Source organism: Streptomyces neyagawaensis (assembly GCF_023516595.1).
Lineage (GTDB): Bacteria > Actinomycetota > Actinomycetes > Streptomycetales > Streptomycetaceae > Streptomyces > Streptomyces neyagawaensis.
The window spans coordinates 1-51,016 of sequence record NZ_JAMGBG010000172.1 but is presented as its reverse complement, the minus strand read 5'-3'; the positions used below and the strand labels follow the sequence as shown (position 1 = coordinate 51,016).

Sequence of the window (51,016 nt, the reverse complement as noted above, 5' to 3'; positions counted from 1 at the left end):
GCCGCCGGGCGCGGCGGCGGCCGAGCGTGGCCCGCCGGCCGCCGGACGGCCGGGCGCGACGTCCGCCGGGGTCCACGCCGCCGAGGGGGTACGACCCGTCCGGCGCGTAGGGGTCGGCGTGCCCGTGGGCGTCGGCCCCGTACGACCCGTCAGCCGGACCGGTCGGAGCCGCGGCCCCGGCCGCGCCCATGGCGGGCGGGGTGCCGGTTCCGTCGGGGGTCCCCCGGAGGTCGTCGAGCACCAGCTCGTCCAGCTGCACGGTGTCGTCGTAGGCGTTCTGCCAGCCGTGGGCGGCGGCGGGGTCGGGCAAGCCGTCGTAGGCGGGCACCGTGGAGGGGTCGCCGAGCGGGTGGTACACGTTCGGCGGCTCCTGGGCGGCCTCACCGTCCCGATCCACATCGTTCACACCGTTCGCCCCGTTCACCCGATTCGCCCCATTCACCGCTTTTTCTTCTCTTCATCTCATGTGGCCTGGAACCGTGTGGGGGGCGGCCGGACCTGGGGGCGGATTCTAGGGAGGAGTGGCGCCGAGGGACAGCGGAGGAACATTTCGGCGTATAGCGACGGGTCTCACGTGGTGGAAAACACGACCCACGAGCCGTTACCGGGTCGTAAGCTCACGGACATGCAGGTGATCCAGTCGACCAAGCTCGCCAACGTCTGTTACGAGATCCGGGGCCCGGTGCTCGAGGAGGCGATGCGGCTGGAGGCTGCCGGTCACCGCATCCTCAAGCTGAACACGGGCAATCCGGCCGCCTTCGGCTTCGAGTGCCCGCCGGAGATCCTGGAGGACATCCTCCGCAATGTGTCGTCCGCCCATGGCTACGGCGACGCGAAGGGCCTCCTGGCGGCGCGCCGGGCGGTCGTCATGCACAACCAGACCCTCGGTATCGAGACGGACGTCGAGCACGTCTTCATCGGCAACGGTGTCTCCGAGCTGATCGTCATGGCGATGCAGGGCCTGCTGGACGACGGCGACGAGGTGCTCGTACCGGCCCCGGACTATCCGCTGTGGACGGCGGCGGTCTCGCTGTCCGGCGGCACGGCGGTGCACTACCGCTGCGACGAGCAGTCCGACTGGATGCCGGACCTCGCGGACATCGAGCGCAAGGTCACCGACCGCACCAAGGCGATCGTCATCATCAACCCCAACAACCCGACGGGCGCGGTGTACGACGAGGCGATGATCCGGGGGCTGACGGACATCGCGCGCCGCCACAACCTCCTCGTCTGCTCGGACGAGATCTACGACAAGATCCTCTACGACGGCGCCACGCACATCCCGACCGCCGCGGTGGCCCCGGATCTGCTGACGCTGACCTTCAACGGCATGTCGAAGGCGTACCGGGTCGCGGGCTACCGCGTCGGATGGATGTCGATCTCCGGCCCGCGCGCGCACGCCGACTCCTACATCGAGGGCCTGACGATCCTGGCGAACATGCGGCTGTGCGCCAACATGCCGGGCCAGCACGGCGTGGTCGCCGCGCTCAGCGGACGCCAGACGATCAACGATCTGGTGCTGCCCGGCGGGCGCCTGAAGGAGCAGCGGGACGTCGCCTACGAACTGCTGACGCAGATCCCCGGGGTGTCGTGCGTGAAGCCGAAGGGGGCGCTGTATCTGTTCCCGCGGCTCGACCCCGATGTCTTCAAGATCAAGGACGACCGGCGGATGGTCCTCGACCTGCTCCGCCAGGAGAAGATCATGGTCGTCCAGGGCACCGGCTTCAACTGGCCCGAGCCGGATCACTTCCGTGTGGTGACCCTGCCGACCGTGGCCGATCTGAGGTCGGCGATCACCCGGATCGGGAACTTCCTGGACGGCTACGGCCAGCCGTGACGCACTCCCCCGGAAGGCTTCCGGACGTCGCTCAACTTTAGACGGAATCTAATGTAGGCTGGTTCTCCGAGAGCGAGCTTGGAGGCCATCCCATGTACGAGCCGATCCGCACCAAGTCGGTCCACACGATGGCCGCGACGACCTCGCCCGACTACCCCCACCGTTCACGCGAGGAGGAGCTGGACATCCAGCTCGCCGGCCATCTGGCCGCCCTGCTCGCGACGACCGACGAGCTCCGCGCGCTCACCCCCGCCGCCGACCTCGACACGGCCGCCGAGCGACTGTCCGAGCAGGTGGCCCGGCTGCGCGGCGGCCTTCCGCCCGTCCGCTCCTCCGCGCCGGCCGGTGGGCACGACCGGGATGCCGCCGGGCTCCACCGGCGCGCCCACGCCCTCGCGGGGCGCGCCCTCGTCGTCGCCGCCTCCCGCGCCGACACCGCGGCCGCGATCCTGGCCGCCGAGCGCATGGACGCCCACGCCGCCGCCGAGCGCGTCGATGCCCGCACCTCCGCCGAGCCCCTCGCCGACCGCGAGCTGGCCGCCTACTGACGTAGGGCCCGGCACACCCCCGAGCCGGGGGCTCACCCCGAGCCCCGGCTCCCCCGGACGGCCCCGGTCCGCGTGCACCCGCAGCGACGCGCGGACCGGGCGCCACAATCCTCCGGCCCCACCCTGCGACCGCCCCGCCACGCGGCCCCCGGCCCGGCCCCCAGAACCACGACCGCTCCACCATGCGGCCCCAGCCCGACGCCGAACACCATGGCCGCCTCACCTCGCGGCCCCCGGCACGACGCCGAACACCATGGCCGCCTCACCTCGCGGCCCCCGGCACGACGCCGAACACCGCGCCGCCTCCGCCTCCGCCCCCGCCCCCGAGGGTGGCCCCCCGGGACGGGCCCCGGAGGGTGCCCCCCGGGACGGGCCCGTGAGACGCGGGCGCACGCCACGCCCGGCTCCCGGCACGACACCGAACACCGCGACCGCCCCGCCACGCAGCCCCGGCCCCGGCCCTGGTCCCCAGACCGCTACCGCCTCGCCTCGCGGCCCCAGCCCGACACGAACACCATGGCCGACCCGCCACGCGGCCCCAGCCCCAGCCCCAGCCCTGGCCCCCAGACCGCTACTGCCTCGCCTCGCGGCCCCAGCCCGACACCGAACACCGCGCCGCCTCCGCCACGCAGCCCCGGCCCCCGCCCCCGAGGGTGGGCCCCCGGGACGGGTCCGTGAGACGCGGGCGCACGCCACGCCCGGCTCCCCCTCCCCTCGTAGCCGCCCCCCTTCCCCCGGAGCGGCGGTGTCCGTTCCGGTTGTGTTCCGGGACGGCGGCTTCACCCCGTGTTCATCCGCCCCGCCCGGGAACGTTGGGTTCCGGGAGCACGCTCCCCGGTGTGAGACGCATCGCAGGGATCGTCCTCGCGGTCCTGCTGATCGGCGGCGTGGTGGCAGCCGTCGTGGCGGGCCGGGACACCGGGGACACGAGCACGGCAACGAAGACCGTGCGAGGAGTGATCGGGTCGGAGAAGGCGGAGTTCTTCGCCGACCCGGAGGTGGTGAAGGCCCTGGCCGCCGAGGGCTACACCGTGAAGACGGAGACATCGGGCTCCTGGGCCATGGACGGGCTGGACCTGAAGGGGTACGACTTCGCCTTCCCCTCCAGCAAGGCCCCCGCCGACGAACTGGCCGAGAAGTACCGGGTACGCGAACCGCTGCCCCGCCCCTTCTACTCGCCCCTCGTCGTGGTCGCCCACCGGGGCGCCGCCGAGGTCTTGAGCCGGAACGGGCTGGCCACGCTGGACAACGACCGCGGTGTCCTCGACATGGACGCCCACCTGAAGGCGGCCGAGGCCGGCCGCACCTGGCAGCAGCTCAAGGGGGCCGACAAGTACGGCGAGTTGTCGGGGCTTCTCTACATCGCCACGACCGACCCGACCAGTTCCAGCTCGGGGGCCCTCTATCTCGCCGCGGCCTCCAACGTCGCCAATGACGGACGGGTCGTCGCGAGCGAGGCGGACATCAAGAGGACCGCGCCCCTCCTGCACGAGCTGATCAGCGTCCAGGGCGCCCAGCAGCCGAGCAGCGACGCGGCGTTCCGCGACTTCGTCAGCGGAGTCGGCAACCCCCTCGTCCTCGTCTACGAGTCCCAGGTCGCCGCCCTGCTCGCCGACGGCCAGAAGGTCGACGACCTGGTCGTCCTCTACCCGGACACCACCGTCAACAGTGACCACACCGTCGTGCCCGTCACCGACGAGGGCCGCGCCCTCGGTGAACTGCTCGGCACGGACCCTGAGTTGCGCCGCCTGGCGGCCCGGCACGGGTTCCGGCCGCAGGGCTCGGCGAAGGAGTTCACGGCGGCGACGGCCGGCCTCACCACATATCTGACGCCTCGGCTCACCGTCCGGCAGGCGCCCGTGCCCACCTCAGAGGTGCTGCACGAGATGGCGCGCCGGGCGCGGGGCCGCTGAACCACGGGGGAACACCACTCATGACAACGGAAGACAGCTTCACCCTCACCCCGCCCGAGCCGGTCGCGGCCGTGCCCCGGGAGAAGGCCGGCGGCCTGGTACCGGTCGAGGAGTCCGTACGGTCGGACATGGCCAGGAAGGCCGAGGAGTACGTCCGCTCGCTGGCCGCGCTCGACGCCCGGTCGCCGGAGTTCGCGGGGAAGGTCGGGGAGATCGCGGCGCTCGGCGCGGGCGAGATGCGTACCGCCGCCGCACAGTCCAACCGCATGCTGGAGCGCACCGTCCGCAGCCTGCCCGACAAGGGCGGGGACGCCCAGTCGCAGGTCGCCGGCTCGCTCGTCGAACTGCGGCGCGTGGTCGAGGACCTGGACCCGCGGGACCTGCCCGCCGGCAAGGGCCGCAAGTTCCTGTCCCGGCTGCCGGGCGGCAACCGGCTGCGGGACCACGTCGCCAAGTACGCCACCGCGCAGGGCACCCTGAACCGCATCGTGGGGTCGCTGCGCGGCGGGCAGGACGAACTGCGCCGGGACAGCGCCGCGTTGCAGACGGAGCGGGTCCGCCTGTGGGAGACCATGGGCAAGCTCCAGGAGTACGTGGTCCTCACCGAGGCCCTGGACACGGCCATCGAGGCGCACATCGTCGCCGCCGACCCGCAGCAGGCCGACACCCTGCGCGCCGACGTCCTCTTCCCCGTCCGGCAGAAGCACCAGGATCTGCTCACCCAGCTGGCCGTCTGCGCCCAGGGCTATCTGGCCATGGACGTCGTCCGCCGCAACAACGAGGAACTGATCAAGGGCGTCGACCGGGCCGCCACGACCACGGTCTCGGCGCTGCGCATCTCCGTGATGCTGGCCTCCGCCCTCGACACGCAGCGCAAGGTCGTCGACCAGGTCAACGCGTTGCGCGGCACCACCGAGGACCTCATCCGCGGCAACGCCGAGATGCTCGCCACCCAGAGCGGCGAGATCCAGCGCATCGCCGCCGACCCGGCCGTCGGCGCGGAGACGCTCCGCTCGGCCTTCCAGCAGATCTACCGCACCCTCGACACCATCGACACGTACAAGGCGCAGGCGACGGAGACCATGGCCGCGACGGTGGAGTCCCTGACGGCCGAACTCCAGTACGCCGGACGCTACTTGGAGCGCAGCCGCGCGCAGGGCGCCCTCGAAGGGGGTGGCCTCGTATGAGACGGACCCTCTCGGTCTCCCGCGGCACGGCCGCGGCCCTCGCGCTGGCCCTCTCGGCGGCCGGATGCACGACCGCCACCGGCACCCCTTCCGACCCGAACACCTACATCCCCGGCACCCTGCGCGTCCTCGCCTCCAGCGAACTCGCCGACATGAAGCCGGTGCTGGAGCGCGTCGAGAAGGACACGGGCCTCCGGGTGCGGCCCACCTACATGGGCACCCTGGACGCCGTCGAACTGCTCGCCGAGGGGCGGGCAAAGGGCGTGTACGACGCCGTCTGGCTGTCGTCCAACGACTATCTGCGGCTGCGCCCGGACGCGGCGCAGCAGGTCGTGTCCGAGACGCCGGTGATGTCCAGCCCGGTGGCGATCGGTGTGAAGGACGCGACCGCGCGGAAGCTGGGCTGGAAGCCGGACCGCGTCTCCTGGTCGGACATCGAGAAGGCCGTCGCGGACGGCGACCTCACGTACGGCATGACGGACCCGGCCCGCTCCAACTCCGGTTTCTCCACGCTCGTCTCGGTGGCCTCCGGGCTCTCCGACGCGCAGTCCGCGCTCACCGACGCGGACGTGGCGCGGGCGACGCCCCGGCTGAAGGAGTTCTTCCAGGGGCAGAAGCTGACGTCGGGCTCGTCGGGCTGGCTGGCGTCGGCGTACGACCGGCGCGGTGACGTCGACGCGCTGCTCAACTACGAGTCGGTACTGAAGGCGCGGAAGGACCTGACGGTGATCCGCCCGCGCGACGGGGTCGTCACCGCCGACTACCCGCTCTCGTCCCTCGCGTCGACCGGCAAGGACGTCCGCGACGACGTACGCCGCCTCACCGACGCCCTGCGCGCCCCGGACACCCAGCGGCTGATCACCGAGAGGACCCTGCGCCGCCCGGTCGTCCCCTCGGTCCGCCCCGCCGCCGGCCTCGACACCACCCGGCGCCGTGAACTCCCCTTCCCCGGCAGCCGTTCCGTCGCCGACGGACTCCTCGACGCGTACGAGAACGAGCTGCGCCGCCCGTCGAGGACCGTGTACGTCCTCGACACGTCGGGCTCCATGGAGGGCGACCGCCTGGACCGGCTGAAGGAGGCCCTCACCGAGCTGACCGGGGACTTCCGGGACCGGGAGGAGGTCACGCTGATGCCGTTCGGGTCGGGGGTCAAGAGCGTGCGGACCCATGTGGTCCGGCCGTCGGACCCGAAGGCGGACCTCGACGGCATCCGCGCCGACACCCGCGGGCTCTCCGCCTCCGGCGACACCGCCATCTACACCTCGCTGCGCAAGGCGTACGAGCATCTCGGCGCCGCCGACCGGGACACGTTCACCTCGATCGTGCTGATGACGGACGGCGAGAACACCGAGGGCGCGAGCCCCGCGGACTTCGACGCCTTCTACCAGGGGCTGTCCGCCGCCGAGCGGCGCGTCCCCGTCTTCCCGATCCTCTTCGGCGACTCCGACAAGGACGAACTGGAGCACATCGCCGACCTGACCGGCGGCCGCCTCTTCGACGCCCAGCAGGGCTCGCTGGACGGCGCCTTCGAGGAGATCCGTGGCTACCAGTAGGTTCATGGCGTACGTCGAGTCCCGCAAGAACCTCACCGGCAGCGCCCTCGGGGTGGCGGGGCTCGGACTGACCTTCGCGGGCCTCGCGGGCCCGTACTGGCCGGTCGTGGTCGCCGGGTTGTACGGCGCGGGCGCGCTGCTCGCCCCACCGGAGCGCCCGCCGGTGCCGGACTTCCCGGACCCGTCCGCCCAGCTCGACGAGGTCCGCGCCGACTTCGCCCGGCTGGGCGACTACCTCGCCGGCGTCGAACTGCCGCCCGCGGCCGCCGGGCGCCTCACCGAGCTGACGGAGCTGCTGACGGCGCTCCTCGACCCCGGCTGGGTCGGAGAGATCCTCGGCCAGGACCCCGAGGGCGTCCACACGCTGTCCCGGGCGGTACGGCAGGACGTACCCGAGGCCGTCGACACCTACGTCCGCACCCGCTGGTGGACCCGTCTGACGCCGGGCACGGAGCCCCCCGAGCGCCATCTGGAACGCCAGCTGACCCTGCTGCACGCCGAGTTGGAGCGGCTCGCGGCGGCCCTGCGCGACACGGAGGCCCGGCGGCAGGAGTCGCACACCCGGTACCTGGAGGACCGCTCGGGCTGAGCGCTCAGCCGATGTTCGTGAGGATCACGATCAGCAGGATCACCGCGATCACCACGCCCAGCACCTTCAGGCCGGCGTACGGGGACGGGGTCTGGTCCGGCGGGGGCGGCGTTCCCAGGACCTGGGCCGGCCGGGGCCCGTTGAACACGTCGTGCCCGGTCACGGAGGCCCGGGTACACCAGGGGCAGGTCGGCAGATGGGAGCCGTACGTGTGCAGGGGCCGTACCGTGCACGAGCGCACCTGCCCGCGCTCCTTGTCGAGGGCGCGCAGCCATGCCTCGGCCGGGGGCCGGGCTGTGGGGGTCTGGACGCCGGGGCCGAAGGCGGTCCTGGCGAGGGTGAGGAGTTCGGGCGGCAGCACGGAGGGGTCGACGGTGCCGCGCGGGATGATGACCATTTCGGGGCGGACGACGTAGGAGATGCTCGCGGCGATGTTGTCCTTGACGGTCGACTCGGAGGCGCTCTCGTGGGGGACGCCGCCGAAGGGGTGGTTGCCCGCGGTGAGCAGCTGGTAGACGAGGACGGCGAGGGCGAAGTCGTCGCTCTGCCGGGTGGCGGGGCCGCCGGCCTGCCGCTCGGGGGCCGAGTAGTCGGTGGTGTGCATCAGGCAGGGGAACAACTCGCCGGTGGCCGGGTCGGTGAAGGCGATGGAGTCGCAGTCGAGGAAGGTGACGAAGCCGTTGCCGTCGACGACGACGTTGCTGCTGGAGAAGTCGCCGATGACGAGGTTGTCGTAGTGCATGCGGGCCGTCATGAACGCGAGGTTCCAGGCGACGCCGAGCAGGAACCGCCAGTCGGCCCGGTCCGGGAACAGCTTCAGCCGCTGGACGCGGGTGAACAGGCCGACGAGCTGCACATGCTGGGGTTCGCCGAAGCGGCGCATCGCGTACCCGAGGAACTCGCCGTTCGTGCCGCGTGCCATGGCCGTCGGCCAGGCCAGCTCGGGCGGCTGGTTGGCGTCGGTGGGGCGGGCGGCCAGCGGGGACATGGTGAGCATGCGGGCCAGCCGCCGCTCCTGGTCGGGGCCCGGCGGATCCCGGTAGATCTTGACGACGATCCCCGCGTCGCCCTCCACGGGGAACACGGCCGCCTGCCCGCCCCCTTTGAGGGGCTGCTCGGCGAGCGTGACCGCCTTGCCGTCGAGGAAGACCCTGCGGCCGCTCATGGCCGTACCTCCGAGTGCTCTCTGGGGCGGACCGGCGTCGGCCGCGGCCCCGGCGCCGCCCGGCCCGCGAGCCGCGCCGACGCCGACCGACCGGACCGCCGTGGGTGGTTGTCCGGGCCGCCGGCCCGCCGGGGCCGGCCCGATTCCGCTGTCATCCGCGGCTCGTGCGGACGGCTCGCAGCAGGGTTTTGTCGTCGGCGTTCAGGGCGGTGAGGCGGTCGGAGCGCAGGAGCGCGGCGAGCTTGCCGTCGGCGTCGTCCGGCGCGGTGTCGAGGGAGCGGAAGACGGCGTCGGCGAAGGACGTGTTCGGGGACTGGGCGCCGCTCGCCGTCCGGTTGAGCATGGCCTGCGCGAGGCCGTCCGTGGAGAGCAGCACCCCGTCGATCCCGTCGTCGGAGAGGCACTCGGTGTGCGTCCAGCGCGCCGCGTCCGGCGAGGTCAGGAACACCGTCTCGTTGCTGTACTCGCTGACCGCCGCCGCCTGCGGCAGCAGATGGAACTGCCGCTCCCCGTCCTCGGTCCCGGCCCGTGCGACGACGAACCCGTCCCCGACGGTCAGGTACCCCAGCCAGCCGGGCGCCAGCACCACCACGGTGAGGGTGGTGGCGAAGTCGGGCGCGTCACTGCCCGTACGGTCCAGGAAGTCGTCGCTGACGTCCTGCAACGCGTCCCGCAGCAGCTCGTGCACGGCCTCGCCGGGCTGCACCTCCACGGCCGCGCCGGCCCGCCGCGCGAAGTGCTCGGCGGCCAGTTTCACCGCCAGCCGGGAGCCCTCCTCCGAGCGTGGCCGGCTCCCGGCGCCGTCGGCGACGGCGAGGACGGCGACGGCGGAGGTGACGACCCAGCCGCAGGCGTCCTGGCAGGGCAGGCCCTGCCGCCGGTGCCGGTACCCCTCGACGCTGAGCCCGTGGATGCGCCACGACGGGACGGTCACGTCACGCCTCCCAGGCCGGGCGCTGCGTCTTGAACTGGCTGAAGATCTTCTCGAACACCTCGTCCCCCGCCCCCTTCTGCTCGGCGTTGGCGCTGGCGGACATCATCTGGAGCAGCTCCCGGAAGGGGAATCCCTGCAACCGCGCGTTGAACTTGGGGGCGAACGCCTGCAGCACCTGCTCCCCGCGGTCCGTGATGCCGCCCACCCCGATGGCGTACAGCCGGAACCGGCGGGACCGCTGCTCCTCGGCGAGGACGGGTATCAGCCGTTGCCAGGAGTCGGTGAGGTGACCGGTCGGGTCGGTGGGCAGCCCGTCCGTGACGAGGCAGATCTGCGGCCGGTAGTACTGGAGTCCGGACGCCCGCAGCTCCGCCTTGCGGGCCGCGACGATGTGCATGGACAGCTCCAGCGCCTCCGTCATCAGGGTGACCCCGGCGGCCGTCAACTGCGGTGCCTGGAAGGCGTGCGCGGGGATGAAGGGGCTCATGCGGGTGCGCGGGTCGAGGAGTTGGGGCCCGCGCCAGGCGCCGACGCCCTGGCCGCCGAAGGTGACGACGGCGACCTCCACGCTGTAGCTGAGGCTGACGTCGTCGTGGAGTTCGCGGGTCCATTCGGCGAGCGCGTTGTTCAGCGCCTGGATCGGGGCGCCCGCCATGGAACTGGATGTGTCGAGGCACAGCACGAGCGGCATGCGCTGGGCGTTGTTCTCGAACTCGATGTCGGCGTACTCCGCCGGCAGGGTGGGCGGGTATTCGCTGTGCATCGCTGGTCCCCCTGATGTTTCCGTTTCGTACGCGGTACGCGTGCGGGTGAGGCGTGGGTGTGGGGCTCGGGGCCGGGAGTGTCGGGCCCTAGCGGGGGGTGCCCTTGGCGTGGCGGGCGGCGGCGGGCGGGAAGGCGTACAGGACGTCGGAGTCGCGTTCGGGTGCCTCGGCGACGTCGACGAGCCCGCCGGGCGCGGGCGGCGGCCGCCCCGCCTCGGCCCACACCGCCCGGTAGAGCACCCGGTCGAGTTCGACGTAGCCCTGGGGGTGGAGTTCGGTGCGGACGATGGCGGTACGGGTGTGGGTGGGGCGGGCGCTCACCTGACGTCCGTGGCGCGCGGTGGGCGCGACGCGCAGCCGGGTGGTGCTCTCGTCGCCGTCGTGTGCGGCCTGGGTGGGGGCGCGTCCGTCGCCACCGCGGGCGGCGCCATGGGTGGGCGAGCGCCCGTCGGCGGGCCGCGGCTCACGGCGGCGCGCGCCACCTCCGGGTGGCATCGCGGCGAGCCGCCCGGAGGCCGTGCGATGCCCGACGGCGACGGGGCCCCGGGAGCGGCGGATCACGACGGCGAAGGCGAGAAGCAGCAGCACGAGCAGGAGTCCCATCCAGAGGGCGGCCCAGGAGGTACTGTCCCCGGCGGCCTCGGTGCCCCCACCGCCGGCCTGCGCGGTGTTGTCCTTGCCGCCCTTGTGGTCGTCGCCCCTGCCGTTCTTGCTGTCCTTGTCGGTGGGGTTGCCAGAGGTGGTGTTCGGGTCGGTGGTCACGCGCTCGACGGTGAAGGCGTGGGTCGCGGGGTCGACGGCGAGCCCCTTGTCGATGAACTGCTTGCCGGTGAGCTTGTTCTTGACGGTTTCGCACAGATCGTTGTCGTCGCGACAGACCCCGGCGTTCCTCAGCTCGTCCCGCGCTTGTGACCGCAGCGGGTCGACAGTGGCATCGGGATGGACGAGACGGCCTTCGGCCATGAGGAGCAGGGCGGTGCCGCCCTCGCCGGTCGATATGCCCTCGGGTACCTGCACGACCAGCGGGTTGGTGTCCTCGTACAGCTTCTTGAGGCTCTCATGCTCCTGTTGGCTGAGCTTTTCGAACTTCAGCGGGCCTTCGAGCGTGATGACGACGGCGCCCTTGGAGATCACCGCCGACCCGCACGTCACCTGCTCACCGAAGCTGTCGCCGCAGGGGTCGGCCGCGGCGGCCGGTGACATCACCGGCACCAGAGCGATCGACAACCCCATGAGGACGCCCAGAGAGGACAAACGCCTGACGGCACCCATCGCACCAACCCCCCGTGGCCTGAAAGGCACGCCCCCGCGGCCCCTGAAAGACCCGTCCCATACTGGAGCAGGGAACAGGGTGGCCGGAAGGGTTTGGAGAATTCCACCGGGCGACTTCCGGCAATTGTCGATCGCCTTGCGTTTCACTTCTACAACTTGAACACCTGGTGACAACGACTGAACATCTGCCGCGCCCGTTCCACCCAATCGTTGGCCAAAGCATCGAAGTCGGCCTGGGTGATACGACAGGTCAGCGGAAGATCACAGACCCCGGCGAGGCACGGACGCGGCCCCCGTACGTCCCACACGGACAGCATGGGGTTCAATTGCTCGGTATTCCACGCGTTCGAAGCGGCGGCGGCGATGGCGAGTTGGTCCTGCCGCAGGAAATTCCCGTCCGTGGCGAACGCGACGAGGAGTTTCTTGGTCGTCATGAATCTGACCGTGACCGTCCGCCCCGCCTCACGGAGATCGAATTGCAGGGAGACGGACACGGTGTCGTGGACCGTGTGGTAATTCCGCCGCGCCACCCAGTTCTGCACGAGTTGCCGCCAGTGCGTCCCGAGGTCGTAGATCTCGGCGCGCCCCGCATACGACTCACGACCGGAGTAGGAGTCACGGCCGGGGTACGAGTCACGGCCGGGGCCCGGGTACGAATCCCGGCCGGGGCCGGGGTAGGAGTCACGGCCGGGGCCGGGGTAGGAGTCACGGTTCGGGTAGGAGTCAGGCACCGTCACGGACCACCGCCTCGGCGACCATCGCATCGGTCAGCCCGGCGTCGAGCAGTGCCTGGGCGTGCAGCAGCAGACAGGAGGGCACGGACTCACTGGTGGTACGCCGAAGGTGACGTTCCTTCAGCTCCTCGTACCGCACCTCGATGGTCCGGGCGACCTGGGGCGGCGGCCAGGCGGCCACCGTGGGCTGCTCCATGACCAGCTCCGACAGGATCTCCGCGAGTTGCGGGCGCTGTTCGGGCCGCTTGGCCAGGCAGCGCGTGATGAGGGGCCGCAGCCCCTCCGGCACACCGTCGAGCTGCGGCTTCCCGCGTATGACCTCGACCCGCACCCCTTCGCCGCCGCCGTGCGGGGGACGCCCGGTGAGCGCGTACACGAGGACGCCGCCCAGGGAGAAGACATCGCTCGGCGGGCCGACCGCGGCGCCGCGTATCTGCTCCGGCGACATGAACGGCGGCGTGCCGACGACGACGCCGACACGGGTCAGCCCGGGGGCACCGTCCACGCGGGAGATGCCGAAGTCGATGACGCGGGGGCCGTCGCTCGCCAGCAACACGTTCGCGGGCTTGAGGTCGCGGTGGACGACCTTGGCGGCGTGGATGGCCTGGAGTGCCTCGACGAGTCCGGCGCCGAGGGAGCGCACCTGGGCCTCGGGGAGGGGCCCGTCCGCGCGGACCGCCTCGGCGAGGGAGGGGCCGGGGACGTACAGGGTGGCCAGCCAGGGCAGTTCGGCGTCGGGGTCCGCGTCGACGACGGCGGCGGTGTACGCGCCGCTGACCACGCGGGCGGCGGCGACCTCCCGCGCGAAACGTTCACGGAACTCGGGTTCGGCGGCGAGTTCCGGTCGGGCGACCTTGACCGCGACCTCGCGGCCGGCGGGCGACCGGCCGAGATAGACCCAGCCCATCCCTCCGGAGCCGAGCCGGCCCACTATCTTGTACGGGCCGATCTTCATGGGGTCACTTACGGGTGTACGCACCCCCGGCTCACCTCATTTCGGGGTTCGGTGCGGATGTCCCGTAGTGTCCCGCGATTTCCCTCGCGGGGCAGCCGTTTTGCCCCGCACCGCCCGTACCTGTTCACCCCGGAGGGTCCACACCGTACGCGGCGCACGGGAGGGGGCCGGGGGCCCGACATGACGCACGCTGCGGGGCGGGGCCGCGCGGTGCGAGCCCGGCCGGTCCGGACGTGATCGCGGGAATCCAGCACCTCTACAAGGCGATGCCCGCTGCGGGCATCAACCTGCGCGACCATTCAGTCCGCTGCTGATCTCCAGAAGGCGACTCTCGGGCAGCGCGAAGGCGTTGTCGGGGTTTCGGTGGGAGTGCGCCCCGTCGTTGATCCGGGCGCCGTCCACCGACCTCCAGTGAGCAGGCGCCCACAGCCCCTGGTTCTCGAGGAGCATGGCGGCCACGTCGGCGGGGTCCTCGATCAGGGTGAGAGCGGCGAGAGCGGCGGTGAGGACAGGAACCGCGTCGTCGGGAAGGAGAGCATCGCCGAGTGTCGGAAAGAGCAGCAGGAGACGTGCGTCGGGGTCCGTGATCCCCTCCGCCGCCGGCTGCCGGGCAGCGAACAGCAACTCCGGCCAAGCCATGCCGGGTCCCATGAAATGACCGTCGACCACGGCAAGGGTCTCCGCTCGGGACCAGGCCGGATGATGTATCAGGTAGTCCACCCCGTAGTCGTCCTCGACGTTGCGGTAGACGACATGAACGGTGTGCCCGGATCGCAGAGGCACGCCGAACACCGGCCACTCATGCTCGGCGGACAGCAGGCGGTACAACTCCATGGCCGCGTCCCAGTCGGCCCCGAACGCGGCACGCTGGGCATCGTCACCACGCAGACCGGCACCCAGGTGGACGGGCCAGAACAACGGATCGTCGAGGTACCCGACACCCGCGACGAGCGGCCCCTCCTCATACCCGGGAATCTTCAGCACGCGAGGATGATGACACGGGGAACAGACACCACGGCGGGGGCGGCAGCCCCTGGTTGTTGAAGACGGAAGTGAGCGTCTGACGCCCCCGGCCCCTCACCTCTCCCGCGGCTGCACCGTGCACAGGGCCCAGATGATGAAGCCGTAGACCGCGATCAGGACCAGCGACCAGACCGGGTAGTACGGGATGGTCAGGAAGCTGGTGATCAGGAGCAGGCCCGCGAGCAGGACTCCGACGGCACGGGCCCAGGTCCGGCCGTTGAAGAGGCTGGCGCCGGTCATCACGGCCAGGGCGCCGAGCAGCAGATGGATCCAGCCCCACCCGGTGGTGTCGAACTTGAACACGTAGTTCGGGGTGTTGACGATGATGTCGTCGTCGGCGATGGCCACGATGCCGCGCAGCACATCGAGGGTGCCTCCGATCATCAGCATGACCGCGCCGAACGCCACCAGCCCGCCGGCCCATGACGCGGAGCGCTGGTGGGACCGGGACGGGGACCGGCGTGTATGTGTCGTCTGAGCCATGGTGTGTCTCCCTGTCACTTGAGCGTGGTTCACCGGTGTCAAGCGAGGATCAGGATGATGAAGACCACGCACACGATGATGTTCACAAGCCAGCTGTGCGTGTTCGTCCAGTCGCGGATCTTGGGCATGGCCGCTTCCGCGTGATGGCCGAACAGCATCCGGATCAGCAGCGGTAGCGCCGCGACGAGGATGGTCAAGCCGATGAACGGCAGCGCCGCGACGAACGACGCGTCGGAGTGGATCAGGTTGACCCCCACGGTCATCATGATCACGAGGTCGGAGGGCATCACCAGGATGACCATCAGCCCGACCTTGAACGCCTTGCGCGGGTCCGCGTTCATCAACGTGCCGAGCCACTTGGGCGGTTCGACGCTCTCGCGCTTGATCCAGTTCTTCAGCGCGGCCGCTGCCAGAAGCGCCACCAGCACGTATTGGATGATGTGACCGACGGAGCCGTTGTCGGAGGAGTCACCGAAGTCGACGACGTTGTCGAGAGCGGCCGCGAGGCCCATCATGATGGCCACGCCGGCCGTCGTCGCGAGGGTGATGCCGGCCAGGAACCCCAGGGACACCTGTATCGCTCTGGGCGTGGTCACGAAGATGATGGCCGAGATGATCTGCGGCCCGACCATCATGGTGATGGCGAGCGGAAGAATCTGAAGTCCGTCCATGACTGGTCGTCACCCGCTGAGAACGGCGCGCTTCTGCTCTTGGAACTCCTCCTCGGTCAGCACCCCTTGCGCCTTCAGCTCACCCAGCTCCTTCAACTGGTCGATCTTGTCCGCCGAGGACAGCACCGAGGACTGAGTCGCGGGTGGTGGAGCCTCCTGTGCCGCGTACGGAGCGGGGGCTGACTGCGGCGCGTACTCCTGGGCGTCCTGCTGAGCCCACCGGCCCGCCTGACGGCGGGACACGCGGTTCGACACCGCCGTCGCCGTGCCCGCGACGACGGCGGTGCGGGCTACGCCGCGAATGAGACCTGGCATGATCGGCACCTCCTGGCTGTGCTCTGCGTACTGTCACGAACCGGTGCCGGCCCCGGTCCCGGCCCCGGCCTCTGCGTCGGCCTCCACCGAGTCCAGCGCCGCGACGAGCTCTTGGACGGGGATCCTTCCGACGGCCACCAGCCGGGCGCCGTTGCGCCGCAGTGCTCGGGCGAAGGGCGCGGCCCAGCGGTTCTCGTACATCAGGATCGCGGCCGTGCTGCCGGCCCCGATCGCCTGCCCGGCCTCTTCGATGTCGTCCTGACCGAGCAGTCCCGACGTCGCGCCCTCGAACACCGTGAGGCCCGTGTCCATCTCCCGGCTCAGCTCGACGATGTCGACCGCCGCCACGGAACCGTCCTCGCCCTTGCGGAGGAAGACGAGGTCGAGGATGCGGATCAGCCCACGGTCGACCAGGTCGACGAGGTACGGCAGGGCCTCTCCCGTGGGGCGTCCGCCCGGGTATTCGACCACCAGGTAGTCAACGGGACCGATGTCGTCGAATACGTCGCTTTCGCTGCTCACGGCAACTCCTCCTGATCCGGACGATCGCGATCCGATCCGAGTACTGCTTGCCCCCCGCATCGCGTAGTGGTTGTGCCGCCGAACTCGAGATGGGTTGGGCAGGGCCGGGAGGGCGGGTCGGCGGGGGGACGGCGAGAGCACCGGGAGGCGCTGGGGCTCGGGAGGAGGGTGGGGCGGGCAAGCCCGGGGTGCGATGACGCCCCCGTCACGCCGCCTCCGGATGCCCTCACGCGCCCCGGCACACCCACCGCGTCCGGCGTTCCCGGCGTGTCCCTGTCGCTTCCCCTCCGACACCACCGCGCCCTCATCCAGTGCACCACCCACCGCCAGGATCCGCATATCGGTCCCCTTCGGCGGCGTGACCTGCGGCGGAGCGCACCCGCACAGCGCAGACGGCACTCGCCATGCGTCACCCGACCAGCCTGGCTAAAGTGGTCAAGTCCGGAGATACCTGCCAAGACACATCGCCGATGGGTCGTGATCGACGATGGATCGGACGGCAACCATGACCGCGTCAACCGTCACCCCACAGGAGGCCAGCCCCCTGCCCCGCAGCACCCCGGACATGGATGCGGCGACACCGAGCGGGGCGGCGGAACACGCTGTCACCCACTACGCCGTGACACTCGACGTGTTCGGTGCCCGTATCGAACTGCTCCCACCCGACCAACTCGCCTTCCTGGCAGGCGTAGGCGTCCTGGCGGCGTGCGAGATCATCGAGTGGCCGGTGGCGCTGGTCCTGGCCGTCGGACACCAACTCGCCCACAGCCATCACAGCCGGATGCTGCGCGAGTTCGGCAAGGCCCTGGAAGAGGCCTGAGGCACCGCCCCCGACCGGCTCGCCGACCCGCTCGCCCAGCCCGCCCCCCGACCGGCTCGCCAGCCCCCCACCTGCTCGCCCGGCCGAACGCACCCGGCCCGCCACCGCCAAGCCGGCTGACTCGGCCCGCCGCGACAACCGCCGGCGACGACGAAGCCGCCGACAGCCGACACCACGACCCCCTCACCTGCCGTACCCCTGCCCCTGCCCTGCACTCAGCCGAGTGCCCGTCCGCCAAGGGGAGTTCCATGGCTGCTTCCGGTGGCTCTTCATCTGCTTCCGAAGGTGCCGGCCGTCCGGTCGGCGAACCTCCGTTGAGTGCTACGGAACGCGACGAGTACGAACGGCTGCGCAAGGCCGCCCACGGCCGCCACCGGCGTCTGCGGTACGCGGTCACCTCCGTACTGCTGCTCGTGGCCTTCCTGTTGGCGCCGCTCGCCGTGGTCGCCGCCTGGGTGGACTCCGAGGTGTCGGACACCGACCGTTACGTCCAGACCGTCGCCCCCATCGCGACGAAGCCCTCCGTCCAGAACACCGTGACCGACCGGCTCACCAAGCGCGTGGTCGACAGCGTCGACGTCGCCGCCTTCACCGACGCCATCGGACGGACCCTGCAGAAGGAAGGGGCGCCGCCCCAGGTGGTCCAGGGCGCCGATGCGCTCACCGGGCCGCTGAAGAGCGCGCTCAGCTCGGCCGTGCACTCCGTCGTGAACAGGGTGGTGACGAGCGACCAGTTCTCCGAGGTGTGGGACAACGCCAACCGCCGGGCCCACGCCGCCGTGGTCAAGGTCCTCACCGGCGAGGGCGACAGCGCGATCCAGGCCGGCACCGACAGCATCGACCTGAATATCGGCACCCTCATCGAGGAGGTCAAGAAAGAGCTGGTGAATGCGGGTTTCGATCAGGCGTCGAAGATCCCTGACGTCGACAAGAAGGTCACCTTGTTGAAGACCGACAAACTGAACGAGGCCCAGGACGCCATGCGCCTGCTGGACATCGTCGGCACCTGGCTCCCCGTCCTGGTGCTCGTCCTGTCGGCGCTCGCCATATGGAGCGCGCCCAGGCACCGCGTGGCGCTGATGGCGACGGCGATCGGCATCGGGATCATGATGATCGTGCTGCTCGTCGGCCTCGCCGTGATGCGGTCGGTCTATCTGGACTCCGTCCCGTCGAGCGTCCTGCCGAAGAACGCCGCAGCCGACATCTACGACACCTTCATCCGCTTCCTCAAGAACAGCACGGTCACGGTCCTGGTCATCGCGGTGATCACGGCGCTGGCCGCGTACCTGTACGGACCCTCGCGCCCTGCCCGGTGGGTCAGAGAGACGGCGGCGAAGGCGACCGGCGCCACCGGGCGGGCCATGGCGCGCCAGGGTCTGCGCACCGGCGAGACCGGCCGCTGGCTGGCCGCCCACGTCAAGTGGACCACCGGTATCGCCATCGGCGGCGGCGCGCTCGCCCTGGTGCTGTGGAACTACCCCACCCCCGGGGCCGTGGCCCTCATCCTCGGCATCGTCGTCCTCGTACTGATCATCCTCGGCATACTCGCGGCGGCCTCCGGGCCGGAGCGACGCCCATCCGCCGACGGCCGGTCGGCACCCACCCCCGCGTGACGCCGAGGGCCGGCCCCCGCCTGACGCCGGCCCTCCCGAAGGCGTACACACACGACAGGAGAAACCATGGAAAGCACCGTGAACCTGGCCTACGACTACCCCCTCCTGGGGGCCTTCTGGACGATCCTGTGGATCTTCCTGTGGGTCATGTGGTTCTTCCTGCTGTTCCGCGTGGTCGTCGACATCTTCCGGGACGACGGGCTGAGCGGCTGGGCCAAGGCGGGCTGGCTGCTCTTCGCGCTCGTCCTGCCGTTCCTGGGCGTCTTCGTCTACGTCATCGCCCGGGGCAAGGACATGGGCCGGCGTGAACAGGACCACGTCCGGGCCAAGCTGCGGGAGACGGACCAGTACGTACGCGAGACCGTCGGCACCGCCGGCCCCGCCGACGAGGCGGAGCAACTCGCCAAGCTCTCCGAGATCCGGGCCAAGGGCGACATCACCGACGAGGAGTACCGCCGGGCGAAGGAGATGGTCCTCCACCACTGACACCACCGACGGCACGCACCCGCCGACGGCCCGGCACGGGCGCCACCGCCGCGTGATCGGCTGCCGTACTAACCCGCCTGGGTGCGCGTCCTCAACGCCTCCCGCACGATCGCCTCCAGCTGCTCGTGGTGCGCGCCCTTCCAGTACGCCCGTCCGCAGTCGCCGCACTGCGCGAACACGTCGTACGACCGCCGCGTGCCGTGCTCCAGGCGGTCGGCGACCTCTTCCTTCGTGGCCGGCCTCAGCAGTCCGTTGCAGGCGGTGCAGCGGGTCCACGGCCGCAGCTCCGGCGCGAAACGGTCCAGTACGTCGCTCAGTTGCTCGTCCGGCTGTGTGCTGTAGATGTACGCCCCCGCCCACAGCTCACGCCGCCGCAGCAGCCCCCGGTCGCGGCTGAGCATCACACGCCGCTCGGCGGCGGACCGCGTGGCGAGCGCCGGGTCGCCGATGTCGGTCGACTCGTACGCCGTGTCGACGCCGAGCAGCCGGAGCCGCCGCGCGAGCGTGCCGAGGTGGACGTCCAGGAGGAAGCGGAGCGGGGCGCCCGGTACGCGTTGGGGGCGCTCGACCGGGCGTACGGTCACGGACTCGCCGGCCGCCGGCACATGCGACACCGGCACCTCGCGGCCGTCCACGACCAGCGTCCCGACCTCCGTCAGCGGGACGCCCAGCGACTCGACGACATGGCCGAGCGTGGAGACTCCGTCCGTGGCGAGGGCGGTCGCGCCGCCGCGGCGATGGTGCGGCACGAACAGGGCCAGCTCGGGAGCGACTTCGACGTGGATCTCGGGACCGTTCACCTGGTCAGGATGGCATGGCGGAGGGCGGGTGACCTCAGGGTTTTCCGGGAGCGAGGCCGTGTTCCAGGACGGCCAGGGCACGGTCGACGAGGTCGGCGGGGTCGTCGCGGAAGTCGTTCTCGGCCCAGTAGAGGGTGATCTCCGCGAGTCCGCCGACGAGGGACATCGTGAAGACCCGCACCTCCAGGCTGTCCCGGTCGAGGCCGGTGCGCGCGGAGACGGCCTCGGCGATCCGCCGGCCGGTGACGGCCATGCTCTCCACCATGCGGCTCCGTACGGCGGGGACGGTGGCCATCAGACGGGCCCGCAGCCGGGTGATCTCCGGCTCCCGCTCCAGCCCGAAGCCGAGGGCCTTCTTCGTGACGTGCCGCAGCGAGTCGACCCACGGCTCGTCCACCGGCCGCCCGGCGAGTTCCGCCAGGAGGACCGGGTCGTACTCGTCGGTGACGACGATGTCCTCCTTGGTGGGGAAGTAGCGGAAGACCGTGGACGGCGAGACCTCGGCGCGGTCCGCGATCTGCTCGATCGTGGTGGCGTCGTAGCCGTGTTCCTTGATCAACGCGTAGGTGGCGTCGCGGATCGCCGTCCGGGTCTTGATCTTTTTCCGCTCACGGAGTCCCAGCTGGGGGCCGTCGGTGGGGGGAGACGTGCGTGCGGGGCTCATGCGGCTCATTCTCGGCCATCGGCCTCCGGCGCCACCATGCCCGCGGACCGCCCCCGCCCGCCCCCGCAGCCCGCCTCCCCAGGCCCTCGCGCCGCCCCCGCCGGCCCGCCCCACGGGAAGGACAAACGGCCACGGCGGGAAGCCGTGGCCGTCAAGGAGCGGAGCGGACGCAACCCGATCCGCTCCGCGTACCGGTTCGTCCGAACCGCTACGCGTGCTGGTACGCCACCAGCGAGATACCGACGTAGTGCACCACGAACGCGGCGAGCGTCAGCGAGTGGAAGACCTCGTGGAAGCCGAACCACCTCGGGGAGGGATTCGGCTTCTTGATGCCGTAGATCACGCCGCCGGCGCTGTAGAGGAGCCCGCCGACCACCACGAGGACCAGGACGGCGATGCCGCCGGTCCGCATGAAGTCGGGCAGGAAGAAGACCGCGGCCCAGCCCATCGCGATGTAGCAGGGCGTGTAGAGCCAGCGCGGGGCGCCGACCCAGAAGACCCGGAAGACGATGCCCGCGAGCGCCGCGCCCCAGATGCCCCACAGCAGCCACTGCCCCTTGGTCTCGGGCAGGAGCAGCATGGTCAGGGGCGTGTACGTACCCGCGATGATCAGGAAGATGTTCGCGTGGTCGAGCCGGCGCAGGATGCCGTCCATACGGGGGCTCCAGTTGCCCCGGTGGTACAGCGCGCTCACGCCGAACAGCAGGCAGGCGGTGAGTACGTAGATACCGCAGGCGATGCGCCCCCGGGTCGAGTCCGCGAGCGCGGTGAGCACCAGGCCGGCGACGAGTACGGCCGGGAACATACCGAGGTGCAGCCAGCCGCGCAGCTTGGGCTTTATCTCGTGGAGTTCGTCCGAGATCTGGTGACTGATCTGGTGGGCGATCTGGTGCGGCAAGGAACGCGCGTCCGGACGGCGGCGATCGGCCGGCGTCTCCGTGTGCGCGTCGGGGACGGACGCAGTCATGTCCGGCATGGTACCTACGGAACCGTAACTTGCGGGACGGTGCGGGCCGTTCGAACGGCCGGAAGTGGCCATCCTCTCACGCGAACGTCGGATCGGGGATGCCTGAGTGAATTCCCGGATACCCACGGTGAAGCAGTGGTGACCCACGGAAACCTCCGGCAACGGAACGGATGAGTGGCGATACTCACGGTGCTCAGGTGTGAGGCCCTCTGGACATATGGGCACTCTCGTCGGATGATCAAATGAGTGCGGTCGGCACCGGATGAGCGCCCAAAGATCCAACCCGTGAAGCATCCGGGCCGCAGCCCCCACGGGGCCTCCAACAAAAAACCCCTCATTTAGGAGCAATCGTGGCGCGCGACATCGCGGCTCCCCCGTCAACCGTCCCCACCACCCACCGAGAACTGATCTCCTGGGTGAACGAGATCGCCGAACTGACCCAGCCGGACAACGTGGTCTGGTGTGACGGATCCGAGGCCGAGTACGAGCGCCTGTGCGAGGAGCTCGTCGAGAAGGGCACCTTCCGAAAACTCGACGCCATCAAGCGCCCGAACTCCTACTACGCGGCCTCCGACCCGACCGATGTCGCCCGGGTCGAGGACCGTACGTTCATCTGCTCGGAGAAGGAGGAGGACGCGGGTCCGACCAACCACTGGAAGGCCCCCGCCGAGATGCGGGACATCTTCCAGGGCGAGAAGGGCCTGTTCCGCGGCTCGATGCGCGGCCGGACGATGTACGTCGTCCCGTTCTGCATGGGCCCCCTCGGCTCGCCGCTCTCCGCGATCGGCGTCGAGATCACGGACTCCGCGTACGTCGCCGTCTCCATGCGCACGATGACGCGCATGGGGCAGCCGGTCCTGGACGAGCTGGGCTCCGAGGGCTTCTTCGTGAAGGCCGTGCACACCCTCGGCGCCCCGCTGGAGCCCGGCCAGGAGGACGTCCCCTGGCCCTGCAACAGCACCAAGTACATCTCCCACTTCCCCGAGAGCCGCGAGATCTGGTCGTACGGCTCCGGCTACGGCGGCAACGCGCTGCTGGGCAAGAAGTGCTACGCCCTGCGCATCGCCTCCGTCATGGCCCGCGACGAGGGCTGGCTCGCGGAGCACATGCTGATCCTCAAGCTCACGCCGCCGCACGGAGAGTCGAAGTACGTGGCGGCGGCGTTCCCGTCGGCGTGCGGCAAGACGAACCTCGCGATGCTGGAGCCGACGATATCCGGCTGGACGGTCGAGACGATCGGCGACGACATCGCGTGGATGCGCTTCGGCGAGGACGGCCGGCTCTACGCGATCAACCCCGAGGCCGGGTTCTTCGGCGTCGCCCCCGGCACCGGTGAGCACACCAACGCCAACGCGATGAAGACGCTCTGGGGCAACTCGGTCTTCACCAACGTCGCGCTGACCGACGACGGCGACATCTGGTGGGAGGGGATGACGGAGGAGACCCCGGAGCACCTCACGGACTGGAAGGGCAACGAGTGGACGCCGGCGTCCGAGACCCCGGCCGCCCACCCCAACGCCCGCTTCACGGTGCCCGCGTCGCAGTGCCCGATCATCGCGCCCGAGTGGGAGGACCCCAAGGGCGTGCCGATCTCGGCGATCCTCTTCGGTGGGCGCCGCGCCACGGCCGTACCGCTGGTGACGGAGTCCTTCGACTGGAACCACGGTGTCTTCCTCGGCGCGAACGTGGCGTCCGAGAAGACGGCGGCGGCCGAGGGCAAGGTCGGCGAGCTGCGCCGCGACCCGTTCGCGATGCTGCCGTTCTGCGGCTACAACATGGGCGACTACATGGCCCACTGGATCGACGTGGCCAAGGACAAGGACCAGTCGAAGCTGCCGAAGATCTACTACGTCAACTGGTTCCGCAAGGACGACCAGGGCAAGTTCGTCTGGCCGGGCTTCGGCGAGAACAGTCGCGTCCTGAAGTGGATCGTGGAGCGGCTGGACGGCAAGGCGGAGGGTGTGGAGACCCCGATCGGCATCCTGCCGACGGCGTCCGCCCTGGACACGGCCGGACTGGACCTGTCCTCCTCCGACCTGGACTTCCTGCTGACCGTCGACAAGGAGGTGTGGCGGGAGGAGGCGTCGCTCGTCCCCGACCACCTCAACACCTTCGGTGACCACACGCCGAAGGAACTGTGGGACGAGTACCAGGCCCTGGTGGAGCGCCTGGGCTGATCCTCTCCCCGCCCGACTCCGCGGCCGGCCGTATATGGGTTGCCCTGACCAGCGACGTCTCCTCGGCCGGCCGCGGTTCACCGCGAAGGACGGTGCCCGCCGCACTCGCTCCGATGGAGTGGAGCGTGCGTTCAGACAAGGCAGGAACGGCGGGAAGCCCTGGTTGGGCACCGCTGCTCGCCTGTCGGTGCCCTACTTCTTCGGGGTGAAGATGAGCAGCCGGTCGAGGAGGAGTGAGGAGAGGGCGGGGCGGGTGAGGGTTTCGGGTTGCATGTAGGCGCGGGCCACGACGCGGAGCGTGCTCGTGTCGACGGGCCGGTCGGTGCCGTACTGCGCGCAGAAGTCTGTGCTGGTGGGTGGGAGTGCGGTGACGTGCGGACCGGAGGGGCCGCTGTCACCGGCGCGGCTGAAGGACCAGGCGTAGAGCTTGTCTGCGTCCGGCTGGTCGGGGATGAAGTCGCGTGCGCTGCCCAGCAGGTCGCGGTTGTTCTTTGCGGACAGGGCCACGGCTGCGTGGGCGTCGGCGTTGAGCGTGACGCTGGAGTAGCTCGCCTGCCCGGTGGCCACGTGGTTCGTGCCGTAGGTGACCACGAAGGAGCCGTCCGGCAGGGAGAAGTTACGGGAGATCGGGTCGTCGGCATCGTTGGACAGCGCGCCCACGCCAGTGGTGGGCGGATCGATCGCCAGGTTGTTCTGCAACCCCGGGTACGACTCCTCAAAGCCACGCTCGACCACGTCGTCGTGCGCCTCATAGCCCGGGTAGGCGTCGATGATCCGCCGGCGTAGCAGTTGCAGGGTGGGGTTGAGGTTGAGTTCGGTGGCCCCGGTCCCGGAGACGCGCAGCTTGGGGACGGGCAGCGGATCGGGCGCGTACACCGGCTTCGTCTCGTCTCCGGAGCTGCTCTGCGGCCGCACCCGCAGGACCTGGACGGGCGGAGTGGCACGGTAGTCGTCGAGTGCCTTCTCGAAGCCGGGCTCGGGGACGGCTGTGCGGATGCCGAGCAGGAACTGGTCGGCATCCTGGTCGAGGCCGAGCCGGTAAAGGGCCGGCGGGATCGTCATGTGGTTGGTCTCGCCGCCCAGCCCCGAGGCGTGCAGCATCCTGTCCACCTCGTCCCGGGTGCGGCCGTTACCGGTGATCACCAGGGCGAACGGCCGGTTGTACGGTTCCCGGCCGGTCGTGCGCACGGTCTTGTTGTTGGTCGGGTCGCCCACGGAGGTCCACACGACCGGGCCGGTGTGCAGGGAGCCCTTGATGTTGGTGAGGTCGAAGGAGAAGTACTCCACGGGCGGTGGCGTCGTGCCGATCAGGACGATGGCCTCGTCCTGCCGGAGGCGCCACGACACGGGCGGGTTGGTATTGGGTGCCTGGCCCGGGACCTCGGGCATGTTGGTGATGATGTAGGGGGACTGGGGGTTGGGCCACATGCCGCTGAAGAGGACGCCTTCGCAGTACCTGCGGTTCAGGTCGAAGACGGCCTCGGTTCCTGACTGCGAGACGTAGCCGGATCCGGCGAGTTGGTGCTTGAACCGCTTCACCTGCCGACTGGTGTCGGCAGGGGGAGAGGGGTGCCCACGAAGCGGGGTCTCCGAGGCGAAGAGGGCGTCCGGAGAGGTGGCTGGGGGCGTGGCTGCCATCGCGGTCGGTGCGGCCAGTAGCACGGCGGCGGCCAAGGAGAGGACGGCGGAACGTCTGCGCGGCGGAGCTGTCGTCATGCCAGACGCTTATCCGGCCTGTCCCCCGAGCCCCCTCCACCACGCCGCTGTCGTCCCGTGGCCTCACTCATTCGGAACACCCGGTGAGCCTCCGGCGATCTGTCACCCCGGGCGCCGGCCGACCAGCCAGCATGTGGGAACTGGCTGACAGGAGTTCGGGGTACGGCTCCGCCATGCGTGCGGCCGTGAGGGTCGACTCGAAGAGCGGCACACCGAGTGGGCCCTCACCCTCGTCGAGGCCGAGCATCTGCACGCCGCTCTGTGTCGTGCCCTCGACGGACAGCCGGTGCCTCCGGCCGCACCGGACTGTCGTCAGTCCGTCCAAGCCTCACCCGGCGCCGCGCACCTCCTCGGTCGCGCTTGAGCCCCGTGCACGTCACCGCGGGCAACCCCAGCGCACGCGACGGCCCCGCACCCGACGAAGTGCCGTCGGATACGGGGCCGTCGGCCCTCAGCTCCGCTTCACATCCCCCTTCCCGCACGCCAGTCCGTCCCCGTTCCGGTCCAGGCCCAGCGGGTCGTCCTTGCCGTTCAGTTTCAGGCGGCCGTAGTCGTTGTCCTTCAGCCAGGTGCAGCGAGACGTCGTCGTCGGCTTGACCTCTGCCGGGAAGGCCGTCGGAACGCACACGTTCGCGGAGCCGTAGTGGCGGTCGCAGCCTGACAGCGTGGGGCTCACCTGCTTCGACTTCGTCTTCTTCTTCGGGCCCGTCGTCTTGCCCTTCAGGCCGTCCGCGAAGTCGTGGACGTGCGCCGACGGGGCCTCGCCGGAGGCCTGCGCCAGGGCCGACGGGCCTTGCAGGTGGACCCATTCCGCCACCGACGGGATGCCGTTGGCGTCGACCGCGAAGAGCATGTACCAGCCCGGTGGGGCCAGGTTCGGGTTGCTCGTCACGTTCAGGTCGACGTTGTTGCCGTCGACCGACAGCGGCAGGTCCACATAGCGCTGGTTCGGGTCGGAGGAGTGCGTCACCGCCGCGGGGCGGATCAGTTCCGCCTTCGCGATCGGGCGGTCCACCGTGATGCGCTGCGTGTCCCCGTACACCCACTCCTTGTCGATCACCGACGTGATCTTCGGGCGGGCGCCCTTCAGGAGGTACGGGGGCGTGTAGATCGACACGTTGTGGTTCCAGGAGCCGTTGCCGGGGTTGTCGCCCGTGGCCATGACGCGGCCGTCGGGGAGCAGGAACGCCGAGGAGTGGTAGCCGCGGGCCTCGGGGTCCGCCGCGACCGGGTCGAACGTGTGCGTCGCCGGGTCGTAGAGCGACGCCTCGAAGACCGGGTTGGCGCGGTTGTGGAGGCCGCCGCCCGTCTCCAGGACCTTGCCGTCGGGCAGGAGGACCGCGGAGACGTACATCTTGCCCTGGTTGCCCGTCTGGGCGACCTTGCCGGCGCCGAGGTCCACCGTGCCCTGCGGGATCGGCGGGCCGGCGACGTACGCCGGGTTCGGGGCCTTGAGGTCGATGATGTCCGTCAGGCGGTTCGCCTCCGGGTTCGACTCGATGTTGCCGCCACCGAGGGTGAGGACCTTCTGGTCCTGGGCGGGGGGCAGGAGCACGCTCGCGGACTGGTCGCGTTCGTCCTTCCGCTGGAGCCCGGACACGGACGTGACCGTGTTCGCGCCGTAGTCGTAGATCGCCGAACCCGTGCCGGGGATGTTGTTGCCGAAGACATGGCTGCCCGAGTAGAAGAGGCGGCCGTCCTGCATGAGGATCATCGACGGGTACAGACCCCAGTACGACCAGGTCTGGTTGACCTTCCAGAGTTCCAGCCACTTCTGCTCGGCGTCCGACCACAGTTCGGCCGTCACCGAACCCGTGGAGTCCTCGCGCAGGCCGCCGAACGAGATGACGTCACCGTTGCCGAGGATCGTCGCCGACGGATACCAGTGGCCGTCGTTCATGTTGTTGGTCTTGCTGTACGTCTCGGTGACCGGGTCGAAGATGTACGAGTCCTTGTAGCCCTCGTAGCCGTGCGAGCCGTTGGCCGCCGGGTACGCCTTGTTGCCGCTCATCACCAGGACACGTCCGTCGTCGAGCTGGACGTGGCCCGCGCAGAACATGTCGTCGGGCGTCGGGATCTGCTTGTACGTGCCCGTCTTCGGGTCGTAGACCGCCGAGGTGAACGTGCCCGCCTCGAACATCTGCTCGCTGTTGCCGGAGCCGGCGATCAGCAGCACCTTGCCGTTGCTGAGGACGACGGAGTGCATGGAGCGTACGGGGTTCTGGGTGGGCAGGACGTCCCAGCGGCCGTTCGCGCACTCCGCCGGTGTGCCGGTGCACACGGGTTCCGGGACGGGGTCGGCGACCTGGTCCATCGTGTAGTCGTCGGTGGTGACCGAGCCGGTGCCGTAGACGGAGACGCCCCACGTGATGCGGTCGGTGCCCGCCGGGATCTCGGGGGTGCGGACGGACGCCTGGGTCCAGGTGCCCGCCATGTCCAGGGTCTTCAGGTCGGTCCAGTACTGCCAGCCGGCGGTGGTGTCGTGCCGGAAGAGGGTGAGGGCCGTGTCCGGGGTCGTCGACTTGTACCAGAGGCTCAGGTCGTACTGCTTGCCCACCGAGACCGACGGGGCGCAGGCCGCCGACTCGGTGATCAGGGCCTTGCGGTCACCCGAGACCCGGCGGGTCAGCTCGACCTTCATGGCCTTGCTGCCGGAGTGGGCGTCCGCGACCGTGGTGAAGCTGAAGTCGTTGTCGCCCCAGCCGGACTTCTCCCAGCAGTACGGCATGTCGGCCGCGCCCGGTGGGCCCGCCGTCTCGAAGCCGGGGTTCTGGACGAGGTTGGCGGCGGACGCCGACGGGGGCGAGACGAGGAGGAGGCCCGAGGCGAGGGCGCCCACGGCCAGCAGGGCCGTCCTGCGTCTGGGTCTGGGTCGTATGCGGATTCTCGTGCGGCTCTTGAGACGGCTCGTCATCGTGTTCTCCTTGCGGACTCGGCCGGACCGGACCGCCGCTCGGCCTCCGTGCTCGCGGCCGAACCGGGCCCCCCGCCGGCCTTCTGCTCCCCGCCGCGCTCCCCACGGCGGGGTTTCCTGCGGGGCAGGTAGATGAGCGCTTCCGTGCCCGCGAAGCGCAGGACGAACGTCGTCACCAGGGCGAGCGCGGTGGCGGGCAGCGCCCCCATGCCGAACTGGCCGACGAACAGGGCGATCAGCGGGATCCGCAGCACCAGGTCGGCGTTGGCGAGGACCGCGAACCGGCCGAGGCGGTCCCAGCCCCTGCGGTGTGCCCGCCGCTCGCGGAAGCACAGGTGCTCGATGAGGTAGAAGTTCCAGAGCACCCCGAGCTGGTTGGCGAGGATCTCGGCGGGGACGTAGTGCATGCCGGCCGAGGTCAGCGCGTACAGGCCGGCCAGGTTCGGCAGGAAGCCGGTGACGCCGATCAGACCGAAGACGATCATGCGGGCCAGGGGGGACGCGGTGCGCAGGCCCGCCAGATGGCGCAGGAACCGGAAGCCCTCCTTCGCGGTCGACTTGGACTCGCCGGCGAAGCGGTCCTGGAAGACGAAGGGCACCTCGGTGACCTGGCGGGGACGGCTGCGCACGGCCAGTTCGAGGAGGATCTTGTAGCCGAGGGGCTGGAGGGTCTCCGCGGTGACGACGCTGCGGCGGATCGCGAAGAAGCCGCTCATCGGGTCGCTGATGCCGTGCAGCCTGCGCGGGAACAGGGACTTGGTGAGCCAGGTCGCGCCGCGGGAGACGGCGATGCGGTAGCTGCCGGCGAGCCCGGCGCGGCTGCCGCCCTTGATGTAGCGGGAGGCGACGACGAGGCCCGCCGACGAGCGCTCCCCCGTCGCGACCAACTCGGGTACGAGGGACGGCGGGTGCTGGAGGTCGCCGTCCATGACGACGATCCAGTCGGAGGTCGCGGCCTTCATGCCCTCGACGACGGCCCCGCCGAGCCCGCCCGTCGGTCGGTCGCGGTGCAGGACGGTCACCGGGAACGGGCAGTCCTGCGCGGCCTCGTTGATGACGTCGGGGGTGTCGTCGGTGGAGTCGTCCACGAAGACGACCTCGCACGGCAGCCGCGTGGGCACCGTCTCGGTGATCTGGTGGAGCAGCTCGCGTACGTTGGCGGACTCGTTGAAGGTGGGGACGACGATGGTGACGGCACCGGGCTCGGGCACCTCGGCGCCGCGCACCGCCGGATCGCCCAGCTCCTTGGGGACGATGGACTCGTAACCGCTGCTCATCGGTCGCCTCCCGCGGCCTGGATCTTGCGGATCTCGATGCGGTCCTCGCCGGTGCCGAAGGTGGCGACCGGTGTCGAGTTCTTCATCGCGGCCCTCACGTTGGGCAGGTCGACCGCGTCGCGCCGTACCGTCGGGGAGGCGACCACGTAGTCGAGGTCGCGCCAGCCGCGGGGCATCGTCTTCGTGACCGCGGGGTCGAGGTCGGCCTTGTAGAACCAGATGACGCCGAGGCCCGGTTTGTAGCCCTCGTGGACGAGGTCGAGCCAGAGGGCGTCGTCGACGAGGACCCGGGTGCGGCCGGGGTCCTCGACCTCGCTGCCGAGCCACTTCGCGGCCTGCTCGTAGGGGGCGTTGGCGTCGGACGTCATGGCGGTGCGGTTGCCGTCGTACCAGCGCGGGACGACGTACAGGGCGGCCGCGGCGGCGAGGGCGACGGCCACCGCGTACCGCGTCCAGGTCAGCGGGCGCCTCTCGGTCGCGCTCCGCCGGCGGCGGAGGACCCCGTGGGTGACGCTCGCGGCGCCGCCCGCGAGGACCAGGGCGAGGAAGGGCAGCGCCTGGATGACGTACATCGCGGGCAGATAGCCGGGGCGCAGGGCCATGCCGGCGAGGATCGCGACGGCCAGGGCGGGCCCGGCGAGGGCGCGGGCCGTCACCGACCAGCGCCAGGTGATCAGGAGCAGCAGGGCGCCGGCGAGTCCGCCGAGGGGCAGGACGCGGTCGTAGTAGAGCCAGGACTGCAGGACGCCGTAAGAGCCGGTGCCCTCGGTGAGGATGAAGCCGGAGCCGGGGCGGCTCATCTGGTAGACGATGCCGTCCCACAGGGACACATGGCCGGCGCCGGGGAACAGCTCGCCCTTGAGGACGGCGAACAGCGGGTACGACACGCCGATCAGGGTGCAGGCCGTGATGGCGCCGGTGAGGGCGAACTTGCGGGTGTCCCGGTGGCTGTGCCGCCACATGGTGAGCAGCACGGCGGGCAGGACGAGGAGCATCGTCTCCTTGGTGAGGACCGCCACGGCGGCGGCGATGCCCGCGCCGAAGTGGTGCCAGAGGTGACGGCTCGGGGAGGCTGCGAGGCAGAACGCGAGCAGCGTCCACATGACCGCGAGGTTGTCGAGGAAGATCTCCCGTTGGAGGACGACGGACAGCGGGGAGAGCCCGAAGAGGGCCATGCCGAGGCCGGCGGCCCAGCGGGGCAGCGACAGACGGCGGCCGAGGACATAGACGAGGATCGCGCTGACGGCGCTGACCAGCAGCATCACGGCGCGCATCGAGCCGACGGTCATCGACTCGGGGGCGAGCTGGGCGGGGATCCAGGTCAGGATGGCGATCTGGATCCAGCCGAGGGGCGGGTGGTCGTACCAGTAGGTGTAGTGGGCGAGTCCTCTGCCCTCCTGCACCGCCCAGGCCTGGGCGAGGTAGGTGCCCTCGTCGTCGCTGAGGGTCGGGTAGTCGGCGATGTTCCAGCCCTGCACGATCATGATCCCCACGAGGAGGAGGCCGCACAGGAGCAGGTCGGGGCGCGATGAGCGCAGACGGCCGGGCGGAACGGAAGGAGTCGTTCGACCGGTCGAACGGGCTGCGGGCGCAGCTGTCCGCTGCGCGGGGACCTTGACTTCCGTCTTGGTCGCCGCGGGAAGTGTGGAGGTCACGCAGGAACGTCCTCTCGGTTCACGTTCGCGAGATGTGCGCCGACATGGCTCGTCAACTCCCAGTCGTTGCGGCCGCGTTGTTCGCGCCAGACGGCGCGTACGGCGGCGAGGGCCAGGAGCACCTGGTAGAAGGGCCCGCCCACGATGAGCTTGACGTAGTGGGAGAACCGGACGCGCAGGCCGTACTGCTTGCCGAAGTCGTGCAGTCCGACGACCTCGAACACGAAGGTCACAAGCGCGGTGACGGCCGGCAGGAAGGTGATGAAGGCGATGCCGACGGGCACGTCGAGGAAGAGCGCGATGGCCACGTTCAGCGGGATGATCACGCCGGACACTGCCTGGAGGTACGGCGTCATGAGGGTGTAGCGGGCCAGCAACCGCTGCCGGAATCCGGGGAGCTGCTTCCAGTCCCGCTTGCGGTAGACCTGGAGGAAGCCCTGGTTCCAGCGAGTGCGCTGCTTCATCAGCGACATCAGGCTGCCGGGGGTCTCCTCACGGGTGACCATGTCGGAGTCGTAGGCGACGACGACCTTCTTGCCGACGCTGGAGAGGCGTACGCCGAGGTCGCAGTCCTCGGCGAGACAGTCGGGGTCCCAGCCGCCGGCGTCGCGCAGCACTCCGGTGCGGACGAAGACGGTGTTGCCCCCGAGCGGGATGAACCCTTTCTGCGCGTGCAGATGCAGCCGGGAGCGGAACCAGAAGAAGTACTCCAGGCAGTTGCGCAGGCTGTACCAGCTGGAGTGGAAGTTGATCAGCTGCACCCCGCCCTGGACGACGTCCGCGCCGGTGGTGCGGAAGGCGTGGTCGACGTGGGAGAGCAGCTCCGGGTGGACCTGGTCCTCGGCGTCGAAAACACCGACGACGTCACCGCGGCAGTGCGGCAACGCCGTGTTCATCGCTTTCGGCTTGTTCTTCTTCTCATGATGGTCGACGACGACGCGGACCCGCGGATCGCGGGCCTCGGCCGACCGGGCGACCGCCGTGGTCTCCGGATCGTCGTGCCCGACGATCACGATGATCTCGAAGTCGTCGTGGCTGGATTCAAGTAGTCGTTGGATGGTGTGATCGAGCACGGCCTGTTCATGGCGTGCGGGCAGCAGCAGCGAGAAGGACACATGTTCGTCCCCGTCGGGTCTGCTGAACCGGGTGGAGGCAAGCACCTCGGGCGTACGCCACGCGTGCATCTGCCACCACAGAGTGAAGGCCGCCATCCAGAACAAGGCCAGCGAGACGACGGCAATGAAGACTGACGTCAGCAAGAAAGATCCCCCCAGATCCCAAAGCCCCCTGTCACGACCGGAGTTCACACTCCTGACGGAGCGTCACTCCGGTCGCGTACCAGTGCAGAGACTAGGGGGAAACTGTGAATCCTGTGGACCCTTCCGATAAATAGCGTGTTTCCGAACGACAGACGCCACAAACGGACGAGTCCGAACACTCACCCACTTCCGGCCAGTTGTTCGACCTCGTCCCCGCACGTCAGGGGCGTTTTTCAGCCGTTCAACGCTGTTCGAAGGGCCGTACGAAGACGGTCGGTGTCCGTCGTGGGCGCGTCACAGGTGAAGTCACGGCAGACGTACGCCGCCGGTGCACCGCCGACGAGCGGACGGTCGGCGAGCAGCGGCAGCTCGTCACTGCCCTCGGCCCCCACGGCGACGACCGCGCCCGGCGCCGTGCCGAGCAGGGCCGTACGGTGCAGCTCCCTCGTCCGCGGATCACCGTCCGGTCCGACGATCGCGACCTCACGGGGCCCGTCGAGCAGGGCCTCCGCGGTGGCGAGCCCCCAGCCGGTGAACCTCGGCGCCCGCGGCCCCAGCGCCTTCACCACGCCCAAGGCCCGCTCGGCGGCGGTCCGATGGGGCTCGGACCCGGTGTGCGCGGCATACCCGAGCAGCGCCCCGGCCGCCGCGCTCCACCCCGAGGGGACGGCGTTGTCGGTGGGGTCCTGGGGCCGCCGGATGAGCTGCTCCGCGTCGGCCGCCGTGTCGTACAGCGCGCCCGACTCCTCGTCGACGAACCGGACGAGCACATGGTCGAGCAGGAACCCCGCGAACTCCAGCCACACACCCTCACCGGTCACGGAGGCGAGCGCCAGGAACCCCTCGGCGACGTCCGCGTAGTCCTCCAGCACCCCCGCGTGGGCCCCGGCCTGCCCGTCCCTGCTGGTACGGGCGAGCCGCGCCTTCTCGTCCAGATGAAGCCGTACGAGGAGGTCGGCGGCGGTGATGGCGGCGTCCACGAGGTCGGGCCGGTCGAAGTAGGCGCCGGTCTCGGCCAGCGCGGCGACGGCTAGCCCGTTCCAGGCGGCGACGACCTTGTCGTCCCGGCCGGGGGCGGGGCGCTCCGCGCGGGCGCGCAGCAGCCGCTCCTTGACCGACGCGATCCGCTCCGCGTCGAACACGCCCTCCTGCTGCGGGAGCTGCAGAACGGAGGCACCGTGCTCGAAGGTGCCCTCCTCGGTGACGCCGAAGTACTGGGCGGCGAGCCTTCCGTCCTCCTCCCCCAGCACCTCGGTCAGCTGCTCCGGGGTCCACACGTAGAAGGCGCCCTCGACGTGCCGGCCGGTCCCGTCGTCGCTGTCGGCGTCCAGCGCGGAGGCGAATCCGCCCTCGGCGGTGCGCAGTTCGCGGACCATGAAGTCGGCGGTCTCCAGCGCGACCCGCCGGGCGAGTTCGGAGCCGGTGGCCCGCCACAGGTGGGCGTAGACCCGGCAGAGCAGGGCGTTGTCGTACAGCATCTTCTCGAAGTGCGGCACGACCCACTCGCGGTCCACGGAGTAGCGGGCGAAGCCGCCGCCGAGCTGGTCGTAGATGCCGCCGCGGGCCATGCGTTCGCAGGTGTCCCGCGCCATCTCCAGGGCGCCCTCGGAGCCGGTGCGGGCGACGTGCCGCAGCAGGAACTCGATCACCATGGACGGCGGGAACTTCGGTGCCCCGCCGAAGCCGCCGTGGGAGGCGTCGTACTCGCGGGTGAGGCCGAGCAGCGCCTGGGCGAGGTCCTGCTCGCCCGGCACCTCCACGCCCGCGAACTTCAGCTCCCGGCCGGCCAGATCCCGGACGATCTTCCCGGCCACCTCGGCGACCTCGTCCCGCCGGTCCGCCCAGGCCGCCCGCACCCCCTCCAGCACCTGCCGGAAGGAGGGCATGCCGTGGCGGGGCGCCGGCGGGAAGTACGTACCGAAGTAGAAGGGCTCCGCGTCCGGGGTGAGGAACACGGTCATGGGCCAGCCGCCGTGCCCGGTGGCCGCCTGCACCGCCTCCATGTACACGGCGTCGACGTCGGGCCGCTCCTCGCGGTCGACCTTGACGTTGACGAAGTGGGCGTTGAGGTAGGCGGCGGTCTCGCCGTCCTCGAAGGACTCGTGGGCCATGACGTGGCACCAGTGGCAGGAGCTGTAGCCCACGCTCAGCAGGATGGGGACGCCGCGCCGCCGGGCCTCCTCGAACGCCGCCGGCTCCCAGGGCCACCAGTCGACAGGGTTGTCCGCGTGCTGCAGGAGGTACGGGGACGTGGACTGCGCGAGTCGATTGGACATGCCTCCATCCTTGCGCACCCGCCGAACCGCCGCCCGTGCGGCACGGGCGTGCGTCCCGGGTCACCCGGTCATCAGGGCCTCGACCTCCTCGCGGAGGGACGGCATGGCGGTGTACAGCGAGCCGGGGCAGTCGGTGTTCGCCCAGTGACGGTGCCCGCCGATCGCGGGGGCGACCCGGCCGGCGCCGCTGACGGGGTTGCGGTAGGCCACCTTGCCCAGGGGATCGATCGCGTGGCGCTCGGCGAGTTCGGCGAGGAGCCGGACCAGCGTGGCGCGTGCGGCGGCGGACGCGGGCCGGTCGGTCAGCGTGCCCAGCAGCGCGATGCCGACGTTCCCGGAGTTGTAGCCCTTCACGTGTGCCCCGGTGACGAGCCGCCCCGCGGCGTCGTGGGCGGGCGTGCCGTCGGTGCCGGACCAGCGTCCCTCGTACACCCTGCCGTTCTCGTCGATCAGGTAGTTGTAGCCGATGTCCCCGTAGTCGTCGGCGCCGACCGCCTCCTCGCGGTAGATCGCCCGCACCCGGGCGGCCGGGTCCGGGTCGGTGCTGCCGTCGGCGGTGTGGTGGACGGTGAGCGTCTGGACCGGGTGGTACTCGGGCGGCCAGAGTTCCCTGCCGTCGGCGGCGAAACGCAGCGTTTCGTCCGCGCCCCAGTCCCTGCGGGACAGCAGCGTGTAGGGGGCCGCCGTGGCGGCCGCCGCCGGCGACGGGCCGGTGACCGCGGCCGAGGCGGCGGCTCCGAGGGCCGTCAGGAACGCACGCCGGGGCAGGAGGGAGGCCGGGGAGGCCCCCTGCCGTCCGCTTCGGGAGCCGGTGGAGTCCGAGTGCCTCATCCTGCGCTTCTCCCTGTCCGTCTCAAGTGTCATGTCCTGTCCGGCCGGCCCGCTCCGGGTGTTCCGGGTATTACGCGTGTTCCGCGGTTACGTGTGTTCCCCCGTTACGGATGCTCCGCCTGTTCGGTGCCTTCGGTGGCGGGGCGCTGGAAGGCGCACTCCGGCTTGGGGGTGTAGAGCCGGGACCAGGTGCTGGGGCCGACGATGCCGTCGGGACCGCCCGTGGTCCCGTTGCAGTTCTGTACCCAGCGGACGGCGTCCTGGGTCCTCAGACCGTAGGTCCCGTCCTCTTCCAGCCAACGGGGGTAGCCGCTGTACTGGTTGACGAGGCACTGCACCTGACGCACGGCGGGGCTCACGTCGCCCGGGCGGACCGTGGGCCGGGCGGAGTCGTCGATGTACTCGCAGTGGGGCTCGGACGGTGCGGCGCTCGCCGTGGGTACGCCGGTCAGGAGCGTTCCGGCTGTCAGTACGGCGATCGCGGCGATACGGCGGCGCTCTGAGCGGTGGGTGCGTGGGCGCATGGCTTCTCCCCCGGGTCGGGTGGCTGCCCCCGCCGAGCGGCGCGCGGCCCAGCCGGGCCGGGGGCGCCGCTCGGCTCGGGACAAGGGCACTAGTAGACGTCCACGCACCAGTTGGCGAAGGTCTTGAACGCCGCCTGGGTCTGCGGCCCCGCCTGGCCGTCGATCTCGCCGGCGTAACCCCAGCCGTTGTTCTTCAGGAAGCGCTGCAACGCGCTCACGGTGCCGCTGCCGACGATCCCGTCGATGGACCCCCGGTAACCGTGGTGCGCCTTGAGGTGACGCTGGAACGCCTTCCAGCTGTCGGTGCCCAACTGCCCGTCGATCGAGTCGTCGTAGGCCCACTCGGCCCTCAGCCAGCGCTGGACGCCCTTGGCCTGGTTGGTGCTCAGACCGAGGTTGACCACCGCGAGAACCGAGGCATCAGCGGTCACCGCCTGTCGCGGAGCCGACTCGGACGCCGCGAAGCCGGCGCTCGCACCGGCCAGGCTCCCGGCGGCAATTCCGACGACGGCGGTGAGGCTGACAAGCGTCCGGGCCATGACATTCGGTCGCATTCGTTCCCCCTTGGGGTCGTAGGGCGGCACCCGGAGCTATTGCCGTACGGGATGCCACGGTCCCTTCCGGATTGGTTTTCGGCCGATCCGGGATCGGGCTCTGTGCGCACCTTGTCAGCCTCCCCACCGCATCGAAATAATTTTGCGCCTGAGCGCAAAAGCCCAGTTCCACGACGGGAATTGAATGCTCCGCATACACTTCACGGACGCCGATCTCGCGCGCGTCCAGGTCGCGCCCCGACCTGATCCGCTCTGGGAGATCTTTTTCAGCCTCCTCCGCTTCCAAAGCCGTCGAGGCCTGTGGTCCTACGCGGACTGGCATCGGACCGCCCGCGTGGATCTGCACGAGAAAGGGCTCGCACCCGCCGTCCGCAAGGTATTGCTGCCCCTTTACCCGCGTGGCGCCTATTTCCCGGATTTCCTGACACCGGGTGAATCATCCGAGGGCCTGGAGGCGGGCCTTGACGCGGTCCTGGGCATTCCCCGCCGACGCGTCCTGCGAGAACTGGCCATTCTGGACCAGGTGAGCGGCGCGCCCACGTGGTCCCGGGGGTTGGCCGACAGCCGCGGGCGCAAGGAGTTCGTCCACACCATGCGGAGCTACTACGACGTCGCCATCCACCCCCACGGCGAGCACATCCAGGCGCACATCGACGCCGACCGCTCCGTCCGTGCCCGCGCCCTGCTGGAGGGCGGCGTCCACGGGCTCCTGGCCGGGCTGGGACCGTACATGCGCTGGCAACCCCCCACGCTGTCGGTGGAGTACGCCGCCGAGGACCGTGATCTGCACTTACGGGGGCGGGGCCTCACGCTCGTGCCGTCGTACTTCTGCTGGGGTGGCCCGGTGTCGCTGGCCGATTCCGATCTTCCGCCCGTGCTCGCCTATCCGCTGCGCCACCGGGCTCCCCGCGCCGACGACGCCGAGGCCCGGCAGGCACGGGCCCCGCTCTCCGCGCTCCTCGGCGCGACCCGCGCCGTCATCCTCCGGGCGACCGTCACCGGCGCCACGACCGGTGAACTCGCCCGTGCCGCAGGGGTCTCGGCGGCCGCCGCCACCCGCCACACCACCGTCCTGCGCGACGCGGGCCTCATCATCAGCCACCGCCAGGGCCAGTCCGTCCTGCACACCCTGGCTCCCGCCGGCGCCGCCCTGCTGCGAACCGGCGACCGAAGCCCTCGTACGGAGCCGATCTGACCCTCCGGCCGCCCGGACCGCCACGGTCGATGCGCGCGGCACGCGGTGTGCCGTGGAGGCGACAGCCGTGAAGGCGGCATACGGGAAACGTGAAGGCGCCATACGGGAACGTCGTCCATGCGTCCGCGCGACCTCCCATGCGCCCGCGCATGGGACCCCGGGCTGATCCAGGCCCTCTCGCCAGTGCGCCCCATCCGCTCCACACTGGCTTGGGAAAGCCGTTTCGGCGAAGGGGGACGTGTGATGCGGGACAGCCACCGGGGGGAGGCCGAACGGCTGTTGGTCCGGGCGGTCGAGGAGGAGGTCCGCAGATCGGGTGGCCGTACCGACGGGGTCGTCCTGCTGGGGCGCGCACGGGCCGCCCTGGACACGATGGCGCAGAACGCGGCGGAGGAGTACGAGGCGTACACCCGCGCGCTGGACGAGTCGGAGGCGGGCCGGCCGACCTTCGGCCAGCGCTACGCACGGGAGGGCTCCGGAACTCCCCTGCTGGTGGCGGCCGTCGCCGCCGGCACCGCTGTGGTGACCGACCTGGCGTTCGGTGTCGACGCGGGCACCGCCGTGAGCACCGGTCTGATCGTCGGCGTCGCGAGCGCCGTCGCGACCGTACTGAAGGTGACCGCCTCGCATCTGCCGGCCGCGCACCACCACGCGGGGGCCCTCGGCCAGCCCGGCGGCCCGGAGCAGCTGCGGTTGCAGTGGCTGACGGCGCTGGAGGTGCGCGGGATACGCCCGTTCCTGGACCAGCAACGCGTGCTGACCGCCTCCACCGCGCAGAAGAAGGCGCCCCGGCTGCGGGGCGCCGACAAGAGCGCGGCGGCCCGCCGGCGCAATGTGCTGGAGCAGTCGTTCGCCCAACTCCCCGAGGCAGACGACCGGTTCGCGGGCCGACGGGCGGAGATGGCGAAGATCCGCCAGTGGGTGCAGGCGGCCCGCGCCGAGACCGAGACCCGGCCGACGGTGGTCGTCCTGCACGGCGTGCCCGGCTCGGGCCGTACCACGCTCGCCGTCCACGCCTCCCACGATCTGCGCGACTACTTCCGCGGTGCCTGCGTCGTCGATCTGCGCGCCGACAGCCCCGGGGAGACCCCGCTGCCGACGCGTGACGCGCTGATGCATCTGCTGAACCGGCTCGGCGCGCCCCGCGAGCAGTTGCTGTTCCGTGAGCGCACCTCGCAGGACCAGCAGGTCAAACGGCTGAGCGAGCTGTACCACCAGCATCTGACGGCGCTGCCGGTCACGATCGTCCTCGACGACGCCTCCGACCCCGAGCAGGTCCGCGCCCTCGTCCCCGAACGCTCCGACAGCCTCGTCCTCGTCACCGCGCGCGCCCCACTCGCGCTGCCCGCCGACCTCCCCGCCTGGGTGCACCAGCTGCCCGTCGAGGCGCTGGACGGCGACGGCACACGGGAACTGCTGGGCACGGCGGCCCAGGACGCCTCCGCCCTGTCGGCCGGGGCGCACGCGGGCACGGCCGCGACGGGCTCTGCGCCCGCGCACGACGTCGAGTCCCTGTCCCGCATCCGGCAGCTGTGCGGCGGTCTGCCGCTCGCACTGCGCGTCGCCGGTTCGTCCCTCGGCCCGCGCACCCCGCGCCGACTCGCCGCGGACCTGGGCGCGTACGGTCCCGTGGAGCCGGTCGAGCGCGCGCTGTGGCTGCGCTACACCGACCAGTCGGAGCCGTCCCGTCGGCTGCTGCGCAGGCTGGCGCTGGCGGGCCGGGCCTCACTGGGCGCGGCGGCGGCCGCGTCGCTGCTCGCCACGGACGAGACGGAGGCGACCCGCCATCTCACCGCGCTGGCCCGCGCCGGGCTGATCGACCATGTGCACGGCAACCGCTACCGGCTGCACGACCTGGTGCGCGCGTTCGCGCAGGCCCGGCTGGTGGACGAGGAGGAACCGAGCGAGCGCACGGCCGCGCAGGAGCGGCTGATCGTCACCTACGCGGACCTCGCCGACTCGGTGCTCCGCCTGGTCGACGGCAACATGTCGACCCGCTCGGACCGTTTCGGCTCGCACGGCTTCGTGTCACTGGACGAGGCGCTGCGCTGGCTGGACGACGAGACGAGCTTCATCACCTCCACCCTGCGGCACGCGGAGGGAGTGAACCAGGCGGCCGTCCTGAGCCTGCTGGGCGCGCTGTGCGACTACTGCCTGCTGCGCGGCGACCTCTACCGCCTCGGTGAGCTGAGCGAGCTGGCCCAGTCGGTGGACCAGGGGCTGCTGACCCGCTCGGTGCAGTGGCGTACGGGTATCGCGGCCCGTCAGCTGGGCGAGCTGGACAAGGCCCGTACGACACTGGCGTCGGTGGTCGACCTGTATATGGAGACCAACCATGACGCGGGCGCCGCCCGGGCCCTGTGCTCCCTCGGCATCACCCTGCACCACCAGGGCAATCTGACCGAGGCGGCGGCCAAGCTGCACGAGGCGCTGGACATGCAGGCGGTCCCCCAGCTGGCGGCCGACCGCGCCTGGACGATGCACGCGCTGGCGGCGGTGGAACGCGACCGCTCCCGGCTCGCCGATTCGCTGGACCTGCTGACCCGCGCCCTCGTCGTCCACCGTCAGCAGGAGTCCCTGCACGGTGAGGGCTGGGCGCACTTCCAGCTCGGCCAGCTGCTGCTGCGCATGGGCGATGTCCCGCGCGCGCAGGGCGAGCTCGGCACCGCCCTGGACCTGTTCGGCCGTACCCGTGACGCGCGCGGCCAGGCCTGGAGCATGACGCAACTCGCGCGGGCCCGTCTCGTCGCCGGTGACCCCTCCGCCGCCGTCGACGGCCTGCGTCAGGCGCTCACCCACCACCGCGACAACGAGGACGCCCGCGGTGAGGCGTGGACCGGCTACTACCTGGGTCAGTCGCTGGAGGAGACGGGCAACCTCGACCAGGCGGTCAGGGAGCTGGAGCGGTCACGGACGATGTTCTCGCGGATGCGTGACGTGTACGGCCTGGCCTGCGCCCGGCACCACTCGGCACGCGTCACCCGGGACCAGCGGGCCGTGCAGACGGGCTCGCTGCGCAACTCGGGCTTCGCCCGTCAGCTGCTGGTCGACGCCCGCGCCGACTTTCAGCGCATCGGCGTCGCCCACGGCGAGGCGTGGACCTGTCTGGAACTGGCGGTCGTGGACGCCGGCAACGCCCGCATCCCGCAGGCGCTCGCCCTGTGCGACGAGGCCACGCGCCTCTTCGCCTCCTACGGCGACCGCCGTGGCGAGGACTGGGCGCGCTTCCTGCGCTGCACGATGCTGCCGTACGGCGCACCGGGCGGCGTCGAGATCGGCACGGCGGTGGCCCAAGAGGAACTCGCCCAGCTCTCCCGCACACCCCATCCGCTGCGTGACGAGAAGCTCACCGAGTACATCGAGGCGTACGAGCTCCTCCTGGAACGCGGCGTGAACCTGGAGGCCGGCTGGCGCGCCTGGACCCTGGGCATGGTCCCGAACCGGCACGCCCGCGAGGTGATGGGGGTGGCGGTGACGGCGGGCCAGTGAGGCAGCACAACATGACCCCATGACCCGGTGCCGGTTCCGATGTCGGTGCGCTGTCTGCCGATGTCGGTGCGGTCGCGGTGTCACGGAATCATGCCGTCGGACCGGCGCGGGGGCTCAGCCCTTCACGAGGGGCTCAGCCCTTCGCCGGGGACGTCTTCCCGGACGCCGGGGAGGTGCCGGCCGTGCCGGCCCCCTTGCCGGAGGCGGCCGGGTCGGGCGTCTCCTCGAAGTCGACCTTGCCCATGTGCTTGTTCATGGACTTCATCAGGCCCCAGACGGCCAGGGCCATCACCGCGAAGACGATGAAGCCGAGGACGCCGGGGGTGACCTTGTCCTTGTCCAGCTCCTTGGCGAGGGGGAGGACGTGCGTGGTGACTGCCAGGCTGAAGCTCATGTCTGGCATTGTCCCCCAGGGCTAGCGGATGCCCGCAAAGAGGTCGTCCTCCGGGAGCGAGGTGTCCACGAGGGACTTCGCGAGCTCGTACTCCTCGGTGGGCCAGACCTCCTTCTGGATCTCCATCGGGACGCGGAACCAGCCGCCGTCGGGGTCGATCTGCGTGGCATGGGCGATGAGGGCCTTGTCACGGATCTCGAAGAACTCGGCGCACGGGACGTGCGTGGTCAGGGTGCGGTTCCTGTGGTCCGACTCGTCCCACCGCTTGAGCCAGTCCCCGTACGGGGACTCCAGGCCGCGGTCCAGCAGGGCGTTGTGCAGGGCCTCGGTGCGGGGGCGGTTGAAGCCCTGGTTGTAGTACAGCTTCTGCGGCTGGTACGCCGGGCCGTACGCGTCCTCCGGGTACTTCTCGGTGTCCGCCGCGCCCTCGAACGCCACCATCGAGATCTTGTGGGTCATGATGTGGTCCGGGTGCGGGTAGCCGCCGTTCTCGTCGTAGGTGGTGATCACCTGGGGACGGAACGCCCGGATCTTTCTGACCAGCTCACCGGCCGCCTTGTCGACGTCCTCCAGGGCGAAGCAGCCCTCGGGAAGGGGAGGCAGGGGGTCGCCCTCGGGGAGACCGGAGTCGACGAAGCCGAGCCACTCCTGCTCGACGCCGAGGATCTCGCGGGCCTCGTCCATCTCCTTCTTGCGTACCTCGTGAATGTGCTCCTCGATGTACTTGTCGCCCTGGAGCTTCGGATTGAGGATGGAGCCGCGCTCCCCGCCCGTGCAGGTCACGACCAGCACGTCCACCCCCTCGGACACATACTTCGCCATGGTGGCCGCACCCTTGCTCGACTCGTCGTCGGGGTGCGCGTGCACGGCCATCAGTCGCAGCTGGTCAGTCAAGACTCATTCCCTCGTAAGTCGGCGCCCGGCCTGTACTTCGGTGACTCGGCCCGGCGCGATCCGGTGAGTCAATACTGCCGTCCCGCGCGGACACCCCCGTCGGGGCGGCCGTCAGGCGCTGGGCGGGAGGCTTCTATAGTGACCGAATCGGGGGACGGGATATTCCCGGTCCGGACCTTGGACCCCCCGTGGGGGACCGTGTTCCGGCCCACTCCGAGAGGACGATCATGAGTACGGCGAGCACTCAGCTGCCCGAGGGCCGCTACGGCCGCTCCGCGGACGAGCGCGCCGACCGCAAGCTCAAGGTCATCGGCGCCGTCCTGGGCGCCGCCCTGCTCGTCCTCATCGGCTGGTTCGCGTACCACTATGTCGCCGGGAACAGGATCAGCGTCGAGATCCTCACGTTCGAGACGTCCGCGAAGTCGGTGAAGGTACACCTCACGGGCGACAAGGACGCCGGTGTCGAGGGCTACTGCACGGTCCGCTCCCAGGCGGAGAACGGCACCGAGGTCGGCCGCGCCGACTTCCGCTTCGACGCCGCCGCCACCGACATCGACGAGGTCGTCACCCTCCAGACCACCTCGCGCGGCACCACGGCGGAACTCCTCGGCTGCCACGTCGGCTGATCCGCTCGAACCTTCCGCGTGTACCGAACCTCCAGCGCGGGACGAACCTCCAGCGTGTGACGCCCGAAACAACACGCTGACCTGCGGCGATGTAATGCTTGTGGTTTATGTCCTCCCCCTTGGGCCGCTGAATTGTTAGGCTCGTGGTTTCGCCCACTCATGAAGGAACATTCTTCTGGGTAGGGCGATGCTTTGTATTCCCAGTACCTACGAGGAGCACCTGTGACCCAGACCAGCGAGAACGTCACCTGGCTGACCCAGGAGGCGTACAACCAGCTCAAGGCCGAGCTGGAGTACCTGTCTGGTCCTGCGCGCACGGAGATCGCCGCCAAGATCGCGGCCGCGCGCGAGGAGGGCGACCTGCGCGAGAACGGCGGGTACCACGCGGCCAAGGAAGAGCAGGGCAAGCAGGAGCTCCGTGTGCGCCAGCTGACCCAGCTCCTGGAGAATGCCAAGGTCGGCGAGGCACCCGCGTCGGCGGACGGCGCGGTGGCGCCCGGCATGGTCGTGACGATCGCCTTCGACGGAGACGAGGACGACACCCTGGCGTTCCTGCTCGCCTCCCGCGAGTACGCCAGCTCGGACATCGAGACCTATTCGCCGCAGTCCCCGCTCGGCTCGGGCGTGCTCGGCAAGAAGGTCGGCGAGGACGCGCAGTACGAGCTGCCGAACGGCAAGCTCGCCTCCGTGCGGATCCTCAAGGCCGTGCCCTACCAGAGCTGAGCGGCACCGGAGCCGGCCCGCGCGACCGCGCCACCGCCTCCGGCCCCCGGCCTCCGGCCCACGACTTACCCCCGAGCCCCCGGCGCCCCTCCGGCGCCGGGGGCCTCGTCATGCCCGCCGGGGGCTGCTTCGGGCCGCCGGTGCCTCTTCCTCGGTTGTTAACCTGGGCCGATGACTGAGGCGTTGGACGAGGGGCCCTTCTACCACGGCACGAAGGCCGAGCTGAACGTCGGAGATCACCTCACCGCCGGTTTCCGTTCCAATTACCGGCCCGAGATCGTGATGAACCACATCTACTTCACCGCCCTGCGCGACGGGGCGGGGCTCGCCGCCGAACTCGCCGCCGGCGAGGGAGCCCCGCGGGTGTATGTCGTCGAGCCCACCGGGGACTTCGAGAACGATCCGAACGTCACCGACAAGAAGTTCCCCGGCAATCCCACCCGCTCCTATCGCAGCAGGGAGCCGCTGCGGATCGTCGGCGAGGTCACCGACTGGACGCGACTGACCCCCGAGGCCCTCCAGACGTGGCGGGACCGGCTCGCAGCGATCCGCCTGGACGACCGCGCCGAGATCATCAACTAGCCTCCCGGCCCACTACGCCCGGCCCACCCCGCCCGGGCCCGCGATGATCAGCCGGCGGCTCGGCGGTACTTGCGGACGGCGAGTGTGCGGAAGACCGCGATGATCACGATCGAGTAGATGATCGAGGCCCAGACGGGGTGGGCCATCGGCCATGCGTCGGACGGGGAGACGCCCGGGTCGCCGAACAGCGTGCGGCAGGCCTGGACGGTCGCGCTGAACGGGTTCCACTCGGCGATCGGCTGCAACCAGGACACCATCTGCGAGGAGTCCACGAACGCGTTGGATATGAAGGTCACCGGGAAGAGCCAGATCAGGCCCCCGGATGTGGCCGCCTCGGGGGTGCGGACGGTCAGGCCGATCAGGGCGCCGATCCAGGTGAACGCGTAGCCGAGGAGCAGCAGCAGGCCGAAGCCCGCCATGACCTTGCCGAAGTTGGTGGGCTCCGCGAAGCCGGGGCGCCAGCCCACCAAGAGCGCGACGGCCGCCAGAACGAGCAGGGTCAGCGCCGTCTGCACGAGGTCGGCCAGGGTGCGGCCGGTGAGCACCGCGCCGCGTGCCATGGGCAGGGAACGGAAACGGTCGATCAGGCCTTTGTGCATGTCGTCGGCGATGCCGGCGCCCGCGCCCGCGGTGGCGAAGGTGACCGTCTGCGCGAAGATGCCGGCCATAAGGAAGTTCTTGTAGACGTCCGGGTCGGTGGAGCCTCCGATGTTCATCGAGCCGCCGAAGACATACGTGAAGAGCACCACGAACATGATCGGCTGGATCAGCCCGAAGATGACCATCTCGGGAATCCGGCTCATCCGGATCAGATTTCTGCGGGCGATGACCAGGGAGTCGTTCATGGTGCTCACGTCGCGGTCTCCTTTCTGCGCCCGCGCCCCTTGGCGTCGGCCGCCTCGCCGTTCGTCTCGGCCTCGTCCTTCACCTCGGCGGTGTGGCCGGTCAGGGAGAGGAACACGTCGTCCAGGGTGGGGCGGCGCAGTCCGATGTCGTCGATCTCGATACCGCGGGCGTCCAGCTCACGGATGACCTCGGCGAGCAGCTTTGCGCCGCCGGTGACGGGCACCGTGAGCTGGCGGGTGTGCTGCTCGACCGTCGTCTCGCCCTTGCCGAAGCCGTTCAGCACCTCGACGGCGGTCGGGATGTGCTCGCGTTCGTGCACGACGACCTCGACGCGCTCGCCGCCGGTGCGGGCCTTGAGCTGGTCGGAGGTGCCGCGGGCGATGACCCGGCCGTGGTCGACGACGGCGATGTCGTGCGCGAGGTGGTCGGCCTCCTCCAGGTACTGGGTGGTGAGCAGCAGGGTCGTACCGCCGGAGACCAACTGCTTGATGACGTCCCACAGTTGCTGCCGGTTGCGTGGGTCGAGGCCGGTGGTCGGCTCGTCCATGAACATCACCGGCGGTGAGACGACGAGCGCGGCCGCCAGGTCGAGACGGCGGCGCATACCGCCTGAGTAGGTCTTGGCGGTGCGGTCGGCGGCGTCGGCGAGGTGGAACTGCTCCAGCAGTTCGCTCGCGCGGGCCTTCGCGGCCTTGGCCCGCATCTGGTAGAGCTGGCCGACCATCTGCAGGTTCTCACGGCCCGTCAGATATTCGTCGACCGCGGCGAACTGGCCGGAGAGGCCGACGGAGCGGCGTACGGCGTCGGGGTTCTTGAGGACGTCTATGCCCGCGACCGTCGCGGTGCCCCGGTCGGGGCGCAGCAGGGTGGTGAGGCAGCGGACGGTGGTGGTCTTGCCCGCGCCGTTCGGCCCGAGCAGGCCCAGGACGGTGCCCTCGGGTACATCGAGGTCGACACCGTCCAGAGCCCTCACGTCACCGAAGGTCTTGACCAGACCTTCGGCATGGATGGCGCCTGGCATGTGATTTCTCCACGTCGTCGGGGTTCCTTCGCAAAGCCTAGGTTTGTGCGTTTCGTTCCGCGCCGGGGCGGACACGACTTTCGCCGCACCAGCGGCGTGACACACACCATAACGCGATGTATCGCGTCTCTCAATGGACTTCCCCGAACGAGTGACACAGAGGCGCGTGACCTCGGGTTTCGCCGAGCGGACGTCAGTCGATGACCGTGTAGCCCGCCTCGCGCAGGGCGTTTCCTACCTCGACGCAGTGGGCGGGGCCCCTCGTCTCCAGGTGCAGTTCGACCTCCACCTCCGTGAGGCCGAGCCGGGGGTCGGTCCGGACGTGGCTGACGTCGAGGACGTTGGCGTCCGCCGCCGACAGCACCCCGAGGAGGGTGGCGAGGGCACCGGGGCGGTCGGTCAGCCGGAGGCGGACCTGGAGGTAACGGCCGCCGGCGGCCATGCCGTGGCGCAGGATGCGCTGCATCAGCAGCGGGTCGACGTTGCCGCCGGAGAGCACCGCGACGACCGGCCCCTCGAAGGACCCCGGTTCGCGCAGCAGGGCCGCGACGGGGCTGGCGCCGGCCGGTTCCACGACCAGCTTGGCCCGCTCCAGGCAGAGCAGCAGGGCGCTGGACAGGTTGTACTCGGAGACGGTGCGGACCTCGTCGACCAGGTCGGCGACGATCTCGAACGGCACGTCGCCGGGCCGGCCGACCCTGATGCCGTCGGCCATCGTCGCCGGGTTCGTGACGGCCATGGGCCTGCCCGCCGCGAGCGAGGGCGGGTACGCCGCGGCGCCCTCCGCCTGCACACCGATGATCCGCACATCGGGCCGTACCGACTTCACCGCGACGGCGATGCCCGCGGCGAGACCCCCGCCGCCGATGCCGACGACGATCGTGCGCACCTCGGGGCACTGGTCCAGGATCTCCAGGCCCACCGTGCCCTGGCCCGCGATGATGTCGGGGTGGTCGAAGGGGTGGATGAACACCGCGCCCGTCCCGGCCGCGTACTCCTGCGCGGCGGTCAGCGTCTCGTCGACCACCGTGCCGTGCAGGCGCACCTCCGCGCCGTACTCCTCGGTCGCGCTGATCTTCGGCAGGGGCGCGCCCTTCGGCATGAAGACCGTGGAGCGCACACCGAGCAGGGAGGAGGCGAGGGCGACGCCCTGGGCGTGGTTGCCGGCGCTCGCGGCGACCACCCCGGCGGCGCGCTGCTCGGGCAGCAGGCCCGCGATGCGCACGTACGCGCCGCGCAGCTTGAACGAACCCGTCCGCTGGAGGTTCTCGCACTTGAAGTGCACCGGAGCGCCGACGAGCTGGGAGAGATGCCTGCTGCCCTCCATCGCGGTGACACGTGAAATGCCCGTCAGCATCTTCTGGGCGCCTCGCACGTCGTCGAGCGTCACCCCCGGCAAGGAGTCAGCCGTGCTGTAGCTCATGACACCAGTCTCGCAGTTCACAGGGTCGGGACGCGGGTGTGACCAAGGCGCGGGACGGGTTTCAGCGGCGCCCGTACAGCCCGCGCCCGGTCCGCGTACTCTGTCCCCCACCACCAGCGCCCCACGCATGAATTGAGCCTTTGGCCATGCCCACAACACCTGAAATGTCGATGGACATGACGACCGTCGGTGACACCGGTCTTCTCGACACGTTGCAGCACGAGGTCGCGGTCTTCGCGCGCCGTGCCGAACAGACCCGGCTCGGCGGTGTAGGGCAGGTGCGCAACTCCATGGACCGCGCCGCGTACCTGCTGCTCAACCGCCTCGACAAGGAGGGGCCGATGGGTGTCAAGGCGCTCGCGGCGAGCATGGGGATCGACTCGTCGACGGTCACGCGGCAGGTGGCGCCGCTCGTGGACACCGGTCTCGTCAAGCGCACCTCGCACCCGGAGGACGGCCGCGCGGTGGTCCTCCAGCTCTCCCCGCGCGGACTCTCCCGACTCGAGGAGGTACGTTCCTCCCGGCGTCAGTTGATGGCCGAGCTGACCCAGGACTGGGCGCCCGAGGAGCGCGAGGCGTTCTGCTCCCTGCTCACCCGGTTCAACACCGCGCTCTCGGCCCGCATGGCCGCCGCCCCCGAGGCACCGTCGCCGTCCTGAGCACCGGGCCGCACCGGTTCGCGGGTACGTGCGCGTGCGCGTGCGCCCGTCCGGTGGCCGCCCCAGTCCTGCTGTGTGCGCCCGAGTCCTGCTGTGTGCCGCCCGAGTCCTGCTGTGTGCGCCCGAGTCCTGCTGTGTGCCGCCCGAGTCCTGCTGTGTGCCGCCCGAGTCTTGACCGGGCGCCCGCTCCTGGCCTCATATGAGATCGGGCCCCGTCGTGCGTGGCCGGGCCCGTCTGCTCAGGTCGGCCTCAGGGGGGAGGCGCGGTGCGCGAACGGAATGTGGCCCAAGCCTCCCGCAGGGACAGGGAGTTCGAGGCGTTCGTCGCGGGTGCGGCGGGGCGGCTGCTGCAGACCGCCACCCTGCTCACGGCGGAGCCGCCGGACGACAACCCGCGCGCGCGGCGGCTGCTCACGCATGCCCTCGCCCACACGTACGCCGTCTGGGACGGTCTGCGCGGCGAGGACCCCTATGACCGGACCCGGCGTGAGCTGGCCCTCCGCTTCGAACGCGGGGCCTGGCACCACCACGGCTTCTTCCGTCCCCCGCCCGGTGGTGTGCTGAGGGCGCTCGGTCCGCTGGAGCGGCTGGTCCTCGTCCTCAGGCTGTACGAGGGGGTCGCCGAGGAGCAGACGGCGGCGCTGCTCGGAATGCCCGCCGAACGTGTCCGGGCGATCTGCCTGCGGGCGATGGCGACGGTCCTGCATCCGCGACGCGAGAAGTCCGTCCCCCCGGTGGTGGAGGTGGCACCGTCATGAACCTGAGGGAGCGGGAGGCCGCCGTACGCCGGATCCTGGACCGTCGGCCGCCGCCGGTGCCGCCCGAGCTGTGCGCGGACGCGGTGCGGCGGGGCGGCCGCATGCTGCGGCGCAGGACGGCGGCCCGGCACGTGATGTGGCTGGTGCTGCTGGCCGCCGTGGTCGCGTTCGCCGTGTGGGCGTCGACGACCCACCCCTGGGTGGAGCCGCCGTCCACGACGACCCCACCCGTGACCGGCTGGTGAGCGCGGCCGGCGCGTACTACGCGGCGTACTAGCCGAGCGCCTGCTGGAGGTCTTCGAGGAGGTCGTCGACGTTCTCGATGCCCACGGAGAGGCGGACGAGGTCGGCGGGGACCTCCAGCGCCGAGCCCGCGACCGAGGCGTGCGTCATGCGGCCGGGGTGCTCGATCAGGGACTCGACGCCGCCGAGGGACTCGCCGAGCGTGAACACCTTGGCGCGGTCGCAGACCGCGACGGCCGCCTCCTCGCCGCCTTCCACCTGGAAGGACACCATGCCGCCGAACGCCTTCATCTGCTTGGCGGCGACCTCGTGGCCCGGGTGCTCCGGGAGGCCCGGATAGAGGACGCGGGACACGCGCGGGTGCCGGGTCAGCATGTCGGCGATCTTCGTGGCGTTCTCGCTGTGGCGGTCCATGCGCACGGCGAGCGTCTTGGTGCCGCGCAGCACGAGCCAGGAGTCGAACGGCCCGGCGACCGCGCCCATCGCGTTCTGGTGGTACGCCAGTTCGTCCCCGAGGGACTGGTCGCTCACGATCAGGGCGCCGCCGACGACATCGGAGTGGCCACCCATGTACTTGGTGAGCGAGTGCACGACGACGTCCGCGCCGAGCGCCAGCGGCTGCTGGAGGTAGGGGGTCGCGAAGGTGTTGTCGACGACGAGCTTCGCGCCGGCCTCACGGGCGATCTGCGCGACGGCCGGGATGTCGGTGATGCCGAGCAGCGGGTTGGAGGGGGTCTCCACCCAGACCGCCTTGGTCTTCGGGGTGATGGCGGCCCGTACGGCCGACGGGTCGCTGGTGTCGGCCACCGACCAGTCCACGCCCCACCGGGAGACGACCTTCGCGAAGAGGCGGAAGGTGCCGCCGTACGCGTCGTTGGGGATGACCACGTGGTCGCCGGGGCTGAGGAGCGTACGCAGCAGGCAGTCCTCGGCGGCCAGTCCGGACGCGAAGGCGAGGCCGCGGCTGCCGCCCTCCAGGGCGGCGAGGTTCTCCTCCAGCGCGGTGCGGGTGGGGTTGGCGCTGCGGCTGTACTCGTAGCCGCCGCGCAGGCCGCCTACGCCGTCCTGCTTGTAGGTCGAGACCTGGTAGATCGGCGGGACGACCGCGCCGGTGAGGGGATCCGCGGTGTTGCCGGCATGGATCGCGAGGGTCTCGAAGTGCGTG

47 protein-coding genes and 1 pseudogene are annotated in these 51,016 nt (G+C 70.6%); 18 read left to right on the top strand and 30 right to left on the bottom strand.

Annotated elements, in window-relative coordinates; all coding sequences use genetic code 11:
* A pseudogene (locus M8J73_RS41110) lies at positions 1-406 on the bottom strand (hypothetical protein); the annotation flags it as partial.
* Positions 407-625: 219 nt separating this feature from the next.
* Here M8J73_RS41110 and M8J73_RS41105 point away from each other — a divergent pair.
* From M8J73_RS41105 to M8J73_RS41080, 6 genes are all read left to right on the top strand, one after another.
* Complete coding sequence (locus tag M8J73_RS41105; RefSeq protein ID WP_249829783.1) at positions 626-1,837, top strand: pyridoxal phosphate-dependent aminotransferase; 1,212 nt, start codon at positions 626-628, stop codon at positions 1,835-1,837.
* A gap of 92 nt (positions 1,838-1,929) precedes the next feature.
* Positions 1,930-2,385, top strand: coding sequence for an SCO4983 family protein (locus tag M8J73_RS41100; protein WP_249829782.1), 456 nt, complete (start codon positions 1,930-1,932; stop codon positions 2,383-2,385).
* Between the two features lie 839 nt (positions 2,386-3,224).
* The gene (locus M8J73_RS41095) at positions 3,225-4,298 is read left to right on the top strand and encodes a substrate-binding domain-containing protein (RefSeq protein WP_249829781.1); all 1,074 of its coding nucleotides are present in this window, start codon (positions 3,225-3,227) and stop codon (positions 4,296-4,298) included.
* 20 nt (positions 4,299-4,318) lie between these two features.
* The gene (locus tag M8J73_RS41090; RefSeq protein ID WP_055540382.1) at positions 4,319-5,485 is read left to right on the top strand and encodes a toxic anion resistance protein; all 1,167 of its coding nucleotides are present in this window, start codon (positions 4,319-4,321) and stop codon (positions 5,483-5,485) included.
* On the top strand, positions 5,482-7,038 hold the full coding sequence (locus tag M8J73_RS41085; RefSeq protein ID WP_079055006.1) for a substrate-binding and vWA domain-containing protein: 1,557 nt from the start codon (positions 5,482-5,484) through the stop codon (positions 7,036-7,038). Before M8J73_RS41090 ends, M8J73_RS41085 begins: the two co-directional genes overlap by 4 nt.
* A 4-nt stretch (positions 7,039-7,042) precedes the next feature.
* Positions 7,043-7,627 carry a hypothetical protein gene (locus M8J73_RS41080; RefSeq protein WP_055540381.1) on the top strand — a complete coding sequence of 195 codons (585 nt, stop codon included), beginning with the start codon at positions 7,043-7,045 and terminating at the stop codon, positions 7,625-7,627.
* 4 nt (positions 7,628-7,631) lie between these two features.
* Here M8J73_RS41080 and M8J73_RS41075 read toward each other — a convergent pair whose 3' ends face one another.
* The 11 genes from M8J73_RS41075 to M8J73_RS41025 all read right to left on the bottom strand — a co-directional run bounded on the left by M8J73_RS41075 (position 7,632) and on the right by M8J73_RS41025 (position 16,465).
* On the bottom strand, positions 7,632-8,792 hold the full coding sequence (locus tag M8J73_RS41075) for a hypothetical protein (protein WP_055540380.1): 1,161 nt from the start codon (positions 8,790-8,792) through the stop codon (positions 7,632-7,634).
* Between the two features lie 151 nt (positions 8,793-8,943).
* The gene (locus M8J73_RS41070) at positions 8,944-9,726 is read right to left on the bottom strand and encodes a PP2C family serine/threonine-protein phosphatase (protein ID WP_249829780.1); all 783 of its coding nucleotides are present in this window, start codon (positions 9,724-9,726) and stop codon (positions 8,944-8,946) included.
* 1 nt (position 9,727) lies between these two features.
* Positions 9,728-10,489, bottom strand: a complete 762-nt coding sequence (locus tag M8J73_RS41065) for a vWA domain-containing protein (protein ID WP_099967231.1) — start codon at positions 10,487-10,489, stop codon at positions 9,728-9,730.
* 88 nt (positions 10,490-10,577) lie between these two features.
* Complete coding sequence (locus M8J73_RS41060) at positions 10,578-11,744, bottom strand: hypothetical protein (RefSeq protein WP_249829779.1); 1,167 nt, start codon at positions 11,742-11,744, stop codon at positions 10,578-10,580.
* Between the two features lie 167 nt (positions 11,745-11,911).
* On the bottom strand, positions 11,912-12,499 hold the full coding sequence (locus M8J73_RS41055; protein WP_206187806.1) for a hypothetical protein: 588 nt from the start codon (positions 12,497-12,499) through the stop codon (positions 11,912-11,914).
* Positions 12,486-13,475 carry a serine/threonine-protein kinase gene (locus M8J73_RS41050; protein WP_055538070.1) on the bottom strand — a complete coding sequence of 330 codons (990 nt, stop codon included), beginning with the start codon at positions 13,473-13,475 and terminating at the stop codon, positions 12,486-12,488. Before M8J73_RS41050 ends, M8J73_RS41055 begins: the two co-directional genes overlap by 14 nt.
* 258 nt (positions 13,476-13,733) lie before the next feature.
* Entirely contained in the window at positions 13,734-14,435 is a 702-nt protein-coding gene (locus tag M8J73_RS41045) for a hypothetical protein (protein ID WP_055538071.1), read from the bottom strand.
* A gap of 93 nt (positions 14,436-14,528) precedes the next feature.
* Positions 14,529-14,957 carry a DUF7144 family membrane protein gene (locus M8J73_RS41040; protein ID WP_055538072.1) on the bottom strand — a complete coding sequence of 143 codons (429 nt, stop codon included), beginning with the start codon at positions 14,955-14,957 and terminating at the stop codon, positions 14,529-14,531.
* A 38-nt stretch (positions 14,958-14,995) separates the two neighbouring features.
* Positions 14,996-15,628, bottom strand: coding sequence for a GAP family protein (locus M8J73_RS41035; RefSeq protein WP_055538073.1), 633 nt, complete (start codon positions 15,626-15,628; stop codon positions 14,996-14,998).
* 9 nt (positions 15,629-15,637) lie between these two features.
* A complete protein-coding gene (locus M8J73_RS41030; protein WP_055538074.1) occupies positions 15,638-15,943 on the bottom strand; it encodes an SHOCT domain-containing protein in 306 nt (101 codons plus the stop codon).
* A 33-nt stretch (positions 15,944-15,976) separates the two neighbouring features.
* Positions 15,977-16,465 carry a DUF6325 family protein gene (locus M8J73_RS41025; protein WP_240501154.1) on the bottom strand — a complete coding sequence of 163 codons (489 nt, stop codon included), beginning with the start codon at positions 16,463-16,465 and terminating at the stop codon, positions 15,977-15,979.
* Between the two features lie 505 nt (positions 16,466-16,970).
* Here M8J73_RS41025 and M8J73_RS41020 point away from each other — a divergent pair.
* From M8J73_RS41020 to M8J73_RS41010, 3 genes are all read left to right on the top strand, one after another.
* A complete protein-coding gene (locus M8J73_RS41020) occupies positions 16,971-17,285 on the top strand; it encodes a hypothetical protein (RefSeq protein WP_249829778.1) in 315 nt (104 codons plus the stop codon).
* Between the two features lie 314 nt (positions 17,286-17,599).
* On the top strand, positions 17,600-18,898 hold the full coding sequence (locus M8J73_RS41015; RefSeq protein WP_107424076.1) for a hypothetical protein: 1,299 nt from the start codon (positions 17,600-17,602) through the stop codon (positions 18,896-18,898).
* A gap of 66 nt (positions 18,899-18,964) precedes the next feature.
* Entirely contained in the window at positions 18,965-19,384 is a 420-nt protein-coding gene (locus tag M8J73_RS41010; RefSeq protein WP_055541188.1) for an SHOCT domain-containing protein, read from the top strand.
* Between the two features lie 68 nt (positions 19,385-19,452).
* Here the strand turns inward: M8J73_RS41010 and M8J73_RS41005 are convergent, their stop codons facing one another.
* The 3 genes from M8J73_RS41005 to trhA all read right to left on the bottom strand — a co-directional run bounded on the left by M8J73_RS41005 (position 19,453) and on the right by trhA (position 21,815).
* Complete coding sequence (locus M8J73_RS41005) at positions 19,453-20,184, bottom strand: Mut7-C RNAse domain-containing protein (RefSeq protein WP_055541187.1); 732 nt, start codon at positions 20,182-20,184, stop codon at positions 19,453-19,455.
* 34 nt (positions 20,185-20,218) lie between these two features.
* On the bottom strand, positions 20,219-20,848 hold the full coding sequence (locus M8J73_RS41000; RefSeq protein WP_107424075.1) for a TetR/AcrR family transcriptional regulator: 630 nt from the start codon (positions 20,846-20,848) through the stop codon (positions 20,219-20,221).
* Positions 20,849-21,056: 208 nt separating this feature from the next.
* Positions 21,057-21,815: a PAQR family membrane homeostasis protein TrhA gene (gene trhA / locus M8J73_RS40995; protein ID WP_055542425.1), complete on the bottom strand. Its 759-nt coding sequence runs from the start codon at positions 21,813-21,815 to the stop codon at positions 21,057-21,059.
* Between the two features lie 350 nt (positions 21,816-22,165).
* Between trhA and M8J73_RS40990 the strand changes: the two genes are divergently transcribed.
* On the top strand, positions 22,166-23,992 hold the full coding sequence (locus M8J73_RS40990) for a phosphoenolpyruvate carboxykinase (GTP) (RefSeq protein ID WP_055542424.1): 1,827 nt from the start codon (positions 22,166-22,168) through the stop codon (positions 23,990-23,992).
* A 192-nt stretch (positions 23,993-24,184) separates the two neighbouring features.
* Here the strand turns inward: M8J73_RS40990 and M8J73_RS40985 are convergent, their stop codons facing one another.
* From M8J73_RS40985 to M8J73_RS40945, 9 genes are all read right to left on the bottom strand, one after another.
* A complete protein-coding gene (locus tag M8J73_RS40985) occupies positions 24,185-25,708 on the bottom strand; it encodes a hypothetical protein (protein WP_157873144.1) in 1,524 nt (507 codons plus the stop codon).
* A gap of 451 nt (positions 25,709-26,159) precedes the next feature.
* Positions 26,160-28,622 carry a galactose oxidase early set domain-containing protein gene (locus M8J73_RS40980; protein WP_055539001.1) on the bottom strand — a complete coding sequence of 821 codons (2,463 nt, stop codon included), beginning with the start codon at positions 28,620-28,622 and terminating at the stop codon, positions 26,160-26,162.
* A complete protein-coding gene (locus M8J73_RS40975; protein ID WP_055539000.1) occupies positions 28,619-29,899 on the bottom strand; it encodes a glycosyltransferase in 1,281 nt (426 codons plus the stop codon). The genes M8J73_RS40980 and M8J73_RS40975 overlap by 4 nt, the downstream gene beginning before the upstream one ends.
* Positions 29,896-31,554, bottom strand: a complete 1,659-nt coding sequence (locus M8J73_RS40970) for an ArnT family glycosyltransferase (protein WP_055538999.1) — start codon at positions 31,552-31,554, stop codon at positions 29,896-29,898. The genes M8J73_RS40975 and M8J73_RS40970 overlap by 4 nt, the downstream gene beginning before the upstream one ends.
* Entirely contained in the window at positions 31,551-32,813 is a 1,263-nt protein-coding gene (locus M8J73_RS40965) for a glycosyltransferase (protein WP_055538998.1), read from the bottom strand. The genes M8J73_RS40970 and M8J73_RS40965 overlap by 4 nt, the downstream gene beginning before the upstream one ends.
* A 233-nt stretch (positions 32,814-33,046) precedes the next feature.
* Positions 33,047-35,089 carry a thioredoxin domain-containing protein gene (locus tag M8J73_RS40960; RefSeq protein ID WP_055538997.1) on the bottom strand — a complete coding sequence of 681 codons (2,043 nt, stop codon included), beginning with the start codon at positions 35,087-35,089 and terminating at the stop codon, positions 33,047-33,049.
* Between the two features lie 60 nt (positions 35,090-35,149).
* A complete protein-coding gene (locus M8J73_RS40955) occupies positions 35,150-35,920 on the bottom strand; it encodes a peptidoglycan recognition protein family protein (protein WP_055538996.1) in 771 nt (256 codons plus the stop codon).
* Positions 35,921-36,024: 104 nt separating this feature from the next.
* Positions 36,025-36,444, bottom strand: a complete 420-nt coding sequence (locus M8J73_RS40950; protein WP_055538995.1) for a peptidoglycan-binding domain-containing protein — start codon at positions 36,442-36,444, stop codon at positions 36,025-36,027.
* A gap of 89 nt (positions 36,445-36,533) precedes the next feature.
* Positions 36,534-36,998 carry a peptidoglycan-binding domain-containing protein gene (locus M8J73_RS40945; protein WP_055538994.1) on the bottom strand — a complete coding sequence of 155 codons (465 nt, stop codon included), beginning with the start codon at positions 36,996-36,998 and terminating at the stop codon, positions 36,534-36,536.
* A 184-nt stretch (positions 36,999-37,182) separates the two neighbouring features.
* Between M8J73_RS40945 and M8J73_RS40940 the strand changes: the two genes are divergently transcribed.
* Together M8J73_RS40940 and M8J73_RS40935 are read left to right on the top strand one after the other, a co-directional pair.
* Positions 37,183-38,193, top strand: coding sequence for an ArsR/SmtB family transcription factor (locus M8J73_RS40940; RefSeq protein ID WP_055538993.1), 1,011 nt, complete (start codon positions 37,183-37,185; stop codon positions 38,191-38,193).
* A 243-nt stretch (positions 38,194-38,436) separates the two neighbouring features.
* On the top strand, positions 38,437-41,682 hold the full coding sequence (locus tag M8J73_RS40935; RefSeq protein WP_055538992.1) for a tetratricopeptide repeat protein: 3,246 nt from the start codon (positions 38,437-38,439) through the stop codon (positions 41,680-41,682).
* A 133-nt stretch (positions 41,683-41,815) separates the two neighbouring features.
* Here the strand turns inward: M8J73_RS40935 and M8J73_RS40930 are convergent, their stop codons facing one another.
* Together M8J73_RS40930 and mca are read right to left on the bottom strand one after the other, a co-directional pair.
* Positions 41,816-42,076 carry a hypothetical protein gene (locus M8J73_RS40930; RefSeq protein WP_055538991.1) on the bottom strand — a complete coding sequence of 87 codons (261 nt, stop codon included), beginning with the start codon at positions 42,074-42,076 and terminating at the stop codon, positions 41,816-41,818.
* Between the two features lie 21 nt (positions 42,077-42,097).
* Positions 42,098-42,949, bottom strand: a complete 852-nt coding sequence (mca, locus tag M8J73_RS40925; RefSeq protein WP_055538990.1) for a mycothiol conjugate amidase Mca — start codon at positions 42,947-42,949, stop codon at positions 42,098-42,100.
* 248 nt (positions 42,950-43,197) lie between these two features.
* Between mca and M8J73_RS40920 the strand changes: the two genes are divergently transcribed.
* The 3 genes from M8J73_RS40920 (at position 43,198) to arr (ending at position 44,901) form a co-directional block, all read left to right on the top strand.
* Entirely contained in the window at positions 43,198-43,596 is a 399-nt protein-coding gene (locus M8J73_RS40920; protein ID WP_055538989.1) for a DUF4307 domain-containing protein, read from the top strand.
* Between the two features lie 222 nt (positions 43,597-43,818).
* On the top strand, positions 43,819-44,319 hold the full coding sequence (gene greA / locus M8J73_RS40915; protein WP_055538988.1) for a transcription elongation factor GreA: 501 nt from the start codon (positions 43,819-43,821) through the stop codon (positions 44,317-44,319).
* A 171-nt stretch (positions 44,320-44,490) separates the two neighbouring features.
* On the top strand, positions 44,491-44,901 hold the full coding sequence (arr, locus tag M8J73_RS40910; RefSeq protein ID WP_055538987.1) for an NAD(+)--rifampin ADP-ribosyltransferase: 411 nt from the start codon (positions 44,491-44,493) through the stop codon (positions 44,899-44,901).
* A gap of 47 nt (positions 44,902-44,948) precedes the next feature.
* Here arr and M8J73_RS40905 read toward each other — a convergent pair whose 3' ends face one another.
* The 3 genes from M8J73_RS40905 to ilvA form a co-directional block, all read right to left on the bottom strand.
* Positions 44,949-45,746, bottom strand: coding sequence for an ABC transporter permease (locus tag M8J73_RS40905; protein ID WP_055539005.1), 798 nt, complete (start codon positions 45,744-45,746; stop codon positions 44,949-44,951).
* Positions 45,747-45,751: 5 nt separating this feature from the next.
* The gene (locus M8J73_RS40900) at positions 45,752-46,768 is read right to left on the bottom strand and encodes an ATP-binding cassette domain-containing protein (RefSeq protein WP_055538986.1); all 1,017 of its coding nucleotides are present in this window, start codon (positions 46,766-46,768) and stop codon (positions 45,752-45,754) included.
* Positions 46,769-46,961: 193 nt separating this feature from the next.
* Complete coding sequence (gene ilvA / locus M8J73_RS40895; protein WP_055538985.1) at positions 46,962-48,191, bottom strand: threonine ammonia-lyase; 1,230 nt, start codon at positions 48,189-48,191, stop codon at positions 46,962-46,964.
* 164 nt (positions 48,192-48,355) lie between these two features.
* Here ilvA and M8J73_RS40890 point away from each other — a divergent pair, with 164 nt between their 5' ends.
* The 3 genes from M8J73_RS40890 to M8J73_RS40880 all read left to right on the top strand — a co-directional run bounded on the left by M8J73_RS40890 (position 48,356) and on the right by M8J73_RS40880 (position 49,853).
* Positions 48,356-48,850 (top strand): MarR family winged helix-turn-helix transcriptional regulator, encoded by a 495-nt coding sequence (locus tag M8J73_RS40890; protein ID WP_206187846.1) that lies wholly within the window; start codon positions 48,356-48,358, stop codon positions 48,848-48,850.
* Between the two features lie 266 nt (positions 48,851-49,116).
* A complete protein-coding gene (locus tag M8J73_RS40885; RefSeq protein WP_055538984.1) occupies positions 49,117-49,608 on the top strand; it encodes a sigma factor-like helix-turn-helix DNA-binding protein in 492 nt (163 codons plus the stop codon).
* Positions 49,605-49,853, top strand: a complete 249-nt coding sequence (locus M8J73_RS40880; protein WP_055538983.1) for a hypothetical protein — start codon at positions 49,605-49,607, stop codon at positions 49,851-49,853. Before M8J73_RS40885 ends, M8J73_RS40880 begins: the two co-directional genes overlap by 4 nt.
* A 28-nt stretch (positions 49,854-49,881) precedes the next feature.
* Here M8J73_RS40880 and M8J73_RS40875 read toward each other — a convergent pair.
* The coding region (locus tag M8J73_RS40875; protein ID WP_249829777.1) for a cystathionine gamma-synthase at positions 49,882-51,016 on the bottom strand (1,135 nt) is incomplete at its 5' end.

Bases quoted from the DNA above. Each gene is read 5' to 3' on its own strand.
- M8J73_RS41040 (WP_055538072.1), bottom strand. From the start codon at position 14,957: ATGGCTCAGACGACACATACACGCCGGTCCCCGTCCCGGTCCCACCAG.
- M8J73_RS41010 (WP_055541188.1), top strand. From the start codon at position 18,965: ATGGAAAGCACCGTGAACCTGGCCTACGACTACCCCCTCCTGGGGGCC.
- M8J73_RS40960 (WP_055538997.1), bottom strand. From the start codon at position 35,089: ATGTCCAATCGACTCGCGCAGTCCACGTCCCCGTACCTCCTGCAGCAC.
- M8J73_RS40900 (WP_055538986.1), bottom strand. From the start codon at position 46,768: ATGCCAGGCGCCATCCATGCCGAAGGTCTGGTCAAGACCTTCGGTGAC.
- M8J73_RS41000 (WP_107424075.1), bottom strand. From the start codon at position 20,848: ATGAGCCCCGCACGCACGTCTCCCCCCACCGACGGCCCCCAGCTGGGA.
- M8J73_RS40945 (WP_055538994.1), bottom strand. From the start codon at position 36,998: ATGCGACCGAATGTCATGGCCCGGACGCTTGTCAGCCTCACCGCCGTC.
- M8J73_RS41080 (WP_055540381.1), top strand. From the start codon at position 7,043: ATGGCGTACGTCGAGTCCCGCAAGAACCTCACCGGCAGCGCCCTCGGG.
- ilvA (WP_055538985.1), bottom strand. From the start codon at position 48,191: ATGAGCTACAGCACGGCTGACTCCTTGCCGGGGGTGACGCTCGACGAC.
- M8J73_RS40985 (WP_157873144.1), bottom strand. From the start codon at position 25,708: ATGACGACAGCTCCGCCGCGCAGACGTTCCGCCGTCCTCTCCTTGGCC.
- mca (WP_055538990.1), bottom strand. From the start codon at position 42,949: ATGGCCGTGCACGCGCACCCCGACGACGAGTCGAGCAAGGGTGCGGCC.
- M8J73_RS41075 (WP_055540380.1), bottom strand. From the start codon at position 8,792: ATGAGCGGCCGCAGGGTCTTCCTCGACGGCAAGGCGGTCACGCTCGCC.
- M8J73_RS41100 (WP_249829782.1), top strand. From the start codon at position 1,930: ATGTACGAGCCGATCCGCACCAAGTCGGTCCACACGATGGCCGCGACG.
- M8J73_RS40940 (WP_055538993.1), top strand. From the start codon at position 37,183: ATGCTCCGCATACACTTCACGGACGCCGATCTCGCGCGCGTCCAGGTC.
- M8J73_RS40980 (WP_055539001.1), bottom strand. From the start codon at position 28,622: ATGACGAGCCGTCTCAAGAGCCGCACGAGAATCCGCATACGACCCAGA.
- M8J73_RS40880 (WP_055538983.1), top strand. From the start codon at position 49,605: ATGAACCTGAGGGAGCGGGAGGCCGCCGTACGCCGGATCCTGGACCGT.
- M8J73_RS40975 (WP_055539000.1), bottom strand. From the start codon at position 29,899: ATGAGCAGCGGTTACGAGTCCATCGTCCCCAAGGAGCTGGGCGATCCG.
- M8J73_RS41085 (WP_079055006.1), top strand. From the start codon at position 5,482: ATGAGACGGACCCTCTCGGTCTCCCGCGGCACGGCCGCGGCCCTCGCG.
- M8J73_RS41065 (WP_099967231.1), bottom strand. From the start codon at position 10,489: ATGCACAGCGAATACCCGCCCACCCTGCCGGCGGAGTACGCCGACATC.
- M8J73_RS41105 (WP_249829783.1), top strand. From the start codon at position 626: ATGCAGGTGATCCAGTCGACCAAGCTCGCCAACGTCTGTTACGAGATC.
- trhA (WP_055542425.1), bottom strand. From the start codon at position 21,815: ATGACTGCGTCCGTCCCCGACGCGCACACGGAGACGCCGGCCGATCGC.
- M8J73_RS41035 (WP_055538073.1), bottom strand. From the start codon at position 15,628: ATGGACGGACTTCAGATTCTTCCGCTCGCCATCACCATGATGGTCGGG.
- M8J73_RS41030 (WP_055538074.1), bottom strand. From the start codon at position 15,943: ATGCCAGGTCTCATTCGCGGCGTAGCCCGCACCGCCGTCGTCGCGGGC.
- M8J73_RS40890 (WP_206187846.1), top strand. From the start codon at position 48,356: ATGTCGATGGACATGACGACCGTCGGTGACACCGGTCTTCTCGACACG.
- M8J73_RS41020 (WP_249829778.1), top strand. From the start codon at position 16,971: ATGACCGCGTCAACCGTCACCCCACAGGAGGCCAGCCCCCTGCCCCGC.
- arr (WP_055538987.1), top strand. From the start codon at position 44,491: ATGACTGAGGCGTTGGACGAGGGGCCCTTCTACCACGGCACGAAGGCC.
- M8J73_RS40935 (WP_055538992.1), top strand. From the start codon at position 38,437: ATGCGGGACAGCCACCGGGGGGAGGCCGAACGGCTGTTGGTCCGGGCG.
- M8J73_RS41090 (WP_055540382.1), top strand. From the start codon at position 4,319: ATGACAACGGAAGACAGCTTCACCCTCACCCCGCCCGAGCCGGTCGCG.
- M8J73_RS40920 (WP_055538989.1), top strand. From the start codon at position 43,198: ATGAGTACGGCGAGCACTCAGCTGCCCGAGGGCCGCTACGGCCGCTCC.
- M8J73_RS40930 (WP_055538991.1), bottom strand. From the start codon at position 42,076: ATGAGCTTCAGCCTGGCAGTCACCACGCACGTCCTCCCCCTCGCCAAG.
- M8J73_RS40955 (WP_055538996.1), bottom strand. From the start codon at position 35,920: ATGAGGCACTCGGACTCCACCGGCTCCCGAAGCGGACGGCAGGGGGCC.
- M8J73_RS40950 (WP_055538995.1), bottom strand. From the start codon at position 36,444: ATGCGCCCACGCACCCACCGCTCAGAGCGCCGCCGTATCGCCGCGATC.
- M8J73_RS40905 (WP_055539005.1), bottom strand. From the start codon at position 45,746: ATGAACGACTCCCTGGTCATCGCCCGCAGAAATCTGATCCGGATGAGC.